64 protein-coding genes and 5 pseudogenes (1 of these 69 cut by a window edge) are annotated in these 57,342 nt (G+C 33.8%); 23 read left to right on the top strand and 46 right to left on the bottom strand.

Going from position 1 to position 57,342, the window contains the following annotated elements; all coding sequences use genetic code 11:
• Nucleotides 1–10 precede the first annotated feature (10 nt).
• Nucleotides 11–232, bottom strand: coding sequence for a hypothetical protein (locus ORL93_RS00590; protein ID WP_255262403.1), 222 nt, complete (start codon nucleotides 230–232; stop codon nucleotides 11–13).
• A gap of 14 nt (nucleotides 233–246) precedes the next feature.
• On the opposite strand from ORL93_RS00590, the pseudogene ORL93_RS00585 reads away from it, so the two are divergent.
• Both ORL93_RS00585 and ORL93_RS00580 read left to right on the top strand, forming a co-directional pair.
• Nucleotides 247–477, top strand: a pseudogene (locus tag ORL93_RS00585) (3-oxoacyl-[acyl-carrier-protein] synthase III C-terminal domain-containing protein); the annotation flags it as partial.
• Nucleotides 478–751: 274 nt separating this feature from the next.
• Nucleotides 752–1,789, top strand: a complete 1,038-nt coding sequence (locus ORL93_RS00580; RefSeq protein ID WP_098160620.1) for a serine hydrolase domain-containing protein — start codon at nucleotides 752–754, stop codon at nucleotides 1,787–1,789.
• Nucleotides 1,790–1,909: 120 nt separating this feature from the next.
• On the opposite strand, the gene ORL93_RS00575 is transcribed toward ORL93_RS00580, so the two are convergent.
• The 4 genes from ORL93_RS00575 to yeiL all read right to left on the bottom strand — a co-directional run bounded on the left by ORL93_RS00575 (nucleotide 1,910) and on the right by yeiL (nucleotide 4,931).
• A complete protein-coding gene (locus ORL93_RS00575) occupies nucleotides 1,910–2,275 on the bottom strand; it encodes a DUF4180 domain-containing protein (RefSeq protein ID WP_003198761.1) in 366 nt (121 codons plus the stop codon).
• 58 nt (nucleotides 2,276–2,333) lie between these two features.
• Nucleotides 2,334–2,582, bottom strand: coding sequence for a hypothetical protein (locus tag ORL93_RS00570; protein ID WP_018781808.1), 249 nt, complete (start codon nucleotides 2,580–2,582; stop codon nucleotides 2,334–2,336).
• 327 nt (nucleotides 2,583–2,909) lie between these two features.
• On the bottom strand, nucleotides 2,910–3,977 hold the full coding sequence (locus tag ORL93_RS00565; protein WP_098160622.1) for a flavin-containing monooxygenase: 1,068 nt from the start codon (nucleotides 3,975–3,977) through the stop codon (nucleotides 2,910–2,912).
• Nucleotides 3,978–4,238: 261 nt separating this feature from the next.
• Complete coding sequence (gene yeiL, locus ORL93_RS00560; protein ID WP_018781810.1) at nucleotides 4,239–4,931, bottom strand: transcriptional regulator YeiL; 693 nt, start codon at nucleotides 4,929–4,931, stop codon at nucleotides 4,239–4,241.
• Between the two features lie 128 nt (nucleotides 4,932–5,059).
• Here yeiL and ORL93_RS00555 point away from each other — a divergent pair, with 128 nt between their 5' ends.
• Entirely contained in the window at nucleotides 5,060–5,482 is a 423-nt protein-coding gene (locus ORL93_RS00555) for a DMT family transporter (protein ID WP_003198769.1), read from the top strand.
• Nucleotides 5,483–5,496: 14 nt separating this feature from the next.
• Nucleotides 5,497–5,961, top strand: a complete 465-nt coding sequence (locus tag ORL93_RS00550) for a DMT family transporter (RefSeq protein ID WP_265958423.1) — start codon at nucleotides 5,497–5,499, stop codon at nucleotides 5,959–5,961.
• Nucleotides 5,962–6,042: 81 nt separating this feature from the next.
• On the opposite strand, the gene ORL93_RS00545 is transcribed toward ORL93_RS00550, so the two are convergent.
• Both ORL93_RS00545 and ORL93_RS00540 read right to left on the bottom strand, forming a co-directional pair.
• Complete coding sequence (locus ORL93_RS00545) at nucleotides 6,043–7,275, bottom strand: MFS transporter (RefSeq protein ID WP_265958421.1); 1,233 nt, start codon at nucleotides 7,273–7,275, stop codon at nucleotides 6,043–6,045.
• A gap of 22 nt (nucleotides 7,276–7,297) precedes the next feature.
• Nucleotides 7,298–7,792, bottom strand: a complete 495-nt coding sequence (locus ORL93_RS00540) for a GNAT family N-acetyltransferase (RefSeq protein ID WP_097794037.1) — start codon at nucleotides 7,790–7,792, stop codon at nucleotides 7,298–7,300.
• Between the two features lie 126 nt (nucleotides 7,793–7,918).
• On the opposite strand from ORL93_RS00540, the gene ORL93_RS00535 reads away from it, so the two are divergent.
• Nucleotides 7,919–9,070 carry an ArsR/SmtB family transcription factor gene (locus ORL93_RS00535; protein ID WP_176524608.1) on the top strand — a complete coding sequence of 384 codons (1,152 nt, stop codon included), beginning with the start codon at nucleotides 7,919–7,921 and terminating at the stop codon, nucleotides 9,068–9,070.
• 54 nt (nucleotides 9,071–9,124) lie between these two features.
• On the opposite strand, the gene ORL93_RS00530 is transcribed toward ORL93_RS00535, so the two are convergent.
• From ORL93_RS00530 to pdxR, 4 genes are all read right to left on the bottom strand, one after another.
• Nucleotides 9,125–9,532, bottom strand: coding sequence for an NUDIX hydrolase (locus tag ORL93_RS00530; RefSeq protein ID WP_265958420.1), 408 nt, complete (start codon nucleotides 9,530–9,532; stop codon nucleotides 9,125–9,127).
• A gap of 132 nt (nucleotides 9,533–9,664) precedes the next feature.
• Nucleotides 9,665–10,879, bottom strand: coding sequence for an aspartate aminotransferase family protein (locus ORL93_RS00525; protein ID WP_003198781.1), 1,215 nt, complete (start codon nucleotides 10,877–10,879; stop codon nucleotides 9,665–9,667).
• Nucleotides 10,880–11,193: 314 nt separating this feature from the next.
• Nucleotides 11,194–12,108 (bottom strand): D-alanine--D-alanine ligase, encoded by a 915-nt coding sequence (locus ORL93_RS00520; protein WP_006095236.1) that lies wholly within the window; start codon nucleotides 12,106–12,108, stop codon nucleotides 11,194–11,196.
• Nucleotides 12,109–12,119: 11 nt separating this feature from the next.
• Nucleotides 12,120–13,562, bottom strand: a complete 1,443-nt coding sequence (gene pdxR, locus ORL93_RS00515; protein WP_265958418.1) for a MocR-like pyridoxine biosynthesis transcription factor PdxR — start codon at nucleotides 13,560–13,562, stop codon at nucleotides 12,120–12,122.
• 511 nt (nucleotides 13,563–14,073) lie between these two features.
• Between pdxR and ORL93_RS00510 the strand changes: the two are divergent.
• Nucleotides 14,074–14,271 (top strand): annotated as a pseudogene (locus tag ORL93_RS00510) (methyltransferase domain-containing protein); the annotation flags it as partial.
• Between the two features lie 218 nt (nucleotides 14,272–14,489).
• Nucleotides 14,490–14,825 carry a hypothetical protein gene (locus tag ORL93_RS00505; protein ID WP_006095233.1) on the top strand — a complete coding sequence of 112 codons (336 nt, stop codon included), beginning with the start codon at nucleotides 14,490–14,492 and terminating at the stop codon, nucleotides 14,823–14,825.
• A 267-nt stretch (nucleotides 14,826–15,092) separates the two neighbouring features.
• Here the strand turns inward: ORL93_RS00505 and hfq are convergent, their stop codons facing one another.
• Together hfq and ORL93_RS00495 are read right to left on the bottom strand one after the other, a co-directional pair.
• A complete protein-coding gene (gene hfq, locus ORL93_RS00500) occupies nucleotides 15,093–15,281 on the bottom strand; it encodes an RNA chaperone Hfq (protein ID WP_097794040.1) in 189 nt (62 codons plus the stop codon).
• 238 nt (nucleotides 15,282–15,519) lie between these two features.
• The gene (locus tag ORL93_RS00495) at nucleotides 15,520–15,765 is read right to left on the bottom strand and encodes an AbrB/MazE/SpoVT family DNA-binding domain-containing protein (RefSeq protein WP_097794041.1); all 246 of its coding nucleotides are present in this window, start codon (nucleotides 15,763–15,765) and stop codon (nucleotides 15,520–15,522) included.
• Nucleotides 15,766–16,001: 236 nt separating this feature from the next.
• On the opposite strand from ORL93_RS00495, the gene ORL93_RS00490 reads away from it, so the two are divergent.
• Together ORL93_RS00490 and ORL93_RS00485 are read left to right on the top strand one after the other, a co-directional pair.
• A complete protein-coding gene (locus tag ORL93_RS00490; RefSeq protein ID WP_018781817.1) occupies nucleotides 16,002–16,172 on the top strand; it encodes a hypothetical protein in 171 nt (56 codons plus the stop codon).
• A gap of 471 nt (nucleotides 16,173–16,643) precedes the next feature.
• Nucleotides 16,644–19,427 (top strand): dynamin family protein, encoded by a 2,784-nt coding sequence (locus ORL93_RS00485; RefSeq protein WP_097794042.1) that lies wholly within the window; start codon nucleotides 16,644–16,646, stop codon nucleotides 19,425–19,427.
• Nucleotides 19,428–20,044: 617 nt separating this feature from the next.
• Here the strand turns inward: ORL93_RS00485 and aiiA are convergent.
• The 7 genes from aiiA to ORL93_RS00450 all read right to left on the bottom strand — a co-directional run bounded on the left by aiiA (nucleotide 20,045) and on the right by ORL93_RS00450 (nucleotide 26,862).
• Nucleotides 20,045–20,797: a quorum-quenching N-acyl homoserine lactonase AiiA gene (aiiA, locus tag ORL93_RS00480; RefSeq protein ID WP_018781824.1), complete on the bottom strand. Its 753-nt coding sequence runs from the start codon at nucleotides 20,795–20,797 to the stop codon at nucleotides 20,045–20,047.
• Between the two features lie 90 nt (nucleotides 20,798–20,887).
• Nucleotides 20,888–21,640, bottom strand: a complete 753-nt coding sequence (locus ORL93_RS00475; RefSeq protein WP_040118882.1) for a hypothetical protein — start codon at nucleotides 21,638–21,640, stop codon at nucleotides 20,888–20,890.
• An 11-nt stretch (nucleotides 21,641–21,651) separates the two neighbouring features.
• Nucleotides 21,652–22,749 (bottom strand): DUF58 domain-containing protein, encoded by a 1,098-nt coding sequence (locus tag ORL93_RS00470; RefSeq protein WP_097794045.1) that lies wholly within the window; start codon nucleotides 22,747–22,749, stop codon nucleotides 21,652–21,654.
• The gene (locus ORL93_RS00465; protein ID WP_265958417.1) at nucleotides 22,746–23,675 is read right to left on the bottom strand and encodes an AAA family ATPase; all 930 of its coding nucleotides are present in this window, start codon (nucleotides 23,673–23,675) and stop codon (nucleotides 22,746–22,748) included. Before ORL93_RS00465 ends, ORL93_RS00470 begins: the two co-directional genes overlap by 4 nt.
• Nucleotides 23,676–23,971: 296 nt before the next feature.
• Complete coding sequence (locus tag ORL93_RS00460; protein WP_018781827.1) at nucleotides 23,972–24,508, bottom strand: hypothetical protein; 537 nt, start codon at nucleotides 24,506–24,508, stop codon at nucleotides 23,972–23,974.
• An 804-nt stretch (nucleotides 24,509–25,312) separates the two neighbouring features.
• Nucleotides 25,313–26,164, bottom strand: a complete 852-nt coding sequence (locus ORL93_RS00455; protein ID WP_098135483.1) for an MBL fold metallo-hydrolase — start codon at nucleotides 26,162–26,164, stop codon at nucleotides 25,313–25,315.
• A gap of 506 nt (nucleotides 26,165–26,670) precedes the next feature.
• The gene (locus ORL93_RS00450) at nucleotides 26,671–26,862 is read right to left on the bottom strand and encodes a hypothetical protein (RefSeq protein ID WP_265958416.1); all 192 of its coding nucleotides are present in this window, start codon (nucleotides 26,860–26,862) and stop codon (nucleotides 26,671–26,673) included.
• Between the two features lie 341 nt (nucleotides 26,863–27,203).
• On the opposite strand from ORL93_RS00450, the gene ORL93_RS00445 reads away from it, so the two are divergent.
• The gene (locus ORL93_RS00445; protein ID WP_097794047.1) at nucleotides 27,204–27,416 is read left to right on the top strand and encodes a hypothetical protein; all 213 of its coding nucleotides are present in this window, start codon (nucleotides 27,204–27,206) and stop codon (nucleotides 27,414–27,416) included.
• A gap of 603 nt (nucleotides 27,417–28,019) precedes the next feature.
• Nucleotides 28,020–29,252, top strand: a complete 1,233-nt coding sequence (locus tag ORL93_RS00440; RefSeq protein ID WP_097794048.1) for a cytochrome P450 family protein — start codon at nucleotides 28,020–28,022, stop codon at nucleotides 29,250–29,252.
• Nucleotides 29,253–29,582: 330 nt separating this feature from the next.
• On the opposite strand, the gene ORL93_RS00435 is transcribed toward ORL93_RS00440, so the two are convergent.
• Nucleotides 29,583–29,795, bottom strand: a complete 213-nt coding sequence (locus tag ORL93_RS00435; protein ID WP_265958415.1) for a hypothetical protein — start codon at nucleotides 29,793–29,795, stop codon at nucleotides 29,583–29,585.
• A 270-nt stretch (nucleotides 29,796–30,065) separates the two neighbouring features.
• On the opposite strand from ORL93_RS00435, the gene ORL93_RS00430 reads away from it, so the two are divergent.
• Nucleotides 30,066–30,464, top strand: a complete 399-nt coding sequence (locus ORL93_RS00430; RefSeq protein WP_097794049.1) for a DUF2871 family protein — start codon at nucleotides 30,066–30,068, stop codon at nucleotides 30,462–30,464.
• Nucleotides 30,465–30,531: 67 nt separating this feature from the next.
• On the opposite strand, the pseudogene ORL93_RS00425 reads toward ORL93_RS00430, so the two are convergent.
• The 6 genes and pseudogenes from ORL93_RS00425 to ORL93_RS00400 form a co-directional block, all read right to left on the bottom strand.
• Nucleotides 30,532–30,693, bottom strand: a pseudogene (locus tag ORL93_RS00425) (multidrug effflux MFS transporter); the annotation flags it as partial.
• 192 nt (nucleotides 30,694–30,885) lie between these two features.
• A complete protein-coding gene (locus tag ORL93_RS00420; protein WP_265958412.1) occupies nucleotides 30,886–31,089 on the bottom strand; it encodes a hypothetical protein in 204 nt (67 codons plus the stop codon).
• Nucleotides 31,090–31,091: 2 nt separating this feature from the next.
• Nucleotides 31,092–31,754 carry a hypothetical protein gene (locus ORL93_RS00415; RefSeq protein ID WP_265958411.1) on the bottom strand — a complete coding sequence of 221 codons (663 nt, stop codon included), beginning with the start codon at nucleotides 31,752–31,754 and terminating at the stop codon, nucleotides 31,092–31,094.
• A complete protein-coding gene (locus ORL93_RS00410; protein ID WP_265958410.1) occupies nucleotides 31,732–31,878 on the bottom strand; it encodes a DUF3952 domain-containing protein in 147 nt (48 codons plus the stop codon). The genes ORL93_RS00415 and ORL93_RS00410 overlap by 23 nt, the downstream gene beginning before the upstream one ends.
• Nucleotides 31,879–32,005: 127 nt before the next feature.
• A complete protein-coding gene (locus ORL93_RS00405; RefSeq protein WP_265958409.1) occupies nucleotides 32,006–32,464 on the bottom strand; it encodes an NUDIX hydrolase in 459 nt (152 codons plus the stop codon).
• Complete coding sequence (locus ORL93_RS00400) at nucleotides 32,461–32,973, bottom strand: nucleoside deaminase (protein ID WP_078211801.1); 513 nt, start codon at nucleotides 32,971–32,973, stop codon at nucleotides 32,461–32,463. Before ORL93_RS00400 ends, ORL93_RS00405 begins: the two co-directional genes overlap by 4 nt.
• Nucleotides 32,974–33,128: 155 nt before the next feature.
• Here ORL93_RS00400 and ORL93_RS00395 point away from each other — a divergent pair, with 155 nt between their 5' ends.
• Both ORL93_RS00395 and ORL93_RS00390 read left to right on the top strand, forming a co-directional pair.
• Nucleotides 33,129–33,758 (top strand): TetR/AcrR family transcriptional regulator, encoded by a 630-nt coding sequence (locus ORL93_RS00395; RefSeq protein WP_098160630.1) that lies wholly within the window; start codon nucleotides 33,129–33,131, stop codon nucleotides 33,756–33,758.
• A gap of 28 nt (nucleotides 33,759–33,786) precedes the next feature.
• Nucleotides 33,787–33,951 (top strand): DUF2197 domain-containing protein, encoded by a 165-nt coding sequence (locus tag ORL93_RS00390; RefSeq protein ID WP_265958408.1) that lies wholly within the window; start codon nucleotides 33,787–33,789, stop codon nucleotides 33,949–33,951.
• 403 nt (nucleotides 33,952–34,354) lie between these two features.
• On the opposite strand, the gene ORL93_RS00385 is transcribed toward ORL93_RS00390, so the two are convergent.
• The 5 genes from ORL93_RS00385 to ORL93_RS00365 form a co-directional block, all read right to left on the bottom strand.
• Nucleotides 34,355–35,377 carry a sensor histidine kinase gene (locus ORL93_RS00385; protein WP_097794053.1) on the bottom strand — a complete coding sequence of 341 codons (1,023 nt, stop codon included), beginning with the start codon at nucleotides 35,375–35,377 and terminating at the stop codon, nucleotides 34,355–34,357.
• On the bottom strand, nucleotides 35,374–36,045 hold the full coding sequence (locus tag ORL93_RS00380) for a response regulator transcription factor (protein ID WP_098160631.1): 672 nt from the start codon (nucleotides 36,043–36,045) through the stop codon (nucleotides 35,374–35,376). Before ORL93_RS00380 ends, ORL93_RS00385 begins: the two co-directional genes overlap by 4 nt.
• A 197-nt stretch (nucleotides 36,046–36,242) precedes the next feature.
• Nucleotides 36,243–36,614: a YxeA family protein gene (locus ORL93_RS00375; protein ID WP_265958407.1), complete on the bottom strand. Its 372-nt coding sequence runs from the start codon at nucleotides 36,612–36,614 to the stop codon at nucleotides 36,243–36,245.
• Between the two features lie 61 nt (nucleotides 36,615–36,675).
• Nucleotides 36,676–38,658, bottom strand: a complete 1,983-nt coding sequence (locus tag ORL93_RS00370; protein WP_265958406.1) for an ABC transporter permease — start codon at nucleotides 38,656–38,658, stop codon at nucleotides 36,676–36,678.
• Nucleotides 38,648–39,415: an ABC transporter ATP-binding protein gene (locus ORL93_RS00365; protein ID WP_097794056.1), complete on the bottom strand. Its 768-nt coding sequence runs from the start codon at nucleotides 39,413–39,415 to the stop codon at nucleotides 38,648–38,650. Before ORL93_RS00365 ends, ORL93_RS00370 begins: the two co-directional genes overlap by 11 nt.
• Before the next feature lie 269 nt (nucleotides 39,416–39,684).
• On the opposite strand from ORL93_RS00365, the gene ORL93_RS00360 reads away from it, so the two are divergent.
• A complete protein-coding gene (locus tag ORL93_RS00360; protein ID WP_255299121.1) occupies nucleotides 39,685–39,951 on the top strand; it encodes a hypothetical protein in 267 nt (88 codons plus the stop codon).
• 127 nt (nucleotides 39,952–40,078) lie between these two features.
• Here the strand turns inward: ORL93_RS00360 and ORL93_RS00355 are convergent, their stop codons facing one another.
• From ORL93_RS00355 to ORL93_RS00345, 3 genes are all read right to left on the bottom strand, one after another.
• Nucleotides 40,079–40,336, bottom strand: a complete 258-nt coding sequence (locus tag ORL93_RS00355) for a YuzF family protein (RefSeq protein ID WP_018766203.1) — start codon at nucleotides 40,334–40,336, stop codon at nucleotides 40,079–40,081.
• 135 nt (nucleotides 40,337–40,471) lie between these two features.
• Nucleotides 40,472–41,134, bottom strand: coding sequence for a bacillithiol biosynthesis deacetylase BshB2 (gene bshB2 / locus ORL93_RS00350; RefSeq protein ID WP_003198867.1), 663 nt, complete (start codon nucleotides 41,132–41,134; stop codon nucleotides 40,472–40,474).
• A 15-nt stretch (nucleotides 41,135–41,149) separates the two neighbouring features.
• The gene (locus ORL93_RS00345) at nucleotides 41,150–41,500 is read right to left on the bottom strand and encodes a YojF family protein (RefSeq protein ID WP_000407035.1); all 351 of its coding nucleotides are present in this window, start codon (nucleotides 41,498–41,500) and stop codon (nucleotides 41,150–41,152) included.
• 248 nt (nucleotides 41,501–41,748) lie between these two features.
• Between ORL93_RS00345 and ORL93_RS00340 the strand changes: the two genes are divergently transcribed.
• A complete protein-coding gene (locus tag ORL93_RS00340) occupies nucleotides 41,749–43,074 on the top strand; it encodes an ArsB/NhaD family transporter (protein WP_018766202.1) in 1,326 nt (441 codons plus the stop codon).
• Between the two features lie 34 nt (nucleotides 43,075–43,108).
• On the opposite strand, the gene ORL93_RS00335 is transcribed toward ORL93_RS00340, so the two are convergent.
• Complete coding sequence (locus ORL93_RS00335) at nucleotides 43,109–43,336, bottom strand: hypothetical protein (protein WP_003198872.1); 228 nt, start codon at nucleotides 43,334–43,336, stop codon at nucleotides 43,109–43,111.
• A 238-nt stretch (nucleotides 43,337–43,574) separates the two neighbouring features.
• A complete protein-coding gene (locus ORL93_RS00330; RefSeq protein WP_018766201.1) occupies nucleotides 43,575–44,135 on the bottom strand; it encodes a GNAT family N-acetyltransferase in 561 nt (186 codons plus the stop codon).
• 333 nt (nucleotides 44,136–44,468) lie between these two features.
• Between ORL93_RS00330 and ORL93_RS00325 the strand changes: the two genes are divergently transcribed.
• Nucleotides 44,469–45,248 carry a DUF817 domain-containing protein gene (locus ORL93_RS00325; protein ID WP_018766200.1) on the top strand — a complete coding sequence of 260 codons (780 nt, stop codon included), beginning with the start codon at nucleotides 44,469–44,471 and terminating at the stop codon, nucleotides 45,246–45,248.
• 19 nt (nucleotides 45,249–45,267) lie between these two features.
• Here the strand turns inward: ORL93_RS00325 and ORL93_RS00320 are convergent, their stop codons facing one another.
• Entirely contained in the window at nucleotides 45,268–46,158 is an 891-nt protein-coding gene (locus tag ORL93_RS00320; protein WP_265958404.1) for a LysR family transcriptional regulator, read from the bottom strand.
• A 137-nt stretch (nucleotides 46,159–46,295) separates the two neighbouring features.
• Between ORL93_RS00320 and ORL93_RS00315 the strand changes: the two genes are divergently transcribed.
• Complete coding sequence (locus tag ORL93_RS00315; protein WP_018766198.1) at nucleotides 46,296–47,261, top strand: quinone oxidoreductase family protein; 966 nt, start codon at nucleotides 46,296–46,298, stop codon at nucleotides 47,259–47,261.
• A gap of 69 nt (nucleotides 47,262–47,330) precedes the next feature.
• On the opposite strand, the gene ORL93_RS00310 is transcribed toward ORL93_RS00315, so the two are convergent.
• Nucleotides 47,331–47,858 carry a GNAT family N-acetyltransferase gene (locus tag ORL93_RS00310; RefSeq protein ID WP_098160634.1) on the bottom strand — a complete coding sequence of 176 codons (528 nt, stop codon included), beginning with the start codon at nucleotides 47,856–47,858 and terminating at the stop codon, nucleotides 47,331–47,333.
• 6 nt (nucleotides 47,859–47,864) lie between these two features.
• Entirely contained in the window at nucleotides 47,865–49,766 is a 1,902-nt protein-coding gene (locus tag ORL93_RS00305) for an endonuclease MutS2 (protein ID WP_265958403.1), read from the bottom strand.
• Nucleotides 49,767–50,363: 597 nt separating this feature from the next.
• On the opposite strand from ORL93_RS00305, the gene ORL93_RS00300 reads away from it, so the two are divergent.
• From ORL93_RS00300 to ORL93_RS00280, 5 genes are all read left to right on the top strand, one after another.
• Nucleotides 50,364–51,155 (top strand): arylamine N-acetyltransferase family protein, encoded by a 792-nt coding sequence (locus ORL93_RS00300; RefSeq protein ID WP_018766195.1) that lies wholly within the window; start codon nucleotides 50,364–50,366, stop codon nucleotides 51,153–51,155.
• A 322-nt stretch (nucleotides 51,156–51,477) separates the two neighbouring features.
• Nucleotides 51,478–51,771 carry a polymorphic toxin type 50 domain-containing protein gene (locus ORL93_RS00295; RefSeq protein ID WP_257130776.1) on the top strand — a complete coding sequence of 98 codons (294 nt, stop codon included), beginning with the start codon at nucleotides 51,478–51,480 and terminating at the stop codon, nucleotides 51,769–51,771.
• A 24-nt stretch (nucleotides 51,772–51,795) separates the two neighbouring features.
• Nucleotides 51,796–52,134 (top strand): hypothetical protein, encoded by a 339-nt coding sequence (locus ORL93_RS00290; RefSeq protein ID WP_265958402.1) that lies wholly within the window; start codon nucleotides 51,796–51,798, stop codon nucleotides 52,132–52,134.
• A gap of 396 nt (nucleotides 52,135–52,530) precedes the next feature.
• Nucleotides 52,531–52,779, top strand: a complete 249-nt coding sequence (locus tag ORL93_RS00285; RefSeq protein WP_265958401.1) for a hypothetical protein — start codon at nucleotides 52,531–52,533, stop codon at nucleotides 52,777–52,779.
• The gene (locus ORL93_RS00280; RefSeq protein ID WP_265958400.1) at nucleotides 52,773–52,898 is read left to right on the top strand and encodes a hypothetical protein; all 126 of its coding nucleotides are present in this window, start codon (nucleotides 52,773–52,775) and stop codon (nucleotides 52,896–52,898) included. Before ORL93_RS00285 ends, ORL93_RS00280 begins: the two co-directional genes overlap by 7 nt.
• Nucleotides 52,899–53,112: 214 nt before the next feature.
• Here ORL93_RS00280 and ORL93_RS00275 read toward each other — a convergent pair.
• The 6 genes and pseudogenes from ORL93_RS00275 to ORL93_RS00250 all read right to left on the bottom strand — a co-directional run.
• Nucleotides 53,113–53,250 (bottom strand): annotated as a pseudogene (locus tag ORL93_RS00275) (hypothetical protein); the annotation flags it as partial.
• Nucleotides 53,251–53,303: 53 nt separating this feature from the next.
• Nucleotides 53,304–54,923 carry an amidohydrolase gene (locus tag ORL93_RS00270; RefSeq protein WP_097794059.1) on the bottom strand — a complete coding sequence of 540 codons (1,620 nt, stop codon included), beginning with the start codon at nucleotides 54,921–54,923 and terminating at the stop codon, nucleotides 53,304–53,306.
• 107 nt (nucleotides 54,924–55,030) lie between these two features.
• A complete protein-coding gene (locus ORL93_RS00265; RefSeq protein WP_003207872.1) occupies nucleotides 55,031–56,386 on the bottom strand; it encodes an aspartate aminotransferase family protein in 1,356 nt (451 codons plus the stop codon).
• 34 nt (nucleotides 56,387–56,420) lie between these two features.
• Nucleotides 56,421–56,748: pseudogene (locus ORL93_RS00260) on the bottom strand (aldehyde dehydrogenase family protein); the annotation flags it as partial.
• Nucleotides 56,749–57,002: 254 nt separating this feature from the next.
• Entirely contained in the window at nucleotides 57,003–57,284 is a 282-nt protein-coding gene (locus ORL93_RS00255) for a cupin domain-containing protein (protein WP_006095502.1), read from the bottom strand.
• Nucleotides 57,285–57,329: 45 nt separating this feature from the next.
• Nucleotides 57,330–57,342, bottom strand: the end of a protein-coding gene (locus ORL93_RS00250) for an MATE family efflux transporter (protein WP_265958725.1). The gene runs 1,406 nt beyond the window's last position; only the last 13 of its 1,419 coding nucleotides appear in the window; its start codon lies beyond the right edge, outside the window; it ends in the stop codon at nucleotides 57,330–57,332.

Here is a 57,342-nt window from a genome sequence, read left to right as displayed (position 1 = left end):
CTGGATCCCTTTACTTCTTAATGGATATATTACATTCTCCTTGTCTATTTATCTCAATCTGTTTTTCGCTATCAATTTCTATTAGTAACGGATGAACCGCTGCATCTAACTCTGAGAAAAACCACCGACGCCCTGATGGCCCTAATAATAAGTAGACTCCGTTTTCTCCCATAAAATGAAAACCATCACTTAACGCTTCTCCGTCTCTTACTGAAATCCCATATTCTATCAATTGGTTCCCTACTGCATAGTGTCAATTTGAGGATGATTGAATCCATTTGTGAACGAACAGGTATTTCTCTTGATCGCACACTCATGAGTCTACAATATTGCGGAAACACCTCTGCTGCTTCTATCCCATTAGCACTTGATGTTGGGTTAAGAGATGGAAAAATCAATAATGGTGACACTTTACTTTTGTATGGATTCGGTGGAGGCCTTGTACATGCAGGACTAATTTTAAGATGGAATATATAAGTACGTAACATAAAGGCTGATGTTTTATCACATCAGCCTTACAAATCATTTATGTATCTTTCAACTCTTTATTGGGTCATTACATTTGTGGTGAAATTAATGCATTGATTTCGTCTTTGATCTAACGAAAAAGCTAACTATTCTCTCTCTTTATATCTTACTTTTAACATTCCGCTCCCAATCTAGTTAAATACGATACATCGCATTATATTCCTTTATTTAACATTTCATTTATTATATAGTGAATGTAACATTGAAAAAGGAGAATAATCATATGGAACTCAAAACGCTAGATATATATGAAAAAATGAATCAATATCTGGTAGCTGGACTAAGCCTAGCTATTATTCGTAATGGAGAATTAGAACATGCTGAAGGCTTTGGCGCACTTGAATTGAGGACGGTTAGAAAAGTTAACGTGAATTCTATTTTCAACGCTTGTTCTATAAGTAAATTCCTCACAGCGATGCTCGTATTGAAATTAGCGGATCAAGGAATACTGGACTTAGATGAAAATGTAAATAACCGTCTTATATCCTGGAAAGTTCCTGAAAATAAATTCACTTATGATAAAAAAGTTACCTTACGAAATCTATTAAGTCATCAATCAGGAATTATTGATCCGGATGAAAGTTTTGATATATATCACCCCATCCAAGGAAAACCTGCGATTTTACAGATCCTTCAAGGTAAAACATCCTATTGCCCAGTCCCTATCGAAGTTCAATATGAGCCTGAAAGCAAGTTTCACTATTCAGACGCTGGATTTTGTATAATAGAACAACTGATAGAAGACGTTACCGGAAAATCTTTTAATCTATTATTACAAGAGTTAATATTTGGACCTTTAAATATGAATAACAGTACACTAGAATCTCCTAAACAAGAGATCACAAATGATCACTTTGCATGTGGTCACAATAAGAACGGACATGTAGTAGATGGAAAGTATCCGTTCTATCCCTATTCAGCTGCTGCAGGAATTTGGTCAACCCCAACAGATTTAGCTGCTCTAGTAATGGAAATCAGCCATTCTTTGCAAGGCAATAGTAAACTCGGACTATCATCAAAAATAATGAAAGAAATGATTTCCACACAAGGTTGCTCAAAATGGACCGGATTAGGTGTATTTCTTGATAAATCAGATCAAGAAATACAAATTTCTTCACTTGGCTGGGGCGTTGGATTTCAATGCATGATTGTTGCATATCCACATAAAGGCACCGGTGCTATCATTATGACAAATTCAGACCTAGGTGTTCACCAAAATGAAGGGATTATTGGAGAAATTATTAACTTATTAGAACTATAGAAAGCTTTAGTAAGGGCTATCATTAAAAAAGCTAGCGAAAGGCTAGCTTTTTTTTAGTTCTGACAAGAATATACAGAAAAGTTTTTATAGAGTTAAGTACAAAAAATTATATATCCGAAACTACACACAGTGAAGAGCACTTAAAGCGGATTCCTCATCTTTTAAAAAAAATACAGCTTTTCCCTTATTACATTCATATATAAAATCCGCAAGACTTTTACTATTGTATACATTGAAATCCCCAACAATAGCTAATTTTATGCGGTAGTTCATATATTTTTGTAATATTTCACCCGCTAGGCCAGTTCTTAAGTTAAAAAATTCCTCTGTAATATTTACTTTGTTAATCAATATTTTTTGACAATCATAGGAAAAATTGACGGATGCCATCAAGTCTAATGCTCCTTGCACATCCCTTATTACGATTTCAGAACTTTCTATAATTGCAATTTTAGAATTATCTTTTTCATGAATGCGTATTTTCACCTATATCCCCCACCTAACATTACATTTTTCATCAAATTATCATTCTTCTTTTTTTACTTTATATAATATTTTTAGCTACAATCTTTAGATGCTCAGGAGCGATGATTTCCTTTATACTTTCTTGAAGATCCTCGTGAAGCATTTCTTCAAGATGCTCCAATGATACTTCAAGAGGTGTACACTCTAACGTTTCAATATTTAATAAGGAATAATGTTCTTTTTTCTTTATGACTAAATATCGATTCTCTTCTGTTACAAGTAAAGAACCTAATCTCATTCCGAGTAAACGTTGATCATCAAATTTCATACTATATCCCTCTCTCTATTAATAGACATACTATAGAAATAAAAACAATTTTATATAAATTAATATCCATATTATAACTTTACCAAAATCTATCTCTAAATAACACGAAAATTGGTATTATTATCCTTGAAAATAAAACCTATACTACATATTTCACATGCGATATTCTTAATTCTCCATATATTGCAGCACAAAAAAACTTTCTCAACATATAAAGATCACTTTATAGTTTTCTAAATTATCAGAATACGTTATAATGAATTTAATAAAAGTTTGACCTCTCCTAATTCATGTACATATTGTTGATCGGTAGGAATTGCTACCGGTCTATTTTTTTATTCTTGTATTAAACATTGAATCTTCTTTTTGAATAACTGAAAATAAAAATTCTGCATCTCGGCCCACACCACAAAGCAGTGCTGATCCTCTTTGATGTTGCCAAGGTAAACCAATATAGTATAACCCTTGCACCCCGCTAACACCTCTTGTATGAACTGGTGATCCTGCTTGATTCATTGCAGCTTCTACTTCAATCCACTGATAATTCGGTATGAATCCTGTAGACCATACTACATTCTGAACATTGCATGCGCTATCATCTGAAAACACTACTTTATTCTGCAATGCATTTACGACCTTCGGCTTCAATGCTATTGCTCCATTACGAATAAGCTCTCTACATTCATAACCAAATATAGGATCTTTCTGCTTCTGAAACCATCTTCCCCGCCATGTGTTGATTCCAGCATATAATAGTCCTATTGTTTCCAGCCAAGCAAAAATACTCCTTCTCATTATTTTTAGTGGTAAAAAAGAAAGCGGATGACTTACAGCAATCGTAACATCACGAGATTTCGCTAATTCTACTGCAATTTGTGTACCGGAATTCCCCCCTCCTACTACAAGGACTGATCCCTCTGGAATTTGTATTGGTGATTGGTATTGTGAAGAATGAATTTGAAAGGTATCATTGGAAAGGTTTTGTGAAATAGAAGGAATGTAAGGCCTCTGAAAAGCACCTGATGCGATAATAACTCGTTTAGATTGTAGCATTTCGTTAGGAGTAAAAACCTCAAACGCATGTCCCTTCTTTCTTATTTTGGAAACATTGATATTTAACCTCACCGGTATGGAAAAACGTTTCGCATAAGCTTCTAAATAATTTGCAATTTCATCTTTACTAGGAAATTCATTTTGATTTCCATTTAACCTCATACCTGGCAATGCACAATAATCCCTTGGTGTAAACAATTGTAAAGAATCGTACCGCTTTCTCCATGAATCACCAATCCTCTTCCCTCCATCCAATAAAACAAAGTTATAGTTTCCTTGCTGTAAGTAATATCCCATAGCTAAACCTGCTTGACCAGCTCCTACTATAATTACATCTAACATATTTCCTCCTCCTGTTTATTACAAAAACATATGAATAATTGTTCATATGTTCATATGTTTGATTTAATATTATAGTTTTCTTTTTTACAAATCAAGGAAAACAATTCTTCTTTCTACTCAACCTATAAACCTAAAAAGCACACTATTGATGATAAGAAACTTTTTATCATCAATAGTGCGCTTTTAAATTCGATATAAGTAACAATTTAATAATTTACTTTCTTATTGAAATACCACTAGACATATACTTTTACATTCTCTTTATTTATAAACATCTGCCGCAAGCTCTTTTAAAAGGCCGATGTTTGTCACTTCAAAGTACCCATTATTCTTTCTAATTACACTTTTATCACAAAGAGTATTTAATGTTCTTAATAAATGCCTGTAGCTTGCTCCTAGCAATTCCGATGTCTCAGTTAAATTCCCATTAAATATAATTCTTTGTTCATTATGAATAAGTCTTTCTCCAGTCGCAAGAATGTAACTTGCTAACCTATTCTCAAGAGGATACAGTAAATTAATCGTACTGTTTTTTGACAATCTATTTAACTTATGAGACAAAGAACCACAGATACACCTTAAAAAGGTTGCATCCTGAAGCAATCGTTCTCTCACCTTTTCTAAAGGGATTCCAATGCAATAAGAGTCTACCATCACTTGTACATTTGAAGCTGTTTTTTGCGAGTGGATTAATTCAACATCTCCCAATATTTGCAAGCTATCATAAAAACATAATAATACAGATTTCCCATTACTTAATGTGTTATAAGCCTTCGCTTTTCCTTCAACAAAGAAATACAGATAGTGAATATCTTCATTCTCCTTACAAATATGCTCATTCTTTTTAAAGAGTAATAGTTCCATATATGATTTCATATCATTGCTAAAAAATGATGCAATTTTATTCTTTTGCACATAATCATCTAACTTATGAGAATTACATATTTTCTTCATACATCCCCCACCTTTGTAACTCATTTTAATTATAAAGAAAATTTCTTCCTTTCACTATGACATATGTCATAGTAGCTCACAATTTAATCATGATACATTACATGTAAATTTATAAAGGGGGAACGTCATTGTATAATTTACTCTCAATTATTATAGGTGCTTTCATCGCCATTATGATTCCTTTAAATGGTATCTTATCTGAAATGACAGGTAACTATACATCTAGTGTGATGATTCATATCGTTGGATTAGTTGCCATTGTCATTGTTTTACTCGTTAGCAAATCCAAACTTCACATGCAAAAAGGGATACCGCTTTATCTTTATAGTGCAGGAGCTATCGGTGTTTTCACCGTACTATTTAGTAATATAAGCTTCACAGCACTCGGTGTCTCTATTACAATCGCTTTAAGTTTACTTGGGCAATCTGTTTCATCTATTATTATCGATCATTTCGGCTTATTAGGTATGAAGGTCGTGAAATTTGAAAAGAAAAAAATGTTTGGATTACTTCTGATTTCTTCGGGAATTGTTGTAATGACTATTTTTTAATGGAGGATGGAACTATGTTATATATTTGCATTGCAATTTTAGCCGGAATTTCCATTGTAGTTGCAAGAATTATTAATGCTAACTTAGCAGCAAAGATTGGAATTTTCCAAGGAACATTTGTTAATTATATTACGGGATTGTTTTTTTCTTTTTTATTTTTACTCTTTAGCAATGAATCTCTTCACGTATCAGCTACGACATTGCACTCCATACCATTTGTAGTATATTTAGGAGGTTTAGTTGGTGTTATTGTAATTGTATTATCAAACTATATTACTCCTAAAATATCATCTTTCTATTTAACTTTATTGATTTTTGTGGGGCAATTATTTATGGGAGTTATAATTGATTTCTTCACATCAAATGATGTATCTATCGGTAAAATAATCGGAGGCTTTTTAGTATTACTTGGACTGACTTATAACTTAATACTTGATAAGACGTACGAAACTGTGAAAAATAGTCGAGTGCAGCTCTAACAACATTTTAAAAAATAGAAAAGGAATACATCCGCACGCTTACATTGGATTTATTCCTTTTTTATAAGAACTCCTCCAATTTCAACACATTAACTTTTCCTCTTCTTTCACAGAGTGTCTTCTAAAGACAAGGAATTTCAATGCAATTGACATTATTATCATTCCAATTCCGCACATAATAAACATAACATTTAGAGAAATAAATATAGACAGAATTCCAAATACAAAGAGAGATATTGTATCTGCTAAGTAAAGCAAAACTGCATTAAAACTGAACCCTCGCCCTAACATATCTTTCGGAACGAGTTTTTGTAATATGTATACCCTCGTTAGTCCCGCTAACGGTAGACCAATCCCGACTATACATACTCCAACAAAGTAAAATGAAATATTAAATGTAAATCCAAGCAAAAAGATCCCAACACCCCAGATAATAGACGCGATTGTATAAATAGTTAAATTCAAGTTTTTCCATATGAAGGGGATCATCATATTTGTAATGATTACTACGCATCCAAAGAACCCTTGAATGACACTATAAATTTCTTTACTCTCTTTTGTGAACTCTCCCAATGATAATAATAATCCAACTTTCCAAACCCATGTATTCATAAAAACCATTGTAAATGTAAGGAGAAATAAAAATGTAATTTGTTTATTAGATTTCATCCAAAGCCAAAATTCACGTAATGAGAGAAATACTTCTTTTACCTGTTTCTTTTTAGCACCCACCACATCCCCTGTTACATTCAGCTTAAAAAGAAAAAGTGCGCTTATGAAATATGTAATTACATCAATCGTAAAAAAGTGAATGACACCTACTGTCTTCATTAACAATATGGAGAGAAACGGACTGAGTACAGTTATCCCTCTCGTTACGGAATCATATAAACTATTCGTCATATTCCGCTGTTCTATAGGGGTTATAATTGGTAATAGCGCCCGGTGTGCTGGATTAAAAAAACAACCGCAACACTGAATAAAAAAACTTATGATGATCATATACGTGTAGGTTAAAACATCGAAGTAATAGCAGAAGACAAGAGACAGAATAAAAGGAATACGGATTATATCAATTATAATCAGCAATTTCTTTTTCTGCACCCAATCAGCGATAACGCCGCCCACTAGTCCAAACAATAGATAAGGAACTGTTGTCGCAATAACCATTCCAGTTGTATACAATTCCGATCCTGTTAAATCATAGGCCAGAAATACAAATGCTAAACCTGTTAATATATCTCCTAAACTAGAAACTCCTCCTCCTAATAAGTAATACATTACATTTTTATTTTTTAAGATTGTTTTATACAACAGACTCTCCTCTTTCCTATTGTCATTCGAAATACATGTATGAAATATCTCTACGGTAGCGAATTGTCAGATCTACTCCATTTTGTTGCACAAAACCTCTTGCTTCATAAAATGGTATCCCTTTTTGATTCCCTTTCGTTACAGAAACCCATTGTTCCGTTGCACCTTGTTCAATTTGTCTTGCTGTAATTGCATGTAAAAGCATTGTTCCAATTCCTTCTCCCCTTCTACTAGGTTTTAAATACAGCACAAAAAGTTCTCCGGCTTCTTCACTTATCATCCCGCCTCCACCAGCACCAACTACTTCCTCATTTTCTAAAACAACATACCAGCCATCCCATCCTTGCTTCGGCAGAGTAACTTCTTGATAAATTCGTTCAAATTGATAGAACTCTTCAATTACCGCATCGATATATTCTTTTTCTCTTAAATCCACATACGTATCACGCCAACCGTTTGAGCAAACGCTAGAAATCCCTTCCACATGACAAACTAAAGCTTTTTGAATTTGAATCATTTCTTATCCTCCCCCAAAAAGAATAAATTGCATGAGTTGATATAAATTCCGAATTGTTGTAAAATTATATTAACATTCAAATATCGAATATGTAAATGTGAAATATTTATTTTTTTGGAGGTTTCTATGAAAAAAGAATTTCTTACAACTACTTACCCCAAAGCAAGTATTAACATTTCAACATCTATTGGAGTAAATATAGCTACAAATATTTTACTAATTGATTACCAAAAATTTAGTAGTACGATAACTTCTCCCTGGATAAGAGAGACTGTACCTCAGCTATCTCAAACATTCCATGAAACATTACTTGTTTTGCGCTCTGTATTCGCTCATGGTGCAATACTAAGAGAGTTTATTTTAAAAAAATTAGATTTAGCTGATTTTACACATATAAAATGGGGACCTTTTATTTCTTGGTGGGAAAGCCTGTCTAGCGAAGAAATCGAAGAGTTAATTACATATGCAATTATTGAAAATATAAATTATTACCATACGAATCTACCAAATGACCCAAAAATAGATCAACTATTACATGCCGTTCAACTTGATGAAAATAGTTTATCTCATACATCTACAAGAAAAATCGCTTTAACTGCGATTTTAGAAAGCTGGGGAATCACATCTACCGAGGAAAAAATATCTTTTTTTCTAAATACAAATGAAGTGAAATTAAATATAATTACCATGCTAAAAGAATTTTGGAAATCTGCATTTGAACTTGTATGGCTCAACAATTCGGATACTTTGCAACAAGAAACTGCGAATTTACAATTAATTTCTACCCATACATGCAAAACAAATGATGAAATTGTTTTTTTGATTACCGGATTATATCCTGACAGTTCTTGGATTGAAACAATTCGTTCTTCCAAAAACATTACTTTTATTCCAACATTGCATATGGGAAACTTCTTATCTCTTTTTAAAGTTGATGAGATACTGTATATTTTATTTGAACCAAAGTCAACATCTCCACAACAAAATACTACACCCAATACTCTTTTAACTATAGACGAAATCACCCCTACTGTTACCGCTTTAGGGGATCAAGCACGCTTAACGATATTAACGGTGCTTGCTAATCATAAAGAATTATTTGCCCAAGAAATTATTAATGAAACTGGATTACACCAAAGCACTGTATCTCGGCACCTAGCTGTACTAGAAAGCGGCGATCTCCTTCATGTGAGAAAAGAAGGTAAAACAAAGTATTATTCGATTAATAAAACTATGGTTGAAAAAACAATTACCTTTTTAAATCATATAAAACGTTAATCAAAAATAGAGAAAGCTATACTTTCTCTATTTTTGATTACCCTATATTATCTATTAAAACACCACAAAAAAAGGTTGCTCTTTTTCATCTAAACTTTTTACAATTCTCTCTTTAAAATTTGACCACGTAACCATCTGTAAAGCCTCTTCAACCGTAAAGAATCCGACTTCTAAACTCTCACTACTTGTTTCTAACTTACCCCCGATCGGTTTTGCTAGCCAACAAGTCGCACAAACACCTGAACTTAGATTTTGATATATACCACAGAACTTTGTCACGCAAATATCAATCCCAGTTTCTTCTTTTACTTCTCTTATAGCAGCGTCTTGAATAGATTCCCCTTCTTCAACTTGCCCTCCTGGTTGCTCCCACCCTCTACGCGGGCTATGAATTAATAGGATCTTCCCCTCATCGTTTAAAACGACTACACCCGCTGAAACATAATGTTTTAGATTACTCATAGGAACAACTTCCTTTCAATGCCTTTCATCAAAAAATAAATATCCTTTAACTATAGCTAAAGGGATATAACAGTACGACTTTATTCTAACGCCACAATAGTAAATAGAAGAGAGAATAAGTATTTACTACAATCAGCTTGTCAATGCGAATGATTTTTCGATACAGGAAATAAACTGATGAATAAATTCATCGATTTCTTCTTTTGTAATAATATAAGGGGGAAGTAAACGAATTGTATTTCCCTTTGTAACGTCTACAAGCATGCCTTTATTTAGTAATTCTAATTGTAGTTTGTTTACATTTTCATTCGTGTCGTGAATACTGATTCCAAACATCATTCCACAATGACGTACTTCTTCGATAAAAGAGGAGTTTTCCTTCTGGATTTTTTGAAGTTTTTCATTTAAATATAAGGACGTTTCATAAGACTGTTGCATTAAACCATCATCCATTAATGTTTTTAATACAGTTAATCCTAAAGCCGTACCAATTGGTGAATGTGCGAATGTTGTTCCGTGATCACCTGGTGAGAATATATCATAAAGTCGTGGACCTACTATTATTCCCCCTAAAGGTGTACCGCCTCCCGCTCCTTTACCAAATTGAATAATATCAGGCGTAATATCAAAATGCTGATAAGCAAACAATTTTCCAGTTCTCCCTATCCCACTTTGCACCTCGTCAACAATAAATAACACATTATACTGTCTGCAAAGCTCTTCAACACCTTTTAAATATTCACCCGACAAAGGATATATCCCACCACTTCCTAATACTGGCTCTAGCATAATAGCAATTGGATTTTCCTTGAGTATGGTTCTTTCTAGTTCCTCTAAATTCTCTCGTTCCACTTCATATACAGGAATAGACGTACGCGGAAAATTTTGATATACACTTTCTTGTCTTGTAAAGTGAAGAGCACCTAATGTACGTCCATGAAAACTTTCTTTAAGTACAATTACTCCATCACGTTTTTGATTTGTTATATGTCTGTACTTGTGGATTAGTTTTAAGGTTGCCTCGGTAGCCTCCGCACCAGAGGTTGTATAATAGACTTTCCCATCTTTTAAAGAATAATTGACTAATTTTTTGGCGTATTCAATAGCAACTGGGTTTAAAAAATGAAAGGGAAGATGTAAACATCTTGTAACTTGTTCAAAGGTGGCTTTTATAATATTAGGATGATTGTAGCCTAATATATTCACTCCTACACCAGAGAATAAATCAAGATATTCTTTACCATTCACATCATAAAGCTTACAACCTTCACCCTTTTCTATAGTAACCGGTATGCGGTGGTACGTAGACATTACATATTCTTTATCTAATTGAGACCAATCGGACATGCATGATTCCCCCTAGGTATAATCATATTATCTTTATATTTTCCAACACAAAATTTCGGTACAACTTCTGAATTGACTACACTGTCATCCAATTTACATGTTAGAAAAAATATATGAGCATAGAATTTTTGTTTACTCCCCTTTTCAAAAATCTTATATATTTCGCGAATAATAGAAAAAACGAAATACTTTTTAGTTCATACAACTATCAAAAGCTTTGTATATTCACATAGACCTAAATGAACTGAGTAACTAGAAATGGTGTTTTTGTTAGAATTTTAAGATTTCAAATCATATTTTAATTTTATACACCATTAGAAACCTTCGCTCTTTCTAACTTGTAATGAGGTTTCTATAATCATATCTAACAGCTTACTATATGAGATTCCTGCCGCATGGGCACTTTTAGGCAACAAGCTATTTTTTGTCATCCCCGGCAATGTATTCACTTCCATCACATACGGGATTCCATCTTTTATAATTATATCCACCCTAGCATAAACACTGCATTTTAATGCTCTATAGCAGGTCATTGCAGCTTCAACAACACGTTCATATGTTGTAGCCGGAAGTTCCACAACCTCTTCAATCGTAGCGATATCATCGTATTTCGCATGATAATCAAAAAATTCAGCCGTATGTTGAATCGAAATGATTGGTAAAAGCTTTCCGTCCAAAATAGAACATGTAATTTCTTCGCCCTTTATATATTTTTCAATCACTATTTCAGAATCCCATTTGAATACATCCTCAAGAGAAGAAAGTAAAGAATCCTTATCGTATACGATCTTTACCCCTACACTGGAACCACCTGAATTTGGTTTTACTACTAACGGATATCCCATTTTATCTATTTCATCAAGCTGCAGCTCTTCCGTATTTGAAAGATGAATCCAATCTGGTGTTTGAATGCCCTCATAACGAATCATTTTTTTCGACATATTTTTATCCATACAAATACCGCTTGATAGCATGACACTTCCGGTATATGGAACACCGAGAGTTTCTAGTGTACCTTGAATCGTACCGTCCTCCCCATATTCTCCATGAAGTGCTAACAATGCAATATCAAGATTTCTTACCTTTTCAACAAGCTCTTTTTTGTCATTTAGTTTAATAGGCACTACTTCATACTTACTCTTATCCAAATGTGCAATCATTTCTTCCCCTGTCATGAGTGACACTTGTTTTTCGGAAGACACGCCTCCCATAATAACGCCAACTCTCATTTTTCCAACTCCTAATTTTCATTTTTTAAGGTATCACCAATTATCTTAATTCCATTGAGAATATCTTCCTCTCTTAACCGAGAGAATCCTAATCGAAACGTATTACTTCCCTTTCCATCCGTGTAAAAGACATCTCCAGGAGAAAAAACAACTCCCTTTTGATAACATTTTTTCAAAAGTATACGTGTATTTATTCCTTTTTCTAACTCTATAAAAAGATGAAGTCCGCCATCTCCAGTCATTCTTTTAAATGGAATGTATTGATTACAAGAATTAAGGGCTAGTTCATATTTTTTCTTATAAATTGACTTGGCCTTTTTTAAATATTTTTCGAAATAGCCATCATGTAAATATTGATAAAGTACTGCCTGATCCAATGTGGACGTATGAATATTTCGTGCCCTTTTCATACTTTCCAAGTAGTGGATTAATTTCTTATCCGCTAAAATCCAACCAACACGTAAGCCCGGAAAAAGAACTTTTGAAAAACTGCTAATATAGATAACATTGTTCCCGGGTCCGGAAAAAGTCAATAACGGCACTAAATGTGAACCTGAATAACGTAATTCCTCATTAAATCCATCCTCTACAATTGGAATTTGATATTTTGAAAAAAGTTTCATAATTTTAGACCTTTTTTCAGAGGAGGTGACAATCCCGGTAGGGTTATGGTAGGACGGAATTAGATATGCAAAATCAAAATCTGTTTCGAACAAGCTTTTCTCAACTTGACAAATATCGATACCATCATCCTTCATTTCCATCCCGTGGATTTCATATCCATGTAATCGAAAAAGCTTTAATGCAGTATGATGGGTAGGGTTTTCACAAATAATACGCCCGGATTTTTTAGCTAAAGAAGACAATAAAATATCCAGACCCTCAGTGAAGCCATTCGTGATAAGAATATCTTTATTGGAAATGTCTACTCCTTTCATTTCCATATAATGAAGAAGGTAATGAATTAGGGGTCTATAACCTTTGGCATATCCGTAGTTCAAAATGATATCACCTTCATTGGATAACCTCGTCAAAAAAGCCCTTTTAAAATTTTCAACATCAAAAAGTTTTTCATCCGGGGCAATGCTATTGAATGAAATCATGCCCTTTTCCCAGCGAACACCGTGCTTCATTAAATCCAATTCATCAGCTTGCAAGATAACTTTATTGAGCTTTTCTTTCCAGTTTAGTTCAATAGATGGTGTTTGGGATGCATCGACCTTCCCTACAAAATTTCCTTTTCCCTTTATCGCATAGATTAGGCCTTCTTGTTCTAAATCTGCGTAAGTAGTGAGAACAGTAGTTCTACTAATCGATAATAATTTGCTTAATTCTCGGGTAGATGGGAGCTTCTGATGCTCCAATAGTTGACCTTTCATAATCATTTTTTTCAAATGATCCTTCAATTGGATATACACCGGACGATTGTCTACAAACTTAAAATCATTAAACACTTCCTTGCCCCCTTACTAACATTTTTACATAATTACATCTATCTCAAAAGGTCCACCACATGTGTATTTTCTTTCACTAGTGGTATGGTTTAAAACACCATTCATACAGCTTTTTTACAAATATCATGACTTTATTTTACATCTACACCTATTTTTATTAACCTACAACCTCACAAAATTTAAAGTTATAGATAAAATTGGTTCTGTAATTCATGATTACAGAATGCAAAACAAATTATTTATAAAGTGAAACTTTAATCAGAGGGTTTTTCTTCATCCCCCTCTGATTACTAGCCCTCACCAATCGGGCTTTTACGGACAGTTGATCCCCCGCCTAACTTCTTTGCTTTTGCTGAAGTTTGAGTTGGGATTCTTACTGCCCACGAATAGCGGAATAAATGCAAGGAAGAAATCGTTTTCTCCTCTTCCTCTCAAATCAAAACAGCATCTTTTATTTGTTGGCGTTGGAACCAGATAAGACTTTCGTTTTCTACCTTCTGATGTCCAGCTTACAAGAATTGATCTCTCACAAGATTTGTTAAACAAAGCAAAAACACATGAAAAACCTATTACACTTCTACCAATGAATGCAGAGCAATTACAATTCCCTAATGAATCTTTTGATGTAGTATCTTTGAGTCTCATTTTTTGGTTTAGTAGTTCAGCTAATATGTGTTGTAAAAATTGTAATTCTGAATACTCGAAATAAAAAACGAAGATTTTATCTTTCCAAAGTTATGTATAATAATTCAACTCATTTTTTTCGTTTTGGGGAACAACCCATTCCTTAAGTTGATGGGCATGTGGCGAGTCCTCATATAAAGTAATTTTTATAAAATAGGATAAGCTATACTATCAAATCATATAAAAGAAAGCTAAGGTGCTTTTATGAAAAAGATATGTTGGATATTATGTTTTTGTTGCTTCATGACATTTTGGAATGCTAAAACTTCTGTAAGTTACGCTAAAGAAGGACAAGTATTCACATATACAGTAAATCAACAAGCATTATTAAAATTTTTAAATTCAAGTTCAAATGAATATAATAATGCAATGAAGCAAGGAATAACTCTAGCTGAGTTTGCATCTAAAAAAGGCATAGATGAAGCAAAGTTAATCCATTACTTTGCAATAGAACAAAAAACACAATTAGATATTGCACTAAATAAAGGAGAAATAGATCCTCAGATGTATCAAGATCTCTTACCTGATATTCATCATAGTATTTATAGAACTATTCATTATAATCCTAATTCTAAATAGACGTTCCCTTCTTGAAAATCAGCTAAAACAAAGGATGAAGAATAAGAGAAATGAGTAAGATTGAATAAGGAATCCTGGCATAAAAAAGACTTGGTATCAGGTCTTTTTTTGTAATAAATCCAAACTAAATGGAACAAAAAAAGAACCCTTATCATAAGGATTCTGCATCAGGAAACAACTAATATATAGAAATAATATAAAGAGAATTACTTATTATATCGGATATATATATAATATTGAGAAAATGTTACATCATTCTAATATGTATTATGTAGTAATTGTTGAAATGGCTTGTTTGTAAACGAGTTGCTGTTTACCATGAACCATCATTAGAATCGTAAATTTATCCATTGCGAGAATCTGCCCAGGTATCCGAACGCCACTCTTTAAAAACACAGTGATTTCCTCTTTTTTCTCTTTTAATAATCCATATGTTTCTTCTTGTAAATCCTTCATATAGCTCCCTCCCTTTCTATAATCGTATCATATTTGAATTGAAATGCTGTTTCATAGACGTATTTCTCAATATATTTACCCAAAAGGTACATTTCAGTTGAGATAAAAAGAATCCCCTAGCTTTATGTATTAATTTTTTATTAATAATTATGATACGTGAAATTATTATAATTGAACTTTAAAAAATCCCCTTTAAAGGAGCCGATTATTTTACAAGATACTGTTCTAAGTCCTTTATTTACAGTTTTGCACCCTCTGGACTTAATGTTATCTTGTCATTTGCTAATGATATGTTACGATTTAATCCTTCTCCTGTTACTGCACAAACACCACCAGGCTGATACTTCTGTAAAACAATGTCTTCACCTTTTATAAAGATTTCTAATGGTGATTTTTCTTTAATACCTAGCGTATTTCTAAGTTCCTTTGGGATTACCACACGCCCTAATTGATCTACTTTTCTAGTCATTCCGGTTGTTTTCATCTAGCATCTTTCCCCATTTCATTATCAAGTGTACCCAAGTTATTCTTTACTATTGTAACAAGCTTTCTCCATACATGAAAAACATAATGATCCGAAAACTTACAAGACTCACTATAGTTAAGTGATTTCTCAATATATCTCTTGTATATAAATCGTTCTTAAGATGTAAAATATCCAAGTAATTACTTAATAATTACATTACATCTAAATTTAAATTAAAGAAGGAGCTATATACCATGGATAAAAAAGATCTAGTAAATCTTCAAGTCAACAACATGCCTTCAGATGCTCTAAATACTCCTAGTAAGTCCCAAGAGCAAATGCAGGATTCAGCTCAAAGGTTAGCTAACGGAATAAAAATAGATTTATCACAAGACGAAACGACAAATCTAGACAAAGACGAATAGAGAGTTTTTGGCACGAAAATAAGCTAAAAAATCGAAATGAAGCAATTCGCCAACTTGTTGAGAAAGGGTTAAGTCGCAAATAACGGCTAACCTTTTTTATTTCCTCTGAAAACCTACACATCAAATTTAAAACCCCTAATACTCTTCAAAATAGATTTTCTTCTATTCAAGACCTATTGAATTATCAATTCAATTATTCTTTAATAAACTTTGCAACAGAACCCTACATGGAATATTACAACTTAATGTATATTCGTATTGAGTTATTAGGAACATCTAATGTTGTTTCACAAGTGAAAGGAAATTGAAAAAAAACTGAAACTTTTCTCATTAAAATTCAATCTTACTTAAAAAATGAAAGGAAATTGAAATTTTCCAAAAGAAATTCTTTGTTAAAATAAAAAGCATAAATACAAAAAAATATTGACAAATGGAGAAAAATGTATTTCCCAAGATATAGTGGAGGAAAAAATGAGATTAGAAAAACAATTAATAAAAAAGATATATTATGAAACATTCCTAATGGAGAATGAAACACATCCACCTCTTCAAGTACTTGGAGGAGCTTATTTAAACGAACAAAAAAATGAGATTTCCGATGGATCTTATATTCGTTTTGCACAAGGTGAATTTTATTATCACCATCAAGATTTTGAAACAGCTATTTTTAAATGGGAGAAAGTCAGTAATGAATTAGCACCATGGGCACAAAAAAATATTGCGGATGCTTACTTCGAACTTAACCAATTATCAGTTGCTGAAAATGTTTATACCTCCATTACTACTGATAACAAAATACTTATGACCGAAATTGTATTGCAATTACTGTCTCTTTACATCGAGCAAAATAATCTTGATTCAGCTTTCGCTGTTATTAAAGAAGCGGTTTCTTTAAATCCCGATTATCCAAACGTCACAACAATTGCACGTTCCTTTTATGAAGAACAGCAAGATTTTGACAGTGCAGTAGAGCTTGCTGTAAATGAGTTAATTCGAACAGAATCTTTTCCATGGTTTGAGGTTCTAAAAGAATATATCGATAAAGGATTTACTAAAAATATTTCACCAGACTATTTTTATAAAGTATTAGTTACATTAAATAATGTAGATCAAGTACAATTTACGCAAATTGTTTCATCACTTTGGCACAGCTATAAAAATGAACAAAATTACTTATTATGGCTTAAAATAATAAATGAATTTTTCTTACATATCGAAATACATTCGTCCGATATATGGGACAAAATTTCTTCTCTTTACGAAGAAACGTACTTTGAATTAATTCAAGGTCAATATACGCTAAGACAATTACACGATATCATTCCAAATCTTTTAACAAATTGGTTAAAGGTAGCCAATCCGTCTCATTCTGTATTTCCATCTGCAGCAGTATTGGCATGGGATGAGATTTTCCCTTCCAAAATAGATTCAGCAAATATAAAACATGCGGAAAACCTACTGTCATATTCTATTAATCATGTGAATGGCTTAGAGTATAGTTTACATCTTTTTGAATCTATTACACAGTGGGCACAAAAACATGATTTAGAAATGGGTCATCGATTTAGATGGTTAGTTGGCGAGCTTGCAGATTTAAAAACAAATCGCCTTTTAGTAACTGGAACTTCAGGAAACGGAAAAGCTTCATTTATTAACTCTATACTAGGAGAAAATATATTAGAAAACTCAATCTCAAATGTAGTTGTCTTTAAAAATGACGCTCATACAGAAATTAACGCTATAACAGATTCAACAATTACAACAACTGAGAATTTCTCTGATTTCCATAACATGATGTCTCTACACCGCCAAACATATAAAGATAGAGCATGTGTTGAATTTAAATTACCATGCAGATTTTTAAGTAAAAATAAACTTACATTCGTTGTTACACCTAGCTTTAATAGGAACAACGACACTAGAGATGAGACATTCGAATATTTAAATTCTGTAGACGAATTATTATTCGTATTGAATGCGGATTCACCTTTTACTGACAAAGAACGTGACATTCTATTAAGTATTCAAGAACATACACCAAATCTACAAATTCATTTCTTATTAAATAAAATCGATAACATTTACAGTGAAGCAGAAGCAAAAAGAGTTATACATGATACGCAAGCGAGAATAAACGCATATTTCCCGCATGCGAGAATTTTCCCTTACTCTTCGTTATATACAAATAGTCAACAACTAAACGATTTAACTGAGTTTATTCATTTTAACTTTAACCATAAAAATATCGATGCAGAACGTACTGAAAAGCTATTGTTTTTCATCCGAAAAACAATTACATATCTTTTGGATAAACGCGTCGAGATGGAAAACAACCTAGTGGATTCTATTAATTGGAATGAAGATATGTTAGTTAAACTAAATGGTTTTATTAATAACCTTACTGCTTTTGAGAAGGAAAAAATTCATTTCATTACACAATCATATCGTACAATGAAAAACGAAATTACTAATGATCTTACAGAACATATTCCGAAACTATTGCAGAGTTGTTCTGATTTAATTAGTGAAGAAAGCGATTTTGGGCACATTGATATTGAACTAAATGCAGCGATGAACGAAAGAGTTCAAAAATATCTAGAACAAACTGTGTTACCTAATCTTGCTCGCTCTATGCAAAATTGGATTGCAATTTCTAATAACGAGTTCCTTCAAAGTCAATCGTACTTAGAAGAAATCAGTGAAGGACTTAATTCTTTATGTGGAGAAAATCGAATACAGTTAGAATGTGACTTTAAAGTGCTTGATGACTGGCGCAGAGATACTGATAGAATGACAACTAGAATACAAATGGAAGAAGTAAATATCTTACGCCGATTTACACCAGCACAATTTTTATTGAAAAGTGCCGGGAAATTATTTGGAGTTCTTCCTAAAAATAAAGCTATGCTATATAACAAATACAAACAGTATTTAGAAAATGAAGATTATACCGATGTAACGGCTTCTATTATAAACAAATTTTTCTTGCAATTTGAGCTATTTGAAAACGCACTAGAGCGGGATATTAATATGTTCTTTAAAAATCCATTTGGCGCGTTGAAACAAGCTATAGAAAACACTCATTTAGAAATACAAGAAAAACAAGATACACTGCATAAAATGAGATCAAATCCTGAAGTTTATCATGATTCTATAACGCTCTTTAAATTAAGATTACGTCAATGTGAAGTAATCTTAAATATAGGTGAGGATAATTCCTATACAGATTTAACTTTAGAAACAAGCATAGAGTAACCGTAAAGTAACTCCAAAATATACAATAAAAGTTGATTTTGGAGTTGCTTTTTTGTTTACTTCACTTTTTTCCCCTTCTGTGAATCAGGTAAAGCCTTTAAGGCTTCATCAAACTTCCGTCTGGCATGTGCCCAACAATCACACTTACTTGTATTTCATTTCAAATGCCTCTTTCTTTCCCCCCCATTCAATTGTGACAAGAAATGCTTCTTCCTTATCCTGTACTGCACAACCTGAACATGATGATTTCAATTGAATTATGCCTCTATCAATAAATCCCGTTCCTTCTTGTTTGCCACTACTATTCTCAACTTTCCATTTTGCTTCATTGATGTTTTCCCTATCTTTTCCTTTATAAGTAATTGAACCTTCTCCAAATTCGCTATCATCCGTTTGTGAGATAACATATTTTCCTTTCTAATGCTTACTTTCTCCAGCATATGAATATGTGCGATCACACCCACTTAACGCCAAAAAACATATCATTATACTTAACAGCATTATGATTTCCCTCATACCTTCCACCTTTTAAAATTTTATTAGAAAGTCATCTCTCCATAAATCCGTATGAAAAAAGGTGTAGTTATATTATGTTTTATTTCCATAAAATGAGTACATTATAAAAATTCAGGAAATGTTTTACACCTTTTCTCTTGTTCCATATCATGCCCAAAGAAAACGATAGGTTTTTCATCCAAAACAATTTCTTTTAATCGGTTAATAGATTGGGAGGCCATTTCTGAATCAAATCCTGCGAACGGGACACCCTGCTCAAAGTTTTCCTGTGTGTAAGATGCATCAATTGTTAATAAAACAGAACCTGACTTTTCCGTTTTAACGAGTATTGATTGATGACCCGGGGAATGCCCTGGTGTATAGAGCAACTGAACACCAGGCATTACTTCATAATCTCCCTCAATCATTTGATAGTTCAAATCTGGTAATATGCATTCCTTTAAATATTCTGCTCTATGTAAAGCTGCATCATGTTCAGTTCGTTGCACAATAATAGGTGCATGGCTGAAGCTCCCATTCCCCCCAGCATGGTCAAAATGCAAATGAGAGCTAATAACACAGAGAAGATCTTCTGGCGCATAACCCACTCGTTTTAAAATATTTACGATTCTATCATCCGGTTTCATTTTCGGAAGAATCTGCCCTTCAACAAACGTTCCCTTAAAAAGATCTTCATTATCTACTGCGCTTTCTGGCATCCCTGTATCTATTAAAATTGGACCTTCTGTCGTTTCCAAAAGATAGCACCATACTGGCAAATTCAACAGTTTACCAGGAGTAAGCGTACTATTAACAGAAGAATGATCCAACATACAGCGGCCAGCTGGTAAAAAGTAAAGTTTTTTAACGGTCATTCTATATCCACCTTCTCATATCAGTTTGGATGAAACAATACAGTAATACTTCCGCTAATAGCAAACTTTCTCCTTCTATCTCTTTTTTCACTATAAACTTTTCTTTACATGTTCACTTATCCATCTCCGCATCATCTGTAATTCTTCATTTGAAGCAGTTCCTTCCCCATATCTTACTTTCTCATAAACTGGAATAATATCATCGCTTTTGCGAATACGGGAAAACCATTGTTGAACCGTTTCTTGAAACCTTCTCTTTTCAAATTTCGGTAAAGTTAGTTCCCATTTGATTAGCATTGCTCGCACTTCTTCTGCTGGAAGGATTAAGCTGTCTTGATCCTCTGGTTCTGCATCGGTCCCAATTTTTCGTATTTCTTTTTGTTTCAAAGATATATTATGAATCTGCTGCTTCTTATTCCGCATACGACGAAAGATGAAAAATACGATTAATATTACTAAGAAAAGGATGCCAATTTGTATAAATATATTTTCAGTGCTAACTCCTAGAAACTCTTCGCCGCCAATTGGCACCTTTCTATCTCGAGGAATTCCTTTGAAATCCCCTTTCTTATAATATCCATCTTTATTAAAATCTGGTGGATCTTCAATTTCATATAATACTCCTGAATCCTCCCCTGGTTCCATCGGCGTTCCTTCTCCTATGGATTTCCATTTTCTTGGTGTTAGCGGTTCACCACCCTCTCCTACCTTTGATTGAGAAGAATCTATTACCTGTTCCTTTGCGAAAAAAGCGCCTTTCGTTATTCCAATCGCTAATATAAAGCAAAGACCAATAGCTAGGAAACAAAATATAACACGTGATCCCCATTTCAATGTATTCACCGTTCCTCCCTTTACTTCACAATTTGTATCCACCCTTTTTGTTTTTCAGGTGGATATCCAATAATTAATGGGATACACCCTGCTTCTTGTCTTCGGAATCCTGTTTGATAAAAGAAATGTGTATTCAGCGGCGTATCCTTTTCGGTTAACGAGGATAAAAGATCCATTGCTTTATAAAGTTGTTTTCGATGTTTTCCCCCCTTTAAATGAATGACACCTTGTTCCCGTACTCCATTTATCCATAATTCGAACGAGCAGTCTTGTGAAATTAACTCCCGGCATACCCCCGCCGCGACTTGAATTAAATATTCCATATCCGTACGAAGCGTATATCCTGTTTTCCCTAATACATTTACATATAGCGCATAACGATCGCCTTGTGTATATTCATACTTTTTTGCACTTATTACCCCAGTTTTCGCAGTCGCTCCCCAATGGATCGAGCGAAACGATTCCCCCTCATATTCTTTCACGCCTACTATTTTCGTTTCATCATATAACGGAGAAACAGCTGCTCTGCGAAATCCATGCTTCCATGTTGTCATTTCCGGTATCGTTACTTTCGACATTTGCGGAAGAATATGAAATTCAGGGAGTGTCTTTTGTTCAATAGGCAAGTAATACGTTATAAGGCCGAATGGATCTGATATCATAAGTTCTGCAGCTTGCCATCCTTGCCTCCCTCTTTCATTTGCATTCCCCCCTAACGTAATTGTTATCATATCTCTTCCTTCTATTTGGAGAGGAATGTGATAAGAGTGATGCGAACGCTGCATCTTCTGATCCGTTTCCCACTCTATTTGTTCATTAGAACGAAACTGAAGAGCTGCTTTAAAAATGGGAAAACGTGCTTCATTTATAATTTGCACTGTACACGCTCCGCTTTCGCTCATAAATAGTCTCTGTTGATTTTGGGAAATATCCCATTTCACTTTCATGACTGCCTTCATATACAAATACAAAAATCCAACTAGCAGCAAATAAAATAAAAAGATAGCTACAATGAAAAATTGATTGGTAAATACGACGAGTATAAGACAAATAACACCGATTCCCCCTATAGAGAGAGGTTCCATTAACGGATGTTTCCTTTTTATAATTTCATTCATACGCTTTCCACTGGCACTGCAAGTTTTTCTAAAATTCCTTGCAGTACATCTACTTTTGTTGTTTTCATATCCCCTTCAATTGTTAATGTTAACCGGTGGGCACAAACCGGAACTGCCAAAGCTTTCAAATCATCAGGGGTTACATAGTCCCGCCCCTTTAATAACGCCCTTGCCTGCGCCGCTCTCATAAAAGCTAAAGACCCACGCGGACTTACCCCAACTTCTACTAAATCATGTTTTCGCGTCGCTTCTACAATATCAAGTAAGTATTCTTCCACCTCATCGTGCATATGAATCTTTTTCGATTGCTCTTGCAACTCCAATATGTCAGAAAGAGTTACAACGCTTTGTAAGTCATTAAATGGATTTTTTTCTTTAAACCGTTTCAACATTTCCTTTTCATATTTACGATTTGGGTACCCTTGGCGAATCGTTAATAGAAAACGATCTAACTGCGCATCTGGAAGTGCAAATGTTCCTGCCGATTCTAACGGATTTTGTGTAGCTAACACAATAAACGGATCTGGTAATACATGCGTTACTCCCGCGATTGTTACCGTACGCTCCTCCATTACCTCTAACAACGCTGATTGTGTCCGTGGAACGGCCCGATTAATTTCATCTACTAAAACAAGATTTGCAAAAATAGGACCCTTTCTCGTTTTAAAATCACTTTCTTTCATATCAAAGTATTCTAATCCTACTACATCACCTGGCAACGTATCCGATGTAAATTGAATACGCTGAAAAGCCCCATCGATACTTTTCGCAAGAGTTTTGGCTAATGTTGTTTTCCCTGTTCCTGGCACGTCTTCTAATAAAACATGTCCATTTGCAACTAGCGCAATCATCGCTAAATCGATTACCTCTTCCTTGCCTACAATGACCTTCGAAACATTTTCTTTAATTTTCTCTAATATAGACATATTTCTTACCCACCTTTATTTTTTGACTTTTCCGATATTTTAACACGATAATCTTTTTCTATAAACTGGAAAATATGAGTTTTCTTCAAAATCACTGCAACATGAACTCTACCGAGTGAATAGTGAGTATCATGAATATAACCAAAGAAGCAAAGGACTAAAACTTCTCAATGCTATAAAAATACTACATCTATTTACAACACGATAACTTGCTATCATATAAGAGTATACAAATAAAAAATAAATGGTATAGACAACTCACTAAACAAGAAAAGATGCCTAAATTAGACATCTTTTCATTTAGATACTAGATTATCAAGCTTCCAATGGATATCTCCAAATGGATCAAGCTTACTATCCATATATACATACATATTATTGAAATCTTTTGGTGAATTTTCCGTCTTAAATGAAACGTCAAAAGTTAAAGAGTAGCCAACTGGCACACTTTTGAATTTCTCTTCGTATATAGGCATAACTTGACCTTCATATTTTTTTCCCGTCTTTTCATCTTTAACAAAATACTGTATTTCTGAAAGATCAATTGCTTTTTCATCGGCCCGAGCATTATTGATCGTAACACGAGCTACAATGCGCCCTATTCCATCTACTTTTTCATATTTTGCATTTTCAACTGTTGCTCTGTAGTATCCACCTTTTGCAATTTCTCCATATCGTAGTGCATCCTTCTCCATTCTGTTCTCTTCAGACACTTTTTCTGATTTCTTTGATTGAGTAATTACTTCTTGCTTTGTTGTAGTTTGTTCACTACAAGCTGCCATTAAGCTTGTAAGTAAAAATGCTGTACATGTTACTTTTATTAAAGATTTCATAGAACTCCCTTTCTCTATCCAAAAAATTAAAATACAGGAATAATTTTACTTTAAAAGATAGATAGAAAGGAAGACTTTTTAGGAAATTTGTTTTTATTCCTAGAACGCTGATTATGTCAATGAAAATTCCCTTAAGTACTTCTAAAGGGGCTTTTAAATGGTTTGCGATACTTTTTTATAAACGGTATGACTTTATTTCAAATTCACATAGTAAGCTTCTTATCTAGGTTTCCCTCCTTTAGAAGCTTCCCATGAAATTGATTAATACATAAAAAATTGACCGCCCATTATAGGCGGTTTAATTTTACAGATTTATTCCATTATCCCCTCTAACTTCGCATCCTTCTACATATTTGTAATGCCAAGCATCTTGAATAGATAAGACCGGAAATTCCTCCAAAGGCTTTGTAAATCGAAGAAGGCGAACAGAAGCAAAAAAATAAGAATAAACCTTAGGGCAAGCCTTGTTTATTTAAACGTAATTATAAACGTATTGACCTCAGTATTCTGTACTTCATCCCGGGATGAGCGGTAAAAACAACGGCTAGGACAGAGAACACTTATCTATAATTTAGCAGAACAAAAAAGGGCTGCAATACCAGCGTTCATAACACTGATATGCATCCCCTAGCAGCATAGTACTTACTTCTTTTCACACTTAAGCCTGATAACTTTAAATTTACGTATGATGGTAAACATATTTTACTTTATAACATTTCGATTCACCTTAAATCCCAATTTAATACAGCAATATAAAAATAGGTACTAATCTATAGTTCCCCTCTTGAAACATTATTAACTTTGTTATTCCGAAAATCCATTAACAAAAAAAGTGATGGTCTCAATTTCATCTTCAGTTAAACTTCTCTGTAAAGACTTAGACATTTCTTTAACTATTGCCTCTGAGCTTCCTTCATACTTTTTTGTAAGCAATGCTGTAGTTTTTAAGAATTTAAGTTCTAATTGAAACTCTTCTTTAGTTAATGGAGCTTCATGATGGGATAAAACAAAAATTTCCGCATCGTATTTCTCAATTTGTTCAATTAACTGGAGCGTATTCTCTATCGTATAACTCCACTTCTTTGAGTAGAGATTTGCATACATACAATCTCCTAGAAAAAGAACTTTTTCTTCCTGAATATAAATGACAGTAGAATCATCAGCGTGATCTCCACCTACATGTTCAATTGCACACGTCACCCCACCTAGATTCAAAGTCATTTTCTTATCGAATGTAATATCAGGTAATGGGAGGATAATCTCCCTCTGATTTCCTAGCTCTTTCTTTATTGCATCCGCACAAAATGGAATTTCTAGACCCTCTTTAACACGTTGGTCTAAATATTTATCTTCCCACGATAAATTCTGTAACTGTTTAATTTTGTTATAAGTTTTATAATGAGAAATAATTGGCATTTGCATCTCATACATTCCAAATATATGATCCCAGTCGGAATGTGTAAGTATAAGCCATTCTCCTTTAATATCATATGTATCTAATTGTTCCAAAAATAATCTAGCATGTTTCGAAGAATTTCCAGCATCAATTAATAGTGTCTTTTCTTCCCCTTTAACAGCAGCTAGAATAGGACGATCTGTTTCTTGATACGGTGGTAAGTATAAAACTCGATTAGATATTCTCTTTAGTTTCTGCAATTTTTTGTTCCCCTTGCTGATTTTTTTATTATGCCTTTTTATAGATAAAATAGTTGCATTCTCTATAATGTCTTAATTACGAACAAGCTCTTCACTTAAAGAACAAATATAATTTTACATACAGAGGTAGATAGAAAGAAAGACTTTTTAGGGAATTTGTTTTATTCCTAGAACGCTGATTATGTGAATGGAAAGCTCCCTCTGTACTTCTGAAGGAACTTTGAAAGGTTTTGTGATACTTTGATTTTATGTTAGCAAAATATAGTCTTTATTTTGCATATCCTTTATACGTTTTTTATCAACATATAATCTCCTTCCTCCATTTTTATTCTGCATCTATATCAACTAAAAAAGTTCCCCTCACTAGAAATTCAAAAAGATATTAAAATTTCTTGTTTTACTATAAAAAACGAATTCATCGAGAATTAATTCCTTACAGTCGTTTGTTACACATCGGCACGATGTATAACTTAAAAAACGTCAATATACCTGTTTTTCAATTTACCCTATATGATATTTTTATACCAGCTGTTACATAGATGAAGAGTCACATTATTACCAATTACCGGAAATGGAATATCATAATTAAATGAACATACAAATGATATTACCGATTTATTTTCTTTTTTCGTTTTCTTCTCGTTGTCTTCTTCTATAAAGAAATTATTGTTTAACCCTTTAAATGCCACTATTCTCATTCTAATTATCTCATAAAAAATATGTTCTGTTTAATAAGTAACGATACAGTTTTCAATAAACCTCAATATTCCGACAATAATGTAGATACAATAATCTTTCTCCTCCCCCTCAGAGATGAGCAGTTAGCTATTGCTAGCTGCTCTTTTTAATTCATGTAATTTCTTCTCAATTTCCTCAATTCGTTTATCTCTAATTTAAACATTATCTCTTAAAAATTCATTTTCTTCTTTTTAAGAAAATTTTTTCTAAATATTTACCACCACTAACATCTGGAGGTATTTGTAAAATAAAAACGAATTCCTATATTTGCAAGATATAAAAATTTCAGGAGGATGTTAAAATGGAAAAAACAATGATGGCAGGAACAACAAACATGATGATATCTATGGAAAAGATGATGTGTGAAATGAAATGTATGAAAATGATGATGAACAATATGATGCAAATGGATGTAGAAATGGATAAAGCTATGATGAATAAAATGCAAGAATGTGATGCAATGATGAATTCTACTATGTCTATGATGAAAGCAATGAAAGAGAAATGTTGTTAATAAACAAAATTGTTTAAATGCGTATATAAGAAAGGCTGGTCTTCTACCAGCCTTTCTTTAACTAACTTTAGGTAAGAAGTTCCCATCCTATTTTACATACAACCTACATTTCAGATATGTTTCTTGCAAAATACATTCATGTATAGGAATTGCATTGCATCCTTTAGGCATATCAATCATTTCGCAACATTTAAAATTCCTTCTGTTTCATCAGTTGAAGGAACTGTCCAATTTGTGTTTGCTAGCTTGATGGTGATGTGGAACAATCCATTTAAGATTGAGTAAAAAAGAAGAAATTCCTGTCTTTCCTCCTGAAGAGAAATATCGTCATGTGATTACTTCTAATAATCAGGTACCCAAATAGTTATTTAAAAAAATCTACTTCAAGAAGGAGTTGACCGTAAAAGAATTGTGAGCTACTCCAGTTTAGATTGGCACATTTCGAAAAGAAGTTTGTAAAGAAGGACACTATTGATGACGAGTATGCTCAAAACTTGTTCGATCGGATGAATGTTCTTTGTAGCATGATCCATTTTGGAATTGTCCAGTAAAGAGGATGTATAAGCCATTTCACTCACCAGTTATAATGAAAGGAGCAAACGAATGAAAAAAATTACTCTTGGCGATTTAAACTCACCGGAAACTATGCGCGATCCCATTGTGTACTATAAACCTTTCTTCGAACAAAAAGAGCCCCTCTTTCGTCTGGATGATTTTTACGGTATGGGAGGAGCATGGATCGCATTGCGCTATGACGATGTTGTTACCATATTGAAAGATCCGCGTTTTCTCAAAGATTTACGAAAATTCGAACCGCCCCAAGATAAACAGGAATTCATTGAGGAAAATACATCTGTGAGCAAGCTGTTTGAATGGATGATGAATATGCCGAATATGCTTACGGTCGATCCGCCTGATCATACCCGCTTACGCCGGTTGGTCTCTAAAGCCTTTACTCCGCGTATAATCGAGAATCTTCATCCCCGTATTCAGCAGATTGCCGACGAATTGTTGGATGCTGTGAAGGAAAAAGGAAAAATGGATATTATTGCAGATTTTGCCTACCCTCTGCCCATTATTGTTATTTCAGAGATGCTTGGAATCCCCGTTACTGATCGAAACCAATTTCGTGACTGGACACATAAGCTCATGAACGCTGCTATGGATCCTCGTCAGGGGGCTGCAGTTACTGCAACACTCGAAAAGTTTATTCATTACATCGAAACATTACTGGCGGAAAAGCGCGTAAATCCTAGCAATGATCTGATGAGCGCTCTGGTCCAAGCACAAGAGAAAGAAGACAAGTTGAGTAAGAACGAGCTTCTTTCGACGATTTGGCTTCTCATTATTGCTGGACATGAGACAACAGTTAATCTCATCGGTAATGGCGTACTGGCGTTACTGCAACATCCCGAACAAATGGATCTGCTACGGGACAATCCTTCCATGCTTTCCTCTGCTGTCGACGAGCTGTTGCGCTATGCTGGCCCGATCATGATTGGTAACCGTTTTGCAGGTGAAGATATCACAATGCATGGAAAAATAATCCACAAAGGCGAAATGGTACTGTTTTCCCTAGCAGCTGCCAACATTGATCCGCAAAAATTCTCTAATCCCGAAGCATTAGATATTACACGTGAGGAAAATGATCATCTAGCTTTCGGCAATGGTATCCATCGCTGTTTGGGTGCTCCATTGGCACGCTTGGAAGGACAGATTGCATTTGGCACATTGCTGCAACGTCTACCTAATCTGCGCCTAGCAACTAAACCCGAACAACTGGTTTATAATTATAGTAAATTCCGTTCTCTTGCAACTCTACCAGTAGTTTTCTAACCCTTTTTCTGCCCATAATGACCAAAATCACTTAAAAAATAGGCTTCGGCTTCGCCTAACAAAATTTCATCACCTACTTTCATTGGGCTATCACGCCTTCACGTTTAGAAGTGGGTGATGAATTTCGGAAAAATGTTAAAGTTACCAAAACCAGAAGATTAAAAAAACTGAATTATACCTCCTAAAGAGTCCAAGGCTTTCCCCTATTACGTTAAAGTACAATAAGGAAATTCCTTCTCTGTCATTTATAGAGTACCTTCCTAGTTTACAGTGTATATTGCTTTTTAATATTCTCTGATATTGATTGCAAAATGTTGTTTAAATCTTACATCAATAGCCCTTTTCTCTTTCACACACTGAATATAGAGTGTACGAAAGAGAAAAGACTCGTTCCACAAACTCCATATTAACATCAAACACGTATCCTTCATTATAAGAAAGACTTAATTCAACTGTATTTTCATAAATTGACATAATCATTATTAATTTAAATCCTAAGTAATCCATTTTATGATCCAGATACACGCCTGCACCTTCAATCAAAAAGTCTTCTGGTTCACTTTCAAATTGCTCTAATAGTTCGGATTCATCACCTTTAAATACGATTCTGACAATCTCTCTTTGTTCACATAAAGTTCGATTATTTTATATAATCGAATACCCTATAATTATGATAAAATAATTTTAAACCTGTTATACCAAGACTCCTGGAAAACTAGGAGTCTTGGTTATGTAACTACCATGATTTGAAAATACAATAGAAATTTACGAATCAAAAACCAACATTACAGAGTTTGCATCAGGAGGTATATAATGAAAAAATTATATTATGCATCGTTCGTATATTTAGTTATCGGTTTATTATCTGGTGTATTCGCTAGAGAATATGCAAAATCAAAGGGCATTCTAGGGTCCACTCTGCTGAACCTTTTACACACACATACGCTCGTACTTGGATTTTTATTTTTCCTAATTGCCCTAGCATTAGCAAAATCATTTGCATTTCATAAAGTGAAGGGTTTTAATATGTGGTTCATCGTCCATAATATTGGATTAATTTTAACACTTTCTTCACTGGCAACTCGTGGACTTCTTCAGCTAAATGGAGCTGATTTCAAAGGATTAACCTATATAATCGGATTCTCCCATTCTCTCATCGGCCTTACCCTTATTTGGTTTATGATGCTATTAAAAAAATCATATAAAATGTAGTGTGTAATAAAGCTTCAGCAAAAACAAAAAAGAATCTCATATTACTTATGAGACTCTTTTTTCTACATTAAACAGATTCTATAACCTTAGCATTATAAATAAACATTCGACTTAATATCGTCATCACAATTACAAGGATAAGAAAATATAGAGGCATAACAAGCAAAGAACCTGTATGCAATTGACTCATTCCCCAAATCGTAACGGTAATGATGATATAAAATCTTAGATATTTAGAGCTTTCTTTCGCTACGGAACTGGAGGGGCCATGATAGAAATACGGTCATAATACATCAAAAAGAACAACTCAATTGCTTCATGTTAATACCTATAGGAGGGTATGAATTAACATTTATTTTTCATTACTTCTCTTTACAAAGATTAACATATATCATATGTTTCATTTTCCTATATTACAAAGTTAAAGAACAACATATTCCGTCTCAATACATAGATTGATAAAATTGCTTTTTTGCCCCCCCTCATCATAGGCATAAATTCCTGTACCCGCTAATTTTAACTGTCTTTCTTCTGTACTAATCTTAGTAACATCCTTCTTTTTATGATCATAAACACCCTCGCTGGCTAACTCCAGTTTCCCTACATCAGAACGGATTTTAGTCATTCCTACTCTCTCCCCTCATTAAATTTATTTTTAGAGTCTAAATACTCCTTTTTTCCATCTTTATCATTATATTGTTTAGGTGAAAAGCTTACAGTGTAATTTTCTCGATATGATAACAACTGATCCTGAACTTTCTTTTTATAATTGATATCCAAATCCATATCCACAATTCTATTAGGCTCATTAGGTGAATTTAGCTTCATTTCTAGTTCTGCTGATATAAATTCATCATAATCCAAGTGTAGTTTCGGTTTTACAATTTTATCAAATTGTTGTTTATTAAACTTAAACCTAACCAGTACAGGCTCATCCAGTCCTCTTCTTGTATCTTCAGGTGTAACTTTCGCAAGCCCTTTTAAATCTGTAAAAAAGAAAGTAACTAAAGATGCATCTACATTAGGTGTAGAAAACTGAATATTCTTATTGGAATAACTTATGTTTGTTGTATACACATACACATCTTCTTCTTTTTTATCCGTTGTACCCCTTATATGTTCTCCAGAGTAATGTATTGTGTACGTACTCTTAGACTGCGAAGTTACACCATAAAACGAATGATCTCTTATCGAAAAAGTTCCTTCCGTGACTTGATCTATTCTTGCTTCGTCCCTTTCCTCTTCCACCTTCGGATACTCTAGAATTCTATAAACACCCACTATACCCATCATCACTTGCAGCCATGACAGTCTTCATATCACCTTCATCCAGTGCTTTGGCAATATCCTTATACTCAACCTTGCATCCTGTAAGTGTTAAACATGTTCCTAGTAATACACTTATGAAACCCATTTTTACTCTTTTTTTCATACAGTCACCTCGTTCGTTACTCTTGGCATTTTAAGTTTAGTTATATTTCCTTTTACCCTGCGACATAAAAGTTCCAACTTGATGAACGCGCGACACAAATAATTAAGGATTATTGAAAATTCTTTAAAAGTATCCTTTCAAAAAATCCCTTTGTATCATCATGATTTAAAACCCTCAATAAATTAGGTGTTTCAAAGAATTCCACATGACTTATTTCATTATCTTTTGGATGTAAATCTGTTCTGTCACCTATATATTCTACATAAAACATAGTCGTTTCTTGTTTTTCATATCCGAGATTCGATTGGACTTCTTTAGGGAAAACAAAACAAATCTTGTCTTTGAATTGTTTAATAACCCTAAACTCTTTGGAACCAGTTTCCTCTTCAAGTTCTCTCAAAATAGCACTTGCTAAGTCATCATCTGAATGTTTTACTCCTCCTTTTGGAAAGTCCCATTCACCCTTTGACATAGTATGTTCTTCTGCTATATCGCTAATTTTCACCTTATGTACCAATAAGAACTCATTATGTTGGAATACGATTGCACCTACAGCTTGCCTAATCATTCTACTGTACCCCCTAGAATCTTATTATGAATGTTATTTGGATTTTTAGCCCATTCCAACATTAATTCTCTTTGCTTAACGGCTAAATCTTCAAATGGTTCACTAATGTGCTCAATATTGTTAAAGCGTTTTTCAAAAACACGAGTACTATTAATCTTGAGATACCCACCAAATCCCTTGTCATCATTTAAAATCCATACTACTCTTGTAAAATGAGAAAAAAGTATAGCTCCGGTACACATCGGGCATGGTTCTAGTGTTGTATATAATGTAATAGGTAGTCTGTTTTCTTTAGCAAGTATGAGCTTCTTTCCTGCTGTTCTGATGGCATCAATTTCAGCATGAGCGGAAGCATCATCCTGAGTATGTACCCTGTTTCGTCCCTTACCTAATATTTCATTGTTTCGCCCAACAATAATAGCACCTACTGGATATGTGTTCTCTTTCATTGCTTTTTTCGCTTCTTCTAAAGCCATTTCTAAAAACAAACGATCCATTTCTCTCACCAAAACAAATTCCCCCTTTTAAATTCAATTCTATCAAAAAAAGTAATAAAAATATGATGAACAATACACGAAATTAACATTAAATGTAATTATTTGAAGTAAGAATAAAAAAATGGTTTTTATTGTATTTTTTTGAACGGTCGTGCTAAAACATAACCATGAGTATAAAAAATAAAACAAACAACCAAAAAGAAATGTCATTTATTGAAAAAGCCCGTAGAGCTCAGATTGTGGAATGTACGATTGATACACTTGCTGAAGTGGGTTATGCACAAGCCTCTTTAGGACAAATCGCTAAACGCGCAAAAATAAGTAAGGGGGTTATTTCTTATCACTTTACAAACAAAGAGAAACTTCTGGAGCAAGTTATAACTGATTATTATATAGCTTGCCAGTCCTTTATTTGTTCGCAAATTGAAGCTCAAACGCCCCCAAAAGGAATGCTCCAAACGTATATTAAATCTAATCTGAAATTTATTGATGAACATCGTAAGCATGTATTCGCTGTTATAGAAATTGTTTCAAATGAAAGAACAGATGAAGGGAAACTTCGGTTTGCAGCAGACTATGATGAAACCATTTTTCTTCCCATTGAAAATATTCTACGTTTAGGGATACAAGAAGGAGTGTTTCGAGATTTTTCTGAAACGTCTTTAAGGGTGATGACGTTAACAATCAGGCATGCCATAGACGGATTTAGCCTAGAGCTAATGAGAAATCCCGATCTTAACGTTAAAGATTACACTGAAGAACTTATCACAATCTTTGAGCGGGCAACTCAAAAGTAACATATCACCCTAATGAGGGAGGAAGTACATGATATTTTATGAGTTTATTTGTTTTTGTTGTAAAAAAGTATTTCGGGTATATGAAGGAACTGAAAAATATAAGCAATTTAAGAAAAATCCGAAAAGGAAATATTGCTGTGACGAATGCGGTCATAAAATAAAACTTGAAGCAATAAAACATTTTTTTAGATAGTGGTACTATCTACTACTCACTTTTGCTAGTAGATAATGTCCAACATAAACTATTCTAAAATGGTTAAACTTTTTTATAAAACGGAAGGTTCATCCAAGAAGAAAAGACACTATTTTAATTAATCGTTTTTCAAAATGGTGTCTTTATGTTTCTCACTAAATAAGGATTTTCGCTGTACAGAAATGGGTTAATAGTGTTGCAATAATCTTTTTTCTATTTTGCTACAAATATCGTAGGATTATCGGAAATTAATTTGCAACATAATATATGCAACGTTTTTATTAGGTCTATTTTTGGGGTCTGTGTAGCAATGGAACCAAATCACTCAATAAGTATTAGCGGACATTATCCGTGCACAAAAAAAGAAGGCTCTTCAATTTGGAAGACCTTCCTTTTTAAAGATTCATAAATAATCTACATAGTTTATCATATCTGACAAAGGAATTATAAATGTAACTTTAGTTCCTATATTTACCTTAGAGTCAATCGTAATTTTTATGCCTAGCTTGGAACAAAGCTTTTCACATAGATACAAGCCCATACCTGTACTTTTACTAAATCTTCTACCATTTTCACCTGTAAATCCTTTTTCAAACACTCTATTTATATCTTTATCTACGATCCCTACTCCATTATCTTCTATAGTTAACATGACTGAGTTGGCTTTCTTAACTGAATATATGCTGATCATGGGCGTTTCACTGTTTGCATATTTTACAGCGTTCCCTATTATCTGATTGAGCATAAACTCGAGCCATTTTCCATCACTATATACAATTTCGTTGATATCTTTTATATCTAGTTTGATTTTCTTATGAATGAAATCCCTATAATTTCTTTTCACGACATTCCTTACTGCATCATTAAGATGAATGGGTTTAATAATGTAGTCTTTGCTTACATTGTTACTTCGGGAATAATACAACACCTGTTCTACAAACCCCTCAATCCTATCGATCTGGAGGTCTATTTTATTCGTTAATTCATTTTGATTATTTTCAATAATTAGCTTTGTAGAAGCAATTGGGGTTTTAATCTCATGTACCCATGTTTCTATATACTCCCTATAGTCTGCCTGCATATCTTTGTAGTATTTCACATTCTCATGCATATCTCTACTTACCGGCTTCAGTATATGGTTTAGTTTTTCCCCATGGATAAAATGAGCTTCCTTTATTACTTCTGGAAGTAGGTATTTCTTATCTAAACTTTCTAATATGCTGTCAACTTCATCATAATATACTTTAGCCTGTATACACTCTAAAGCCATATACGAAAATAAGGGCAAAAACCAAATACAAAACACAAAGAATATGAGAAGGGCATGAAAATCCATCATAACCATCACAGCTAATAATATAAGAAATAGCAGCAGATTAGATATAATTACTACCACTTTGTCTTTAATAAATTCACCTATACTCATGGCATGATATACCCCAATCCCCTTCTTGTTTCGATTGGGTTTTCGATGCCAATCTCCTCAAGCTTTTTTCGTAATCTAGTAATATTCACAGTTAAAGTACTGTCATCTACAAAATAATCTGATTTCCACAAGTGTTCCATAAGGAACTCCCTTTTTACGATATTTCCCTTATTGTTTATTAAATAGGAAAGGATTTTCACTTCATTTTTCGTTAACTCTATCGCTTGGTTTTTATACATAACGCTTGCATTGGAAAGATTTAAATGGAAATCCATGTAACTTAACATATTACTCACCTTCGAACTTCCATATGTTCTTTTCAAGATATTTGTTATCCTTGCTAATAATATTTCTGTATTATAGGGCTTTGTAATAAAATCATCTGCACCTAAGTTCATACTCATTAATTCATCTACTTCATTGTCCCTACTTGTAACTATTATAATTGGAACATCTGAATTTTTACGTATTTCTCTACATATATAATATCCATCGAACACAGGAAGATTTATGTCTAGCAATATAAGGTCTGCATTTTCGTTTTCAACATACTGCATGATATTATTATAATCTATAGGAGCTTTTACATCGTATCCATATCTTTGTAAAAAGTTTTGCAATTCTTCTCTGATCACTGTATCATCTTCAATAATCATAATTTTCTTCATAAAATTCCCACCTTCAATCTATTTCACCTTCCATTATATTATCCCTTATATTTTATATAAATATACAGCTATATTTAACTACTAAATATGAAAGTACATATTTAGTTTTATCAGGAATTTTCACCTGTTACATTCTTGATTATGTCAAAGAGGTACCTACTTTTCAGTAAATACCTCTTTACATGAATACTTATTTATTATTTAACATTTAACTTTTCTTTCACTTTTTCAGGTAATTGTTCCGCTGTTACCTCTTTATATGAGTTTATATCATTTGAATCCTTATTCAAGGGTTTAAATACATCAACAGTAAGATATGCATTTACTTTCAGCTTTTTTTTAGCCCAAAATTTCACAGGAACCTCATTTCCGTTTTTATCATATGCCATTAGATTATAATCAACGAATCCCGTCGAAGGGTTCACAATTCCTGATTTACTATTTTCTGTTATTTTAACGTAACACTTTTCATACTTCAGTTTATTATAACCGTACCACCCTCCAACTGCTGCGAATAATAGTCCACTTAAAATACTTAAAACAATTAGCGTTTTTTTCAAAATAATCACCTTTTACTTCTATTATTTTTACTGCTGAATTTTACTAAAACCTTGTCTACAATCAATCTCTTTATAAATTACTCTTAACAATATTTTTATATCCTATATATGTTGTAAAGAAATATCCTACATACACTATAATAAATATGAAAGCGGTCATTAGCGCTGGAAGGGTAATATCTAGTTGATACACATTACTTATCGTTTCACTCATCATCTTAATTCCCACCACTGAGTGAATCAATGCAAGAATAACCGGAAGACTAAAATATATGCAAGTTTGCATAAAAATTGTTTTGTTAATCATTCTTTCGTTTGCACCAATTCTCTTTAAGGCTTTATATCTTTCTATACTATCACTGGCCTCTGATAATTGTTGAAGAGCTAATACAGCCATGCTAGTAATTAAGAACACGATTCCAATATATATTCCGATATACAGCACCATAACTGTGAACCCCTTGGATTCTGAGTATGTTTGATCCTTTGATACCCCCTGTGGCATACCTCTATCCCGATATCCAGCCATAAAAAAGTCATGGTCGATTTTATCATATTTTTTATTATATTCTTCTCTGTTTTTATCTAAATAATTTACATTAAATACTGACATACGAATCTTATAACCTGATAAAAATTCATCATTTATAATGATTGTACATACATTATCTGTAAAACCACTAGTAGTATGAAGATTTTCTTCTATAACTTTAGTTTGTTTTACCGAATATTCTTTTCCTTTAATATTAAGTTTATTACTGTCTTTCAACTTTTTATTAATTGGTTTAATTACTGGACCTTTATCTGATGAGATTAAAACCTCATCCTTATTTAAATTTATTTCTTTTTCACCCTTTAATTGGAGAATTTTATTATAATCAGATACCTTAACAAAGCTTACGTTAAATGGTTGAAGCTTTTTATCTCGAGATTTCAACAATTCTCCTACGCTTAACTCTGCATCATATTCATTGTAAACTATATATTTTTCATTTTTACTTATTTTAGATTTAATCTTATTTAACGTATCTTCATGGTTATTTTGACTAACATTGTACAACCTTACACTAGCATCAAAAGGCGTTACTTGTTCAAGTCCTTCTTCAGTAGCTTGTTTAAAACTTATTCCAGTAGACAATATCCCTATTGTAAGAAATATCATTAAACAAATGAGAGACATGGATAAAAAATTCGTATTCACCTTACTATTTATTTGTTTAATTATAAAAATATTTAACTCTTTTAAATATACCTTTTTATTTTTCTTTACTATATACAAGATGAATCCAGATAAACTAAAGAAAAATAATACTGTACCTAAAATTCCAAGGATTATTGCTAGCAGGAACATAGGATTATCTATCCTGAAGCCTATTTTCAGTATTGTTTTATATGCATAGCCAAGCGAGATCACGCATAAAATAAATACTATTAGATGTATAATAGGATTTTTAAATTTTACCTCTTCATTTTTCTTACTTGCTGTTAACAAATCGATAATCTTGTATTTAGAAATAACAAATACATTAAGGATTATAACAAGTAAGAACATGATACCAAAGTACAATATAGTCTTACCTATAGCACCTGTCGAAACTGCGAATTTATATTCATTCATCGATAAATCGAATAGCTTTAAAGTCAAGCTAGATAAGGCTTGTGATGCTGCAATTCCTAGTATAAGTCCGCTAATTAAAGATATAGCTCCAACTATTATGGTCTCTGTTACTAATATGCTAGATATTCTTCTTTTTCCCATACCTAAGGTCATATAAATTCCTAATTCTTTTTTACGTTTCTTTATTAAAAAATTACTCGCATATAATATAAGACTTCCTAATATGATGGATACAAATACTGATATACCAGCCAATGCACGAGTTAACGTTTCTATATATGATGAACCTGTAAACTTCAGTTCAGTAAGCGCCTTTTGTGACTCTATTGAATTAAAGCTATAAAATATACAAACAGCTAATGTTAGTGTTAAGAAATATATAGCATAATCCTTAAAACTCTTCTTTACATTACTTACGGCAATCTTAGAGTACATTATTATCATCACCTCCAAGCAGTGTGATCACTTCGATAATTTTATTAAAGAATTCTTTTCGAGAATCATTTCCTCTTACTAACTCATTAAAGATTTTCCCATCTTTAATAAAAAGGATTCTACGAGCATAGCTAGCTGTAAAGGCATCATGCGTAACCATAAGAATTGTTGTCTTTAAATCTTTATTTAGACTCTCAAATCTTTCCAGTAATAATCTAGATGATTTAGAATCCAACGCTCCGGTTGGTTCATCCGCAAGGACTAAGGATGGATCTGTCACGATCGCTCTTGCTGACGCAACCCTTTGTTTTTGTCCACCTGACATCTGATAAGGATATTTGTTTAAAACTTCTTCAATCTCTAAATACTTTGCTACTGCTTTTATTTTCCCATCTATTTCTGAACTTTTTTCACCTTTAATTGTTAACGCTAAAGCAATATTTTCATATGCTGTAAGAGTATCTAATAGGTTAAAATCCTGAAATATAAAGCCTAACTCATTTCGTCTAAATGTATCTAATGCTTTTGATTTTAACTTTGTAATGTCACTATTATTAATGATGATTTTTCCTGTTGTAATATGATCGATCGTTGAAATACAGTTAAGAATTGTCGTTTTACCACTTCCTGAAGGCCCCATGATTCCAACGAATTCCCCTTCATCTACTTTAAAGCTGATATTATCAATTGCCTTTGTTACGTTATCTTTATTTCCATAATACTTTTCAATTTTTTCAACACTTAATATGGTTTTCATTTGTAGCACTCCTTTTGGTAACACTCCTGTTTTGACTTCGTCTTATGTAACTAATTTTATCCGGTTATATTTGTAGTATCGATGGAACTACATTACATTAACATTACATTTTCGTAATGTTTCACAAAGGAAACCCTCGACTCATGAATAAGCCAAGGGAAAAATAATGAAAGAGAATTTTGTTTTAGGCACAGTTCCTAAATAGAATCTGGATTTGAGTTAATATTTTGGACACAAAAAAGTTAAATCTATGCTACTTTTTTAGCCATATGGATAATTATGTGTCTGTTGTGATGGAAAAGGCAGGACAACCAAGTATACAGAAATTAAAAAGTGAAAATCTTGCTAGAATATATAAAGAAGGGACAAATACATACTTATTAGTAAAAAGTGATGATAGTACTTTTATCTTAGAAATTTCAGAGAAAAAAATTAATCGTATTTACGGCGAAAATTGGGATAATAGTGAGCAAGAAATAAAAATATATCATGAATTACTTAATAAGTTTAAAATGGAAAGTGTGCAGCAAGAGTAAAATAAGACTGGTCATGTTAATACGTGATACAAGTAAGAAGCATAGTCATATTAAGCAAATACGCTCATAAAGCCAAAAACACCCTTCTAAACTTAGAAAGGTGTTTTTGACTATTTAAATTCATTAATTACTCCGGCGTAAACCACACAATCTGCTGAATTCGTACAAATACCGGCACTTCTTTTTCTTCTAATACAAGATGATCTGGCTTCACACTTCTCAAAGTTCCATTTACACTTCCCCGAATTGTTTCCACTACAATTCTTTTCCCAACGATAGATTGCAATGTTTGTACAACATATGGATCAACAAGTGCAACCACATCACCACTTATCTCATAACCATCTCGAAAATAACCGAACACATCTTCGTATGAATAGTACATATGACCCTCCTCTTTTTAAGATTTGCTGTAGTGTATGTGGCCTGCATTCAAGAAGTACCTATCTAACAGAAAAAGCGATACCACAATGTGACATCGCTTTTGTATGTATGGAAGACTAGCCGAAAATCCTCTAGCCTATTCCCATTTATAAGTCCAAAATTGTTCAATTTGTAACCATTTTAATGTTGCAGCATCTTTGTTTTGCAGCTTTACTTCCGTTTCTTCTAACATCGCTTCTGTTTGTGAACGATGCGCACGTAAAGCTGCTAATTTTTGTTCGAAGGCTTCACTAATGTTGTTGACAACATCTGGTTCACCTAATACTTCTTCACGATTTTTTGTAATCGCAACTGCATGAATGACCGGACGTGTTTCTTTTGGCATACGTGAGACTGCACGAACGGTAGCACGGCCGAATGCATCATGATCTGGATGAACACCGTGCTCTGGATAGAATGTAATAATTCGTGATGGCTGTACATCGCGAATGACTGTTTCAATTTTATCTGCTACAAAATCTACATCTTCAAATTCTAATGTTTTATCGTGGAAACCAAGCATTCTTAAATCTTCAATGCCCATTGCTTCGCACGCATCTTTTAATTCCTTTTCACGGATATTTGGAATCGTTTCGCGATTGGCAAAAACGTTCTTACCCATATTGCGTCCCATTTGTCCAAGCGTCCCGCACGCATATGTTACAGGTACTCCTTGCTTTCTTAATAAACTAATTGTTCCTCCTGCTGCAAATGATTCATCATCTGGATGCGGAAATACAACAAGCACATGTCTTTCCATACTTTCCCCTCCTTTTTATTTAAATGGTGTTAAGCTTAACTCAAGTGCTACAGCTAAGCGCCCTTTATTATCATGTCCCGCTAGTAACAGACGATCTTGCTCGTCTACTTCCCAATGCGTAATACCTTCAGCATATACCCAGCCATGGTCCATTTTGAGACCAACTCGGTATGGATTTGTTCCTGTTATTTTCCCTCGTTCAAAACGAATAATCGCATTTCGAATGAACGCTCCGACTGTCATCATTTTTTCATTAAAATGTGAAGCGTATGCTCCATTTGTCGTTTCTAAATGAATATATACATCTTTATTTACAAAACGTTCGATTTCATGTTGAATAACAGCACTATCTTTTACTATTTCCATCGGATTTCACCTCTTTAAACCATTTTACGCAAAAACAATGTAAATTGCTATCTCTATAATAGAGGACATTACTTACTTTGCATAATAATTTGTATTTTATTTTTTAATTTTTAATACGAGATATGAAATTTTACTATTCCCTCACTATCCATAAATAGTTTTCTTTCTTTTTTGAATTTGCTACAATAGAGTTTATGCGGAGGGATATATTTCGACAATTTAATACATATTTTAAAGAAGGTGACATGTTGGAACATTCAGCACATGAAGTAGCAAATTGGCAATATTATTTTGCAATCGCCGTATTTTTAGTAACATACGGATTTATTATTTCTGAGAAATTGAACCGTGCTGTAATTGCACTGCTGGGTGCTGCCATAATGATTATTTTTGGCATTGTAGACTTACATACTGCCTTTACATCGCATATCCAATGGGAGACCATTACCCTTTTAATTGGAATGATGATTCTCGTACATATTACGAGTCAATCTGGTGTATTTGAATATGTAGCCATTAAAGCAGCAAAAGCAGCGGGCGGAAAGCCCATTCGAATTTTATTATTTTTATCCCTATTAACCGCAGTCGGCTCTGCATTTTTAGATAACGTAACAACCGTTTTATTAATCGTTCCTGTTACACTATCTATCACACGCATTTTAAAGGTACAACCTGTTCCTTATTTGATTTCTGAAGTATTATTTTCAAATATTGGTGGTACTGCGACATTAATTGGTGATCCTCCAAACATAATGATTGGATCTGCTAATAAACACCTAGATTTCAATGCCTTTTTACTTAATTTAACGCCAATTGTACTTATCATTTCTATTGTTACATTAGGCATTATTTATCTTATGTATCGTAACAAATTAAAAACAACATCTGAACAAATTGCCAAGCTTATGGCACTAAATGAAAAAGACTATATTCGTGACCGAAGCTTACTCCTAAAATCTCTTTCCATTTTAGGTTTGACAATTCTCGGGTTTGTTCTTCATTCAATTATTCATGTAGATGCGGCAGTTATCGCGATGACCGGTGCAACGCTCCTCATGCTAATTGGTGTGAAACAACATGAATTAGAAGATGTATTTGCTCATGTAGAATGGGTAACAATTTTCTTCTTCGCTGGATTATTTATTCTTGTTGGTGGTTTAATTGATATCGGACTTATTTCATCTCTGGCAAAAGAAGTGATTGATATAACAAATGGTGATATCGGTTTTGCAGCGATTCTTATCTTATGGGTATCAGGGGCAGCATCAGCTACTATTGATAATATTCCATTTGTCGCAACGATGATTCCACTGATTCAAGATTTAGCATCAGGACTTGGACTTTCTGTTGATTCTCCTCAAATTGAAGTACTATGGTGGGCATTATCACTTGGTGCTTGCTTAGGAGGAAATGGAACATTAATTGGTGCTTCTGCAAACGTAGTTGTTGCCGGTATTGCTAACCGCGAAGGACACGGATTTTCTTACCTTGATTTCTTAAAAATTGGCTTACCCTTAACAATCATTGCATTATTATTATCACATGCTTATATATATTTACGTTATTTAATGTAAAAAGGTTTGCAGCAATTTGCTGCAAACCTTTTTATCACCAAAATATCCCAATAATTGCCAATGCACCTAAAATCATACCACCAATTTGTCCAACGATTGTTGGTGATAATTGAACCCCTTTTCTTACTTCAACAACCGGCTTTTCATGCCTAAGCTGCTGAACTTCACTTTGTAGCTGATGTACACTACCATGTAATTCTTTTACAAGTTCTTTTAATTCGGCTATCTCTTCATTTACTGGTTTTGGTTTTTCTAAATTCATCTGACACGACTCCTTATTCCAATCCATATACTGTAAAATTTCGACACGAATTATTCTTTATCCTACAAAACACATGCATGTTATTGAATGTATTTATAGCAATATTTTCATTCATAATAAACATCAATTGGTTAATTTTATATGCTACAACACCATATGCTATGAAAAAATTGAAACTTTAATCAGTAAGGTTTCTTTCTTCCCCCACTAATTACTATCCCGCAAATAGCGGGATAAATTATTCTAGCATGGCTATCCATTCATTTCGCAATATACCCATTATGATGCGATCAAAGCTCTTCCCATCTCGCTGAACAGCTTCTCTCATACTTCCCTCCACCTTAAATCCAACCTTTTTATATACTTCAATTGCCGATTTATTATATGAAATAACATCGAGACCTACACGATGTAAGTTTAATTCGTAAAAAGCATATTTCAGAATAAGGCGTAATCCTTCCGTACCATATCCCTTACCTCTATAATTTTTATCACCTATACCAATTGCTAGCAAGCCAGCTCTATTATTCCACTCTATGCTATGAAGTGCCACAAAGCCAATTAAACTATCATCTTGAATCGTTCTTAGCATAAAAGAAACACTATTTGACTTTTTCCCTATTAATAGCTCATTTTCCTTTATTTCATGTAAAGATTGTAGAATCGCTATATCCGTATCTACATTTCTTAAATACTCACTATCCTCTTGCCAAATAGCCATTTGTTCAATATCTTCAGCTCTGATTGCTGATAACTTAATATTTTCACCTAGAAAAAGATTGTTCAATCTCGTGTTCATTTCAAAAATCCCCCTTTTCAATTATGGGGATAGCTCTGTAGTTTATCAGGACTATCTATCCCCTTGTTCCATAGTCTTCAGTAATGATGGGATATTTACAATAAGCGATAACATTGGCACAGCTCCTTTTCATATGATTACATTCATTTTATACTTTTCGGATTATTCATTCAACTTACTTTTTAGTTCTTCCCTTGATGGATGTATGATTAATATTCACTACTTTATCCTTGTATTTTTAACTATTGACTTTTTATTCTAAAGATTTATAGTATAGTAAGTTTCCATCCTGTTTTTTCAGAAAACTAACTCACATGTAAGAAAGGAGAAACAATGTTTTATATCAAACAACTTCTTTTCTTTGCTTATCAACAAGCTTTATCTTGTATTTTCCCTGTCGTTATTTTTGTAACACTTGCTCTGTCAAAATTCATTTCAATCCCAGGACTCTATCGTTATGATTTTATCCTTATCGTATGCCTTCTTATGCAATACATCATGTACAAAACGGGTATGGAAACAAAAGATGAGCTGAAAGTAATTGCTGTTTTTCATCTCATCGGGCTCCTACTAGAAACATATAAAGTTCACTTCGGTTCATGGAGTTACCCTGAAGAAGCATATTCAAAAATCTTTGGTGTCCCACTTTATAGCGGATTTATGTATGCTAGTGTTGCTAGTTATATATGCCAAGCATGGAGAAGGTTGCATTTGCAAATGCATAGGTGGCCCAAGGCGATGTGGACTGTACCTTTAGGGGCTATGATCTATTTGAATTTTTTTACACACCATTTTGTATATGACTTTCGCTGGGTTTTAACTGCCCTTTTATTTATTGTTTTCTTTCGAACGTTTGTTCAATTTTCAGTGCAGAACGTTACATATACAATGCCGCTTGTTCTCTCGTTTTTCCTTATTGGATTTTTTATTTGGATTGCAGAAAACATCGCTACTTTCTTCGGAGCATGGCAATACCCAAATCAACGAGAAGCGTGGAGCCTTGTTCACATTGGAAAGATTAGTTCATGGTTTTTACTCGTTGTCATTAGCATCATGATTGTCGCTCAGCTTAAACATTTGAAAGAACATAAAAACAAGCCAACTTCCATATAGAAAGTTGGCTTGTTCTATTTTACTTTTCTATTGACACTCTTGTTACCTCTATAAATTGCTGCAATGGCGCAGTGATCCATTTATCTTTATGCCAAGCAATTTGTGTAAAAATAGGAGAAATTGTATTCTCTAAGACTAACTCTTTCATTGTACCCTGTTGTATATCCTTTTCTACTACCATTGCTGGTAAAATTGCTATGCCTAAGCCCGCAATTACACATTGCTTAATTGCTTCCACACTAACAAACTCAATTTTGTTTACAGGATATACGTCTTCTGCACGGAATAGTTCTTCAAATATAGTACGATAGGAACAACCAAGCTCTGTTAATAAAAGTGTCTCACTTTCAAAATCCTTTGTAGAAATTATAGATTTCTCAAGTAAAGGATGATTAGGAAATACTACTATTTTTAATTTTTCTCGAACCAACGACTCTACATGTAAAGCATCTTCTGCCTTACATTCATCTAAAATAAAGGCTAAATCTAATTTTCCTTCCATCAGTTGCTCCTTCACATCTTCATTCGAATGAGCAGGCTTACATATAAGTTTTATTTGAGGAAATTGCGTCTTAAACTCTTTTAAAATTGAAGGAAGCCTATATGTACATTGACTTTCTTGAGCACCAATAACTAGCGTACCGGATATTTCTTCATCACCTTTCAGAGCCATTTTTGCTTCATGACTTAACGCAATCATTTTATCCGCATATAGTTGAAACTTTCTTCCCGCTTCAGTCAAAAAGAGACGTTTCCCCAATCGTTCGAATAGTGGTGTGCCAAGCTCAGCTTCCAATGCTTTTATTTGAGCAGTCACACTCGATTGAGCAAAATTTAATTTCTTTGCAGTCTGCGTAAAATTCAAATTTTCCGCAGCGGTTTTAAATGTAATTAATTGTTTTATTTCCAATATCATTCCCTCTTTTCAATCGATATTTCCGATTGATTTCATCGAAATAATCCTCTTTTCCTATTGATATATGTATTGTATGATAAGAACCATTAACAAACAATATTCATGCACCTTACAAATTGGAGGTATTCCATATGAAAGCACTTTGTTTCAAGGAATTCGGAAATGCTGATGTATTAAAATATCAAGAAGTGTCAGACCCAATTATAAATCCAAATGAAATTCTTGTTCGCACAAAAGCAATCGGCTTAAATTTTGCTGATATATATAGACGTAGAGGTGACTATCATCTCGCTGGTAAACCACCTTATATATTAGGGTATGAAGGCTCAGGAATTGTAGAGCAAATTGGTGCTGAAGTTACCGATATTACTATCGGAGACCGCATTGCATTTGCTGATGTACCATTCGCAAATGCAGAGTTAGTAGCTGTTCCAAAAGAAAAAGCGATTCCACTCCCAAACTCTATTTCCTTTGAGACAGCGTCTTCCGTTTTATTACAAGGGTTAACAGCGCATTACTTAACACAAGACAGCTATAAAGTAAAATCTGGTGATTTTGTTTTAGTTCACGCGGCTGCTGGAGGAGTTGGTCAACTTCTCATTCAAATGATAAAAATGAGAGATGCGCAAGTAATTGGCCTTACTTCATCTAAAGAAAAAGCAGAAGCAGCCTATTCAGCTGGAGCGGACCGCGTATTTTTATATTCAGAATCATGGCATGAAGAAATACTACAAGTCACAAAAGGACATGGTGTAGATGTTGTGTACGAATCAATAGGTTCTACATTAGAAGAAAGCTTTAAAGCCACAAAAATCGGTGGTACCGTCGTATTTTACGGAATGGCCGGTGGTGATCCTGCTCCTGTTGATCCGCGAATGTTGATGGATACTTCAAAAACATTGACTGGCGGAGATCTTTGGAACGTACTCACAACGTATGAAGAACGCAAAAACCGTTCAAGCCAACTATTTGCTTGGATTACTGCTGGAAAATTAAATATCCAAACTCCAACAACTTTCGCTTTAGAAAACGGTGCTGAAGCACATCGATTATTGGAAAATCGAAAAAGTACAGGGAAAATTTTATTGATACCATGATAATTTCCACTTAAAAATCAGAATTAAAAAGATAGCTAGAAGGTTTCTTCTAGCTATCTTTTTTCCGTTCTATTCAGAAAAGGCTTCCGAATATTGTACTATCCCTTGTATATTTTGAAGAGCATTCTCCGTTAATTCCATTGCCATAAACACCTCGTCTGGCACCTCAAATGGCGCACATATATTCCATATGCTAGCTGGTTTAAAACCGAATTTCGGATAATAATCTTTATGCCCCAACACAATTACTGAATGATACCCAAGCTCTTTTGCTTTTCTTAATACATGAGAAATCAACAGACTTCCAATTCCCTTTTTCTGGCAGTCTGGTACAACAGATACTGGAGCAAGGGCTAACGACTCTACAGATGTATCACCATCTACTATTTTAACTTTAGATAATAGAACGTGACCAACAACTTCCTTATCTACCGCCACTAATGATAACTCTGGAATAAACGCATCACATTTTCTGATACGATTTACAAGTTCGTGCGCTTTCTGATCGCTAAATGCTTCATTTAAAAATGCTTGTTTTACAACCTCTTCTGCCCCGTTATAATCTTTCTCAAGTTCTTGTCTAATCTTTATATTCACAGCATCTTATCCTCTATTCTTTCTTATTTCTTTTTGAATTTTTCGCAGCGCTTTTTTCGATCCTCGCTCTATGTCATGCTGCATTTTCCGTTCTTTATAATCCACAAACAATGTGTCTAAATCATACCCTTCTGGATATAATTCCTTTGCCTGTACTTCTAAAGAAATTCGCTTAACGTTTACTTCAATGAATTGGGCATTATAAAACACAACGATATTGAAGAAATTGTCTTTTTCTTTATATACAATTCCAAAGTCATCATAGTCTAATAATTTCACACGGTCCCCTTTTTTATATTCATTCTTCTCTTCTGCTTTCTCCTTGACAATCTTAGGCCTTCTCAGTCTACTTTCATTCACTCGCTCTAAGTGGTACTCTTTATTTTCCATATAGCCTTTCGCTCTTTGCAGTACGTTTTCTCGCACGTTCATTTTTCTAGAAATCCATAGAGCATTACTCTCTCCTGATTTCCCTATCATTAACTTATACATTGGTTCCAATGTTTCACTATTAAATTGCATCGCCGCATTCATAAAGTCACTGTGCATTTCTGAAAAGCGTTTAATTTCACCATAATGAGTAGTTGCAACAGTCGTACAACCCATATGATAAAATTCTTCTAAAATAGAAATCGCAAGTGCCGCTCCTTCATTCGGTTCCGTACCGCTGCCTATTTCATCAAATAGTAGAAGTGTATTATTATTTGATACTCTCATGATTTCTGAAAGGTTTTTCATATGAGATGAAAATGTACTTAGCGCATTTTCTATACTTTGATTATCACCAATGTCTACAAATATATTTTCAAAAACAGCAATTTCCGTTTCCTTGTCTCCAGCGATGTGCAATCCTGACATTGTCGCCAATGTTAATAATCCAATTGTTTTCAAAACAATCGTTTTCCCTCCAGCATTTGGCCCTGTAATAATTAAGCTTCGGTAATTTGGTCCAATTTCAAAGTGAAGTGGTACAACTTCACCTGCTAATAATGGGTGTTTACAATGAACTAACTTTACATACCCATAATCATTTAATTTCGGCTCTATCCCGCCAATATGTTTACTAAATTTCGCTTTTGCAAACACCATATCATATTGACTAATCAGCTCCATATTAATCTTAATGTTATAAATGTCCTCTAAGATCATTCCAGATAAAGTGGCTAATATTTGATATTCTTCCATCGCTTCTTCAGCTTTTAAACTTGCTAGTTCCACGTTTAACTTTGTAACTGTATTTGGCTCTATAAAAACGGTAGAGCCTTTAGAAGAAACTTCAACAATTGTTCCAGCAACTTGATTTTTATAGGAAGCTTTCACTGGAATCGTATATCGATCGTCTTTTTTACTAATGAAGAACTCTTGAATATATTTCTTATTTGCACTACTATTTAAAAATTTGCTTAAACGTTCCTTAATTTTCCCCTCTACGGAGTCGATATTATTTCGTATTCGTTTTAATTCTTTGCTTGCAGCAGAATCAATACTATTTCCTTTAATTGAAAAGTTAATTTCTTCTTCCACACTTTTGAATTCAGACATTGAATTCGCATATGATGCTAGTACTGGTGCAAAAAATTCTTTATCCAGCATAAACTTTTTAACCTTTCGACACCCTCGTAAAAAGTCTGATACACTAACTAGCTCGGTTGGATCTAAAATCATTCCCTTTTCCAATTTTTGAATTGTACTATCGATATTAGAAATTCCGAAAAAAGGAACATGCCCTTCTGCATCCAATATCGCCCGTGCTTCCGTTGTTTCATTCAAACGATTTTTCACTACTTTGATACTTGCGCTTGGCTCCAATTTATTTAACAATTGTTTTCCTAATCCACTCACACAATACGATTTAACTATTTCCTTTAACTCGTTATATTGCAACTTTTCAAAAGTCATTTTATTCAATTCCTATTCTCCTCACTATGATTTACTCACATCAAAAATGAAGATACCTACCCATTAGATTTCAATGAGATATATTTAATTAAATATAACTTTCATATGATAAAAATAAACACAAAAAAGCTGCGTAGATACCGCAGCTTTTTACATTTACAAGGCCTGTGCAATATATAAGGAAATAAAACCATCTCAAAAAAACATATGGCTATCCCATAATCATTACACACTTTATAAAGTATTGTAGGTATCTTCATAGGTTATTTGAAATAAATCCATGACAAAGTTAGGGGTTAGAAGTATATAAAAATCCCCTGTTCTCATTAGATTTATTTCATTCAATTTTTTCCTATTTAGAACCTACCGCACTCACAAAAAGCACCTCTCATTAATTTATAATTATGTTCATTGAAATCTAATTTATTGAAATTATCATACTATATGTTACGACAGAAGTAAAGGTTCCATACTTTACAATATTCTTCTTATTATACTTTAGTCGTAAGTATATATATGAATTGTTTATTCAACGTATTAGGGATGTTTTCTTATTCAACATTCGATACAATTATATATAAGTAACATGGATAAGGAGCGATTCACATGACAGAACTACAAAAGCAATTCTTTTCCAGATTAAATATACAAGAAAGAGAGTCCATTTCATTTGAAGATTTAAACGAAATCCTTCATGCAATGGCTCAAGCAGTTCCATTTGAAAATTTGGATATTATTCAAGGAACAGTGAAAGAAATATCAAAAGAAAACCTTCAAGAAAAAATTTTAGTTCATAACCGCGGTGGCCTTTGTTACGAATTAAATCCAACGATGTATTACTTCCTTAAAGATTGCGGTTTTGATGTTCACTTAGTATCAGGAACAGTTTATCATGCCGCTTCTAATACTTGGGCTGTTGATTCAGGGCATGTGGCAACTGTTTTAAAACATAATACTGAATTTTATTTAATTGAAGTCGGTTTCGGTTCAAACCTTCCACTTTCACCGGTTCCTTTCACCGGTGAGATTGTTCATTCCGTTACTGGGGACTATCGCATTCGAAAAGAAACAACTACAAAGGGAAACTATATTTTAGAGATGAAAAAAAATAATGAATTTCTAAATCAGGATTCTTCTCAAGATTGGGCATTAGGTTACGCATTTTATATAGAGGCAGTTGATGAAAGAAAATTAAATGAAGCACAAAAAACAATTGTAGAACATACAGACTCTCCTTTTAATAAAGTACCTCTCACCGTAAAACTAACTTCTGATGGGCATGCTACTCTAACAAAAGATCGTTTCACAGTAACAAAGCAAGGAAAACAGAGTAAAGAAGAGATTACAAAAGAACAATATGCAGACCTATTGTACGCAACATTTGGTATACAATTATAGTTTACAAATTTAAAAGTCTTGTCGCTTCTGGCAAGACTTTTTATCGTGGAGCAGAGAGTCTTTGCAATTTATTGTATTTCATAGTTATATAGAATATACTAAGTCTTGCTTTCTAAGGAATGTTTATTCGTTTTATCTATTTAAATTATTATCAATTTACCAAGTGACATATCAGCGCTATTTTATATCTATTTCGTATAGGTGTTAGCAAGTTCGTTTGCAAACTTGCTAACACTTTTTTATATTTCTTCTATTACCTTCTTATGGAAAAAATTCTGTACCTAAAGGTCCATACCGTGAAGTAAATGGTTACCCAATAAAAGTGAAAGCTGGGGCTCAAGAAAAACATATTCCTAATGCACCTAACTACAAACAAGAGGTTGCAAATGGAAAAAACAAAAGTATCTTCTATGGTGATAATAAAACAGCACAAGAATTGCTTGATAAGTTTGCCGGGAAATGTCAACTACTACCAGACGGTAAAAAAGAAAGAGTAGACTTTGGTAAACCAATTGGAAAATACTATGACCGCGATACTGGTCAATACCTTGAGACTACTAGAGGAATGATTCATTACGGAAAAGACGGTGCTCATATAGTACCAGCAAGACCATAAAATATAAAAGAAAAGAGGATGCACATGGGATATGATTCTTTAATAGGAACATTAATAAAATATGAAGATAGTGAAATGATACTAGAATGGAAAAGTGGATTGAGGATAATTGGCGAACTCGATACAGTTTTTGAAACAGACAATGGATTAGATGATGATGATATAAATTATACAGAATACGATGCAGCTGCATTTAAAGTAAATAGTATTTTATTCCATCCTACTACTAACCAAGACAGTGTATATAATTGGTTAATACAAGAGAAAGGTTCATTGGTTGAAATTTCCCTCTATGATGATCCACCAAGTGCAGTATTTTTAGCTGATGGAAAGAGAGTATGGGAAAGGGAAATACATAAATAATAGTCGCTATTTAAACTTTGACCTTGATCGGCTTTTAGCCTTTCAAGGTTTTTTATAGTTATAAAAAGTTTTATAGTTAAATGAAATGTAAATCGATATTTGAATTAGAAGACCACGAAGATAACAAACGTACGAGATTAATTGCAGTTCCTAAAAAACTTATTACTTGACTTATACTTTAAACACGATAATGACAAATCTCGTGAAGCTGAAATTGAAAAGGAAATGGCTTTAAAGAGCAAGAAGCTAAAGCTATGCTAAATTTGAGTTTGTAGGAACTAATAATTTAGGGGAAATTACAACATACCATGTAGAAAGTGGAAAAACTTTTTTGGATAATAGTGGATAATAGTAAAAATATCCCTGTTATCAATCCAGTAGAATAGATGTCAAAAAATGAAAAATAAGATATTGATATGTAGAATTGATTCAATTATTGAAGAAGAAATAGACTTTTTAGTAAATAATCAAAAAGTAACAGGTTTTAATGCTTCACCTCAAGAAGTTGTTGTAAATAAAGAATACGAAGCTGAGATAGATATATTTGTGAATGACGCATTGACATTAGAAACGCAAAAAGAAGATAAATTTTTAAAAATAGAAAATATTTCTAATGGAAGTTATATTCTTTTTGGAAAATGTTAGAAAATAATGTTTTAGATGTTGGTTTCTTTATAACTAGTGATTTACTTGAAGACTACAAATATTTAGAGGGGCAATATGTTTATTTACAAGTTGATAGATTACAATTTTCTTTTGACTAGCTATTTTGCTAGATTCTGAGGGCAAGAAAAGAACTTTTTGAAGAAAAAGTCTTCTTTGGGATTGTATATTTCAATGAACCATGTTACCTGGCCTGGAGTAAGTGAAGAGAAAGTACAGATGGAGAATAACCAATAATAGAGACCTCACATTTGAGGTCTCTTTTGTTGATTTAAATTAAAAATTATTATTTAAGTGGATGCTACTTTGCAACTCTTACTTCACATATACATAAGCTTCACTTGCAGTTACATAGTATGTTTTGCCCTTGCTATTTTGTACTTTGTACTGTGGTGATCCATTAACAGTTACCTTTTCATCGATTGTAAATCCTAATCCTGCATCTACAGTTCCAACAAACACCACGTAACATTACAAGGGTTACGTGGTATGCAAACTATGATATATTAAATTTTCACTGATTGTTCTTCTTGATAGATAATTTCACCATCAATAATAGTTGTTTCTACTTTTAAATCTTTAATTTGGTTTGGGTTGACACTTAAAATGCTGTCATTTAATATAACTAAATCCGCCAACTTTCCAACCTCTATGCTTCCTTTTATCTCTTCTTCAAAACTCGCATAAGCACCATTCCAGGTGTATAGTTTAATAGCTTCCATTACGCTTATAGATTGATTAGCACCAAACTCCATTCCAGACTGGCTTTTTCTATTGACAGCAACATGAATTCCTAATAAAGGATTATAGTCAGTAACTGGCGCGTCCGATCCACCTGCTGCCATGATGCCACGATCAATAAAATCACGAACAGCGTACATGTGATTAACACGATCACCATAGTGTTGTACATATATCTCTCCGAATTCATATGGAAATGGAGGATTTGGAATAGGAACCACCTCGAGTTTTTTCATTCTCTCTTGTAAATCTGGTGAAGAAATTCCCGCGTGCTCAATCCGATGACGGTGATTTTTTCTTGGTGATTCCTCCAACGCCTTTTCTACACAATTTAAATACATTTCAATGGCTTTATCACCTTGTGCATGTACAGTGATTTGATAGCCTTTTTTATGTGCTTCACCTAAAACCTGGTAGATTTCTTCCTCACTATAATAAAGAATGCCATAATTGTTAGAGTCACTGGAGTACGACTCACGGGTTGCAATTGTAGGCCCGGTGCTACTTCCATCTGTAAACAATTTAGCTGGTCCAACTTTGAATCTCTCATCTCCGGTACCAGTTACCACACCAGCTTCGACCATTTTATTAACAAATTCATGGGAGTTATTTAACTGACATATCATTGCATATATTCGGACACGAATATCCTTACTCTTCACAGCTTGTTGTAGTAAACGGTAACTCTCAGGGCCATATCCACCTGCCTCATGTATACTTGTTATGCCCGCTGCAACGAAATGATCTGATGCAATTTTCACAGCCTTCATCAGTTCACTTTCTGTATAACTTGCAACCTCGCTCATCCCCATATTTGCTGCTTCAATTAACTTTCCTGTAAGCCCTCCTGCCTGATTCTTTTCAATAACTCCCCCATTAGAATCCGGTGTGTTCTCGTTAATTTGCGCAATTTCTAATGCTTTGCTGTTCACCACACTTATATGGCTGCAAGTACGGGATACAATAATCGGGTGTTCAACTGAAATTTCATCCAGCTCAGCGATTGTTGGATAACGCTTTTCCTTCACAGCGGTTTCATTAAAGCCCCAAGCACGTATCCATTCACCTTTAGGCGTTTCTAAGGCTTTCTTTTTCAGGTCATCTAACAAAGCCTCGATAGAATCAATATGTTCAGCTTTACAACTTACCGCCAACTGATTCACCCCATGAGAAATGAGGTGAATATGAGAATCAATGAATCCAGGAAGAAGCGTTTTTCCTTGCAGGTCAATTACATCCGTTTTTTCTCCTATAAAACTCTTAACCTCCTGATTTGAACCAACAACTACGATACGATTATCTTTTATTGCTACAGCTTCGACTACTGTATTCTTTTGGTCTACTGTAATAACTTCTCCATTTATCAATACAACATCAGCTTTCATAAACTCAGCCCTTTCGGAATTACTCTTTTAGAGTGATTCGTTCAGTATTTAAAGCTATATCTCTCGATATGCTATTCCGCTTTTTAACAAGATTTATCAATAATTAGTTAAAGTTGAGATAAACATTCTTTAATTGTTTTAACAATAAAAGTAAAGTCTTCTTCTGTGATGCTTAATGGAGGAGCAAGCTGCAAAATATTATTGTAACCTGCAACAGTGTCACCATTTTTACCAATAATTAGACCTTTTTCTTTACAAGCATTGATGACTTTGTTCACCTTTTCAATGGCAGCCGGTTCTTTTATTTGCTTATCTTCCACTAGTTCAATACCTAAAAGAAGGCCTTTTCCGCGAACATCTCCTACGTTTGGATGCTCTTTTACATCCTCTAGTTCATATAGCAGTCGTTCACCCAATTCTTTGGAACGTTCAATGAGTTTTTCATTCTCCATAATTTCTAAATTCTTCAAAGCCAAGGCACAAGCAGCAGGATTTCCTCCGAACGTATTCACATGGCGGAAGCGATCATAATCTTCACTGCCTATGTATGCCTCATAAACCTCTCGTCTGACTGCTGTTGCTGACAAAGGAAGATACGCACTTGTAATACCTTTTGCCATTGTAATGATATCTGGTTTGACGCCATAGTTCATAAATCCAAACGGCTTCCCTGTCCGGCCAAATCCACATATAACTTCATCACAAATGAGCAACGCACCATGCTTCTCGCAAATTTCTTTTACTTTTGCCATATATCCATCAGGAGGCATTAAAATTCCGCCCCCGGTAATAATTGGCTCCATAATCACGCCGGCTACTGTTTGGCTTAACTCCCATGTCATGACACGATCGATTTCATCAGCACTTGCCAGTGTATGAACATCATCTGGATTGCGATACGTATCAGGCGGTGCTACATGCAGAAATCCTTGCCCCAATGGTTCATATTTGTACTTTCGTTGTGCTTGCCCTGTTGCTGCAAGAGCCCCCATTGAATTACCGTGGTAAGCACGATAGCGTGAAATAAACTTATAGCGTCCATGATCACCTTTTTGCTGATGATATTGACGAGCAATTTTAAACGCTGTTTCATTCGCTTCCGATCCACTGTTAGAAAAGAAAATGACGTATTCGTCACCAAGCCATTCATTCAATTTTTCTGCTAATTTAATGGCAGGAACATGACTTTGTGTCAGAGGGAAGTACGGCATTTCTTCAAGCTGTTCAAAAGCCGCTCTTGCAAGCTCTTTTCGACCATACCCAACATTCACGCACCAAAGACCGGACATACCGTCTAAATAACGGTTTCCATCAATATCCGTCACCCATGCCCCTTCTGCTTTTGTGATAATTAAATTCGTTGGACTAGGGGCTGCTCCTCTCATTGCATGCCAAAGGTACTTTTCATCTGCTTTTTGCAAATTTTGTGTTTGTTCTGTCGTTTGCACAATCACCAACTCCATTCTATCCTTTTATGATTTTACATCACTCTTTCAATAACGAGCCGTAAGCTTCTTTATAACTTTTTCCGTTTTCCAGGGTAACGAGTTTAGCTAACTCTTCCCAGTTTTCAATCAATAGCTGTTGATAGCGAAATAGAATACGAGCACGCCGAGGCACAGCGACCCTTCTCCATGTTTTGAATGCTTCTTTAGCAGTTGCTACAGCTCTATCTAAGTTTTCTTTAGTCGAAAGCGGCACACGAGCAATGATTTCTCCTGTTGCTGGATTTGGTACATCTTCAACCTGTTTACTTGTTTGTGGATTCGATCCATTGTCCGCCAATATAATTTTTCAACGTTTGTACATTTTTCATTACTACCATAGTGAAACCTCCTATTTTAAGATAACCGTCCTATGTATTTATTGCATCCGCAAAAGAAAGCGCATTCATATGACGGTATGTAAACTTATTTGCATAAATTTCACTACATTTCGTCAACATTACTTGAGAGAACAATATCGGCTTTTTGGTTCATTAGGCTTTATCTCCATTTCGCTTTACTATTCTGAATTTCTTATCCATTAAATACGCAGGAGCAGTCGTCTGCTTAGCATTTGCCCACTTCTCATTTCACATTATTTCAGATTGATCTCATGGTTCATTTTATAATTCTTTTTCAAAAATACTGGACAATCCCATTCACAGACAAGGTCCTTAGCCAAGGAAACGACCCAGTCCTTTGTAATATGATACTTTTTTCCATCAACAGTAATAAACACTTCACCGTCTGTCACATAGAAAACTTCCTGTTCTTCTAGATGCCACGTTCCTTTATCTGGTTCGCCTACCCATAGTTCCCACGTGTCAACACCTAGTTGTTGTGCTTCTTCTGCTGTAAGTTTTTTCGCAAAAAACATGATACTCCTCTCTCTTTCTTATTGGTAATTTTGAAGGAATAGGTTCTATAAACGTACT

The sequence above is a fragment of the Bacillus sp. DHT2 genome (assembly GCF_026241455.1).
Classification (GTDB): domain Bacteria; phylum Bacillota; class Bacilli; order Bacillales; family Bacillaceae_G; genus Bacillus_A; species Bacillus_A pseudomycoides.
Note: the sequence above shows the minus strand (reverse complement) of the source record. Positions and strands in the feature narration are given on the sequence as shown.

Bases quoted from the DNA above. Each gene is read 5' to 3' on its own strand.
- ORL93_RS00580 (WP_098160620.1), top strand. From the start codon at position 752: ATGGAACTCAAAACGCTAGATATATATGAAAAAATGAATCAATATCTG.
- ORL93_RS00570 (WP_018781808.1), bottom strand. From the start codon at position 2,582: ATGAAATTTGATGATCAACGTTTACTCGGAATGAGATTAGGTTCTTTA.
- ORL93_RS00565 (WP_098160622.1), bottom strand. From the start codon at position 3,977: ATGTTAGATGTAATTATAGTAGGAGCTGGTCAAGCAGGTTTAGCTATG.
- yeiL (WP_018781810.1), bottom strand. From the start codon at position 4,931: ATGAAGAAAATATGTAATTCTCATAAGTTAGATGATTATGTGCAAAAG.
- ORL93_RS00550 (WP_265958423.1), top strand. From the start codon at position 5,497: ATGTTATATATTTGCATTGCAATTTTAGCCGGAATTTCCATTGTAGTT.
- ORL93_RS00540 (WP_097794037.1), bottom strand. From the start codon at position 7,792: ATGATTCAAATTCAAAAAGCTTTAGTTTGTCATGTGGAAGGGATTTCT.
- ORL93_RS00535 (WP_176524608.1), top strand. From the start codon at position 7,919: ATGAAAAAAGAATTTCTTACAACTACTTACCCCAAAGCAAGTATTAAC.
- ORL93_RS00530 (WP_265958420.1), bottom strand. From the start codon at position 9,532: ATGAGTAATCTAAAACATTATGTTTCAGCGGGTGTAGTCGTTTTAAAC.
- ORL93_RS00525 (WP_003198781.1), bottom strand. From the start codon at position 10,879: ATGTCCGATTGGTCTCAATTAGATAAAGAATATGTAATGTCTACGTAC.
- ORL93_RS00520 (WP_006095236.1), bottom strand. From the start codon at position 12,108: ATGAGAGTTGGCGTTATTATGGGAGGCGTGTCTTCCGAAAAACAAGTG.
- ORL93_RS00505 (WP_006095233.1), top strand. From the start codon at position 14,490: ATGACATTTTGGAATGCTAAAACTTCTGTAAGTTACGCTAAAGAAGGA.
- hfq (WP_097794040.1), bottom strand. From the start codon at position 15,281: ATGAAGGATTTACAAGAAGAAACATATGGATTATTAAAAGAGAAAAAA.
- ORL93_RS00495 (WP_097794041.1), bottom strand. From the start codon at position 15,765: ATGAAAACAACCGGAATGACTAGAAAAGTAGATCAATTAGGGCGTGTG.
- ORL93_RS00490 (WP_018781817.1), top strand. From the start codon at position 16,002: ATGGATAAAAAAGATCTAGTAAATCTTCAAGTCAACAACATGCCTTCA.
- ORL93_RS00485 (WP_097794042.1), top strand. From the start codon at position 16,644: ATGAGATTAGAAAAACAATTAATAAAAAAGATATATTATGAAACATTC.
- aiiA (WP_018781824.1), bottom strand. From the start codon at position 20,797: ATGACCGTTAAAAAACTTTACTTTTTACCAGCTGGCCGCTGTATGTTG.
- ORL93_RS00470 (WP_097794045.1), bottom strand. From the start codon at position 22,749: ATGAATGAAATTATAAAAAGGAAACATCCGTTAATGGAACCTCTCTCT.
- ORL93_RS00465 (WP_265958417.1), bottom strand. From the start codon at position 23,675: ATGTCTATATTAGAGAAAATTAAAGAAAATGTTTCGAAGGTCATTGTA.
- ORL93_RS00460 (WP_018781827.1), bottom strand. From the start codon at position 24,508: ATGAAATCTTTAATAAAAGTAACATGTACAGCATTTTTACTTACAAGC.
- ORL93_RS00450 (WP_265958416.1), bottom strand. From the start codon at position 26,862: ATGAGAATAGTGGCATTTAAAGGGTTAAACAATAATTTCTTTATAGAA.
- ORL93_RS00445 (WP_097794047.1), top strand. From the start codon at position 27,204: ATGGAAAAAACAATGATGGCAGGAACAACAAACATGATGATATCTATG.
- ORL93_RS00440 (WP_097794048.1), top strand. From the start codon at position 28,020: ATGAAAAAAATTACTCTTGGCGATTTAAACTCACCGGAAACTATGCGC.
- ORL93_RS00430 (WP_097794049.1), top strand. From the start codon at position 30,066: ATGAAAAAATTATATTATGCATCGTTCGTATATTTAGTTATCGGTTTA.
- ORL93_RS00420 (WP_265958412.1), bottom strand. From the start codon at position 31,089: ATGACTAAAATCCGTTCTGATGTAGGGAAACTGGAGTTAGCCAGCGAG.
- ORL93_RS00415 (WP_265958411.1), bottom strand. From the start codon at position 31,754: ATGGGTATAGTGGGTGTTTATAGAATTCTAGAGTATCCGAAGGTGGAA.
- ORL93_RS00410 (WP_265958410.1), bottom strand. From the start codon at position 31,878: ATGGGTTTCATAAGTGTATTACTAGGAACATGTTTAACACTTACAGGA.
- ORL93_RS00405 (WP_265958409.1), bottom strand. From the start codon at position 32,464: ATGATTAGGCAAGCTGTAGGTGCAATCGTATTCCAACATAATGAGTTC.
- ORL93_RS00395 (WP_098160630.1), top strand. From the start codon at position 33,129: ATGAGTATAAAAAATAAAACAAACAACCAAAAAGAAATGTCATTTATT.
- ORL93_RS00390 (WP_265958408.1), top strand. From the start codon at position 33,787: ATGATATTTTATGAGTTTATTTGTTTTTGTTGTAAAAAAGTATTTCGG.
- ORL93_RS00385 (WP_097794053.1), bottom strand. From the start codon at position 35,377: ATGAGTATAGGTGAATTTATTAAAGACAAAGTGGTAGTAATTATATCT.
- ORL93_RS00380 (WP_098160631.1), bottom strand. From the start codon at position 36,045: ATGAAGAAAATTATGATTATTGAAGATGATACAGTGATCAGAGAAGAA.
- ORL93_RS00370 (WP_265958406.1), bottom strand. From the start codon at position 38,658: ATGTACTCTAAGATTGCCGTAAGTAATGTAAAGAAGAGTTTTAAGGAT.
- ORL93_RS00365 (WP_097794056.1), bottom strand. From the start codon at position 39,415: ATGAAAACCATATTAAGTGTTGAAAAAATTGAAAAGTATTATGGAAAT.
- ORL93_RS00360 (WP_255299121.1), top strand. From the start codon at position 39,685: ATGGATAATTATGTGTCTGTTGTGATGGAAAAGGCAGGACAACCAAGT.
- ORL93_RS00355 (WP_018766203.1), bottom strand. From the start codon at position 40,336: ATGTACTATTCATACGAAGATGTGTTCGGTTATTTTCGAGATGGTTAT.
- bshB2 (WP_003198867.1), bottom strand. From the start codon at position 41,134: ATGGAAAGACATGTGCTTGTTGTATTTCCGCATCCAGATGATGAATCA.
- ORL93_RS00345 (WP_000407035.1), bottom strand. From the start codon at position 41,500: ATGGAAATAGTAAAAGATAGTGCTGTTATTCAACATGAAATCGAACGT.
- ORL93_RS00335 (WP_003198872.1), bottom strand. From the start codon at position 43,336: ATGAATTTAGAAAAACCAAAACCAGTAAATGAAGAGATAGCCGAATTA.
- ORL93_RS00330 (WP_018766201.1), bottom strand. From the start codon at position 44,135: ATGAACACGAGATTGAACAATCTTTTTCTAGGTGAAAATATTAAGTTA.
- ORL93_RS00325 (WP_018766200.1), top strand. From the start codon at position 44,469: ATGTTTTATATCAAACAACTTCTTTTCTTTGCTTATCAACAAGCTTTA.
- ORL93_RS00315 (WP_018766198.1), top strand. From the start codon at position 46,296: ATGAAAGCACTTTGTTTCAAGGAATTCGGAAATGCTGATGTATTAAAA.
- ORL93_RS00300 (WP_018766195.1), top strand. From the start codon at position 50,364: ATGACAGAACTACAAAAGCAATTCTTTTCCAGATTAAATATACAAGAA.
- ORL93_RS00290 (WP_265958402.1), top strand. From the start codon at position 51,796: ATGGGATATGATTCTTTAATAGGAACATTAATAAAATATGAAGATAGT.
- ORL93_RS00285 (WP_265958401.1), top strand. From the start codon at position 52,531: ATGAAAAATAAGATATTGATATGTAGAATTGATTCAATTATTGAAGAA.
- ORL93_RS00280 (WP_265958400.1), top strand. From the start codon at position 52,773: ATGTTAGAAAATAATGTTTTAGATGTTGGTTTCTTTATAACTAGTGAT.
- ORL93_RS00270 (WP_097794059.1), bottom strand. From the start codon at position 54,923: ATGAAAGCTGATGTTGTATTGATAAATGGAGAAGTTATTACAGTAGAC.
- ORL93_RS00265 (WP_003207872.1), bottom strand. From the start codon at position 56,386: ATGGAGTTGGTGATTGTGCAAACGACAGAACAAACACAAAATTTGCAA.
- ORL93_RS00255 (WP_006095502.1), bottom strand. From the start codon at position 57,284: ATGTTTTTTGCGAAAAAACTTACAGCAGAAGAAGCACAACAACTAGGT.